Origin of the sequence: Rhodococcus sp. IEGM 27, assembly GCF_033142305.1 — a bacterium.
Lineage (GTDB): Bacteria > Actinomycetota > Actinomycetes > Mycobacteriales > Mycobacteriaceae > Rhodococcus_F > Rhodococcus_F oxybenzonivorans.
The window spans coordinates 1-57,003 of the sequence record NZ_JAWLSG010000018.1; the positions used below are offsets into that span (position 1 = coordinate 1).

At 65.6% G+C, this 57,003-nt stretch carries 57 protein-coding genes and 2 riboswitches (1 of these 59 only partly in view); of the genes, 39 read left to right on the forward strand and 18 right to left on the reverse strand.

Annotated elements, in window-relative coordinates; all coding sequences use genetic code 11:
- Nucleotides 1-316 precede the first annotated feature (316 nt).
- From ehuB to R4P95_RS31405, 7 genes are all read left to right on the forward strand, one after another.
- Nucleotides 317-1,162 carry an ectoine/hydroxyectoine ABC transporter substrate-binding protein EhuB gene (ehuB, locus tag R4P95_RS31375; RefSeq protein WP_213578366.1) on the forward strand — a complete coding sequence of 282 codons (846 nt, stop codon included), beginning with the start codon at nt 317-319 and terminating at the stop codon, nt 1,160-1,162.
- A gap of 18 nt (nt 1,163-1,180) precedes the next feature.
- The gene (gene ehuC, locus R4P95_RS31380; protein WP_109326398.1) at nt 1,181-1,912 is read left to right on the forward strand and encodes an ectoine/hydroxyectoine ABC transporter permease subunit EhuC; all 732 of its coding nucleotides are present in this window, start codon (nt 1,181-1,183) and stop codon (nt 1,910-1,912) included.
- Nucleotides 1,909-2,553, forward strand: a complete 645-nt coding sequence (gene ehuD, locus R4P95_RS31385; RefSeq protein ID WP_317747714.1) for an ectoine/hydroxyectoine ABC transporter permease subunit EhuD — start codon at nt 1,909-1,911, stop codon at nt 2,551-2,553. The genes ehuC and ehuD overlap by 4 nt, the downstream gene beginning before the upstream one ends.
- Before the next feature lie 19 nt (nt 2,554-2,572).
- A complete protein-coding gene (gene ehuA, locus R4P95_RS31390) occupies nt 2,573-3,334 on the forward strand; it encodes an ectoine/hydroxyectoine ABC transporter ATP-binding protein EhuA (RefSeq protein ID WP_213574379.1) in 762 nt (253 codons plus the stop codon).
- Nucleotides 3,335-3,390: 56 nt separating this feature from the next.
- The gene (locus R4P95_RS31395; protein ID WP_213574377.1) at nt 3,391-4,038 is read left to right on the forward strand and encodes a GntR family transcriptional regulator; all 648 of its coding nucleotides are present in this window, start codon (nt 3,391-3,393) and stop codon (nt 4,036-4,038) included.
- Nucleotides 4,035-5,300: an MFS transporter gene (locus tag R4P95_RS31400; RefSeq protein ID WP_213574375.1), complete on the forward strand. Its 1,266-nt coding sequence runs from the start codon at nt 4,035-4,037 to the stop codon at nt 5,298-5,300. Before R4P95_RS31395 ends, R4P95_RS31400 begins: the two co-directional genes overlap by 4 nt.
- A gap of 201 nt (nt 5,301-5,501) precedes the next feature.
- Nucleotides 5,502-6,905: a family 43 glycosylhydrolase gene (locus R4P95_RS31405; protein WP_213578364.1), complete on the forward strand. Its 1,404-nt coding sequence runs from the start codon at nt 5,502-5,504 to the stop codon at nt 6,903-6,905.
- A 13-nt stretch (nt 6,906-6,918) separates the two neighbouring features.
- Here R4P95_RS31405 and R4P95_RS31410 read toward each other — a convergent pair whose 3' ends face one another.
- Complete coding sequence (locus tag R4P95_RS31410) at nt 6,919-8,235, reverse strand: M1 family metallopeptidase (RefSeq protein WP_213574373.1); 1,317 nt, start codon at nt 8,233-8,235, stop codon at nt 6,919-6,921.
- Nucleotides 8,232-12,122, reverse strand: coding sequence for a Pls/PosA family non-ribosomal peptide synthetase (locus R4P95_RS31415; RefSeq protein ID WP_317747715.1), 3,891 nt, complete (start codon nt 12,120-12,122; stop codon nt 8,232-8,234). The genes R4P95_RS31410 and R4P95_RS31415 overlap by 4 nt, the downstream gene beginning before the upstream one ends.
- A 516-nt stretch (nt 12,123-12,638) precedes the next feature.
- Here R4P95_RS31415 and R4P95_RS31420 point away from each other — a divergent pair.
- The 3 genes from R4P95_RS31420 (at nt 12,639) to R4P95_RS31430 (ending at nt 16,160) form a co-directional block, all read left to right on the forward strand.
- Entirely contained in the window at nt 12,639-13,886 is a 1,248-nt protein-coding gene (locus tag R4P95_RS31420; RefSeq protein ID WP_317747716.1) for an MCE family protein, read from the forward strand.
- Between the two features lie 41 nt (nt 13,887-13,927).
- Nucleotides 13,928-14,042, forward strand: a riboswitch (SAM riboswitch).
- A gap of 47 nt (nt 14,043-14,089) precedes the next feature.
- Nucleotides 14,090-15,385: an aminotransferase class V-fold PLP-dependent enzyme gene (locus tag R4P95_RS31425; protein ID WP_317747717.1), complete on the forward strand. Its 1,296-nt coding sequence runs from the start codon at nt 14,090-14,092 to the stop codon at nt 15,383-15,385.
- A gap of 148 nt (nt 15,386-15,533) precedes the next feature.
- Nucleotides 15,534-16,160, forward strand: a complete 627-nt coding sequence (locus R4P95_RS31430; RefSeq protein ID WP_213574366.1) for a hypothetical protein — start codon at nt 15,534-15,536, stop codon at nt 16,158-16,160.
- A gap of 75 nt (nt 16,161-16,235) precedes the next feature.
- Here the strand turns inward: R4P95_RS31430 and R4P95_RS31435 are convergent, their stop codons facing one another.
- From R4P95_RS31435 to R4P95_RS31445, 3 genes are all read right to left on the reverse strand, one after another.
- Entirely contained in the window at nt 16,236-16,796 is a 561-nt protein-coding gene (locus R4P95_RS31435) for a flavin reductase family protein (RefSeq protein WP_109326417.1), read from the reverse strand.
- 38 nt (nt 16,797-16,834) lie between these two features.
- Complete coding sequence (locus R4P95_RS31440; RefSeq protein ID WP_159919008.1) at nt 16,835-17,308, reverse strand: YbaK/EbsC family protein; 474 nt, start codon at nt 17,306-17,308, stop codon at nt 16,835-16,837.
- A gap of 76 nt (nt 17,309-17,384) precedes the next feature.
- Nucleotides 17,385-18,434: a hypothetical protein gene (locus tag R4P95_RS31445; protein WP_213574364.1), complete on the reverse strand. Its 1,050-nt coding sequence runs from the start codon at nt 18,432-18,434 to the stop codon at nt 17,385-17,387.
- 123 nt (nt 18,435-18,557) lie between these two features.
- Here R4P95_RS31445 and R4P95_RS31450 point away from each other — a divergent pair, with 123 nt between their 5' ends.
- Nucleotides 18,558-19,136, forward strand: a complete 579-nt coding sequence (locus R4P95_RS31450; RefSeq protein WP_213578363.1) for a TetR/AcrR family transcriptional regulator — start codon at nt 18,558-18,560, stop codon at nt 19,134-19,136.
- 4 nt (nt 19,137-19,140) lie between these two features.
- On the opposite strand, the gene R4P95_RS31455 is transcribed toward R4P95_RS31450, so the two are convergent.
- Complete coding sequence (locus tag R4P95_RS31455; protein ID WP_213574362.1) at nt 19,141-20,208, reverse strand: alpha/beta fold hydrolase; 1,068 nt, start codon at nt 20,206-20,208, stop codon at nt 19,141-19,143.
- A gap of 120 nt (nt 20,209-20,328) precedes the next feature.
- On the opposite strand from R4P95_RS31455, the gene R4P95_RS31460 reads away from it, so the two are divergent.
- Together R4P95_RS31460 and R4P95_RS31465 are read left to right on the forward strand one after the other, a co-directional pair.
- The gene (locus tag R4P95_RS31460) at nt 20,329-21,159 is read left to right on the forward strand and encodes a crotonase/enoyl-CoA hydratase family protein (protein ID WP_213574360.1); all 831 of its coding nucleotides are present in this window, start codon (nt 20,329-20,331) and stop codon (nt 21,157-21,159) included.
- Between the two features lie 115 nt (nt 21,160-21,274).
- Nucleotides 21,275-22,972 (forward strand): MDR family MFS transporter, encoded by a 1,698-nt coding sequence (locus R4P95_RS31465; protein WP_317747718.1) that lies wholly within the window; start codon nt 21,275-21,277, stop codon nt 22,970-22,972.
- Between the two features lie 55 nt (nt 22,973-23,027).
- Here the strand turns inward: R4P95_RS31465 and R4P95_RS31470 are convergent, their stop codons facing one another.
- On the reverse strand, nt 23,028-23,519 hold the full coding sequence (locus R4P95_RS31470; RefSeq protein ID WP_159919013.1) for an inorganic diphosphatase: 492 nt from the start codon (nt 23,517-23,519) through the stop codon (nt 23,028-23,030).
- Nucleotides 23,520-23,654: 135 nt separating this feature from the next.
- Between R4P95_RS31470 and dacB the strand changes: the two genes are divergently transcribed.
- The 4 genes from dacB to hpt are packed head-to-tail and all read left to right on the forward strand — an operon-like array spanning nt 23,655 to nt 27,631.
- Entirely contained in the window at nt 23,655-25,040 is a 1,386-nt protein-coding gene (gene dacB, locus R4P95_RS31475) for a D-alanyl-D-alanine carboxypeptidase/D-alanyl-D-alanine-endopeptidase (RefSeq protein ID WP_317747719.1), read from the forward strand.
- Nucleotides 25,040-26,086 (forward strand): zinc-dependent metalloprotease, encoded by a 1,047-nt coding sequence (locus R4P95_RS31480; protein WP_213574354.1) that lies wholly within the window; start codon nt 25,040-25,042, stop codon nt 26,084-26,086. Before dacB ends, R4P95_RS31480 begins: the two co-directional genes overlap by 1 nt.
- A gap of 8 nt (nt 26,087-26,094) precedes the next feature.
- On the forward strand, nt 26,095-27,072 hold the full coding sequence (gene tilS / locus R4P95_RS31485; protein WP_213574352.1) for a tRNA lysidine(34) synthetase TilS: 978 nt from the start codon (nt 26,095-26,097) through the stop codon (nt 27,070-27,072).
- A 4-nt stretch (nt 27,073-27,076) separates the two neighbouring features.
- Entirely contained in the window at nt 27,077-27,631 is a 555-nt protein-coding gene (gene hpt / locus R4P95_RS31490) for a hypoxanthine phosphoribosyltransferase (RefSeq protein WP_109326452.1), read from the forward strand.
- 7 nt (nt 27,632-27,638) lie between these two features.
- On the opposite strand, the gene R4P95_RS31495 is transcribed toward hpt, so the two are convergent.
- Entirely contained in the window at nt 27,639-29,780 is a 2,142-nt protein-coding gene (locus R4P95_RS31495) for a serine/threonine-protein kinase (protein ID WP_213574350.1), read from the reverse strand.
- 131 nt (nt 29,781-29,911) lie between these two features.
- Between R4P95_RS31495 and R4P95_RS31500 the strand changes: the two genes are divergently transcribed.
- The 17 genes from R4P95_RS31500 (at nt 29,912) to R4P95_RS31580 (ending at nt 47,637) form a co-directional block, all read left to right on the forward strand.
- Complete coding sequence (locus tag R4P95_RS31500; RefSeq protein ID WP_213578362.1) at nt 29,912-31,255, forward strand: amidase; 1,344 nt, start codon at nt 29,912-29,914, stop codon at nt 31,253-31,255.
- Nucleotides 31,256-31,466: 211 nt separating this feature from the next.
- Nucleotides 31,467-33,746, forward strand: a complete 2,280-nt coding sequence (ftsH, locus tag R4P95_RS31505) for an ATP-dependent zinc metalloprotease FtsH (protein WP_213574348.1) — start codon at nt 31,467-31,469, stop codon at nt 33,744-33,746.
- Nucleotides 33,747-33,835: 89 nt separating this feature from the next.
- Nucleotides 33,836-34,423, forward strand: coding sequence for a GTP cyclohydrolase I FolE (folE, locus tag R4P95_RS31510; RefSeq protein ID WP_397505109.1), 588 nt, complete (start codon nt 33,836-33,838; stop codon nt 34,421-34,423).
- Nucleotides 34,420-35,274, forward strand: coding sequence for a dihydropteroate synthase (gene folP / locus R4P95_RS31515; protein ID WP_213574346.1), 855 nt, complete (start codon nt 34,420-34,422; stop codon nt 35,272-35,274). The genes folE and folP overlap by 4 nt, the downstream gene beginning before the upstream one ends.
- Nucleotides 35,267-35,629, forward strand: a complete 363-nt coding sequence (gene folB, locus R4P95_RS31520; protein WP_213574344.1) for a dihydroneopterin aldolase — start codon at nt 35,267-35,269, stop codon at nt 35,627-35,629. The genes folP and folB overlap by 8 nt, the downstream gene beginning before the upstream one ends.
- The gene (gene folK, locus R4P95_RS31525) at nt 35,626-36,138 is read left to right on the forward strand and encodes a 2-amino-4-hydroxy-6-hydroxymethyldihydropteridine diphosphokinase (RefSeq protein WP_213574342.1); all 513 of its coding nucleotides are present in this window, start codon (nt 35,626-35,628) and stop codon (nt 36,136-36,138) included. Before folB ends, folK begins: the two co-directional genes overlap by 4 nt.
- A gap of 20 nt (nt 36,139-36,158) precedes the next feature.
- Nucleotides 36,159-36,626, forward strand: coding sequence for a DUF3180 domain-containing protein (locus R4P95_RS31530; protein ID WP_201453587.1), 468 nt, complete (start codon nt 36,159-36,161; stop codon nt 36,624-36,626).
- Nucleotides 36,627-36,697: 71 nt separating this feature from the next.
- The gene (locus R4P95_RS31535; protein ID WP_213574341.1) at nt 36,698-37,687 is read left to right on the forward strand and encodes a DUF6779 domain-containing protein; all 990 of its coding nucleotides are present in this window, start codon (nt 36,698-36,700) and stop codon (nt 37,685-37,687) included.
- A gap of 113 nt (nt 37,688-37,800) precedes the next feature.
- Nucleotides 37,801-38,727 carry a Rossmann-like and DUF2520 domain-containing protein gene (locus tag R4P95_RS31540; protein ID WP_317747720.1) on the forward strand — a complete coding sequence of 309 codons (927 nt, stop codon included), beginning with the start codon at nt 37,801-37,803 and terminating at the stop codon, nt 38,725-38,727.
- Nucleotides 38,728-38,732: 5 nt separating this feature from the next.
- On the forward strand, nt 38,733-39,671 hold the full coding sequence (panC, locus tag R4P95_RS31545; RefSeq protein ID WP_109334834.1) for a pantoate--beta-alanine ligase: 939 nt from the start codon (nt 38,733-38,735) through the stop codon (nt 39,669-39,671).
- Nucleotides 39,672-39,715: 44 nt separating this feature from the next.
- On the forward strand, nt 39,716-40,162 hold the full coding sequence (panD, locus tag R4P95_RS31550) for an aspartate 1-decarboxylase (RefSeq protein ID WP_159919024.1): 447 nt from the start codon (nt 39,716-39,718) through the stop codon (nt 40,160-40,162).
- A 3-nt stretch (nt 40,163-40,165) separates the two neighbouring features.
- Complete coding sequence (locus R4P95_RS31555; RefSeq protein ID WP_159919025.1) at nt 40,166-40,984, forward strand: type III pantothenate kinase; 819 nt, start codon at nt 40,166-40,168, stop codon at nt 40,982-40,984.
- Between the two features lie 121 nt (nt 40,985-41,105).
- The gene (locus R4P95_RS31560; protein ID WP_213574338.1) at nt 41,106-41,639 is read left to right on the forward strand and encodes a cysteine dioxygenase; all 534 of its coding nucleotides are present in this window, start codon (nt 41,106-41,108) and stop codon (nt 41,637-41,639) included.
- On the forward strand, nt 41,636-42,058 hold the full coding sequence (locus R4P95_RS31565; protein WP_317747721.1) for a rhodanese-like domain-containing protein: 423 nt from the start codon (nt 41,636-41,638) through the stop codon (nt 42,056-42,058). The genes R4P95_RS31560 and R4P95_RS31565 overlap by 4 nt, the downstream gene beginning before the upstream one ends.
- 70 nt (nt 42,059-42,128) lie before the next feature.
- Nucleotides 42,129-43,640, forward strand: coding sequence for a lysine--tRNA ligase (gene lysS, locus R4P95_RS31570; RefSeq protein ID WP_317747722.1), 1,512 nt, complete (start codon nt 42,129-42,131; stop codon nt 43,638-43,640).
- 139 nt (nt 43,641-43,779) lie between these two features.
- Nucleotides 43,780-44,133 carry a histone-like nucleoid-structuring protein Lsr2 gene (locus tag R4P95_RS31575; RefSeq protein ID WP_109326469.1) on the forward strand — a complete coding sequence of 118 codons (354 nt, stop codon included), beginning with the start codon at nt 43,780-43,782 and terminating at the stop codon, nt 44,131-44,133.
- 966 nt (nt 44,134-45,099) lie between these two features.
- Complete coding sequence (locus R4P95_RS31580) at nt 45,100-47,637, forward strand: ATP-dependent Clp protease ATP-binding subunit (RefSeq protein WP_109326470.1); 2,538 nt, start codon at nt 45,100-45,102, stop codon at nt 47,635-47,637.
- 61 nt (nt 47,638-47,698) lie between these two features.
- Here the strand turns inward: R4P95_RS31580 and R4P95_RS31585 are convergent, their stop codons facing one another.
- Entirely contained in the window at nt 47,699-48,304 is a 606-nt protein-coding gene (locus R4P95_RS31585) for a TIGR03086 family metal-binding protein (RefSeq protein WP_213574335.1), read from the reverse strand.
- A 37-nt stretch (nt 48,305-48,341) separates the two neighbouring features.
- On the opposite strand from R4P95_RS31585, the gene R4P95_RS31590 reads away from it, so the two are divergent.
- Together R4P95_RS31590 and R4P95_RS31595 are read left to right on the forward strand one after the other, a co-directional pair.
- On the forward strand, nt 48,342-49,292 hold the full coding sequence (locus R4P95_RS31590; RefSeq protein ID WP_317747723.1) for a YafY family protein: 951 nt from the start codon (nt 48,342-48,344) through the stop codon (nt 49,290-49,292).
- Nucleotides 49,293-49,328: 36 nt separating this feature from the next.
- Entirely contained in the window at nt 49,329-49,766 is a 438-nt protein-coding gene (locus R4P95_RS31595) for an OsmC family protein (protein WP_109326478.1), read from the forward strand.
- A gap of 6 nt (nt 49,767-49,772) precedes the next feature.
- Here the strand turns inward: R4P95_RS31595 and R4P95_RS31600 are convergent, their stop codons facing one another.
- The 5 genes from R4P95_RS31600 to R4P95_RS31620 are packed head-to-tail and all read right to left on the reverse strand — an operon-like array spanning nt 49,773 to nt 51,743.
- Nucleotides 49,773-50,108, reverse strand: coding sequence for an SH3-like domain-containing protein (locus tag R4P95_RS31600; protein WP_213574331.1), 336 nt, complete (start codon nt 50,106-50,108; stop codon nt 49,773-49,775).
- Nucleotides 50,105-50,788, reverse strand: a complete 684-nt coding sequence (gene scnC / locus R4P95_RS31605) for a thiocyanate hydrolase subunit gamma (protein ID WP_109326480.1) — start codon at nt 50,786-50,788, stop codon at nt 50,105-50,107. Before scnC ends, R4P95_RS31600 begins: the two co-directional genes overlap by 4 nt.
- Complete coding sequence (locus R4P95_RS31610; protein ID WP_109326481.1) at nt 50,785-51,084, reverse strand: SH3-like domain-containing protein; 300 nt, start codon at nt 51,082-51,084, stop codon at nt 50,785-50,787. The genes scnC and R4P95_RS31610 overlap by 4 nt, the downstream gene beginning before the upstream one ends.
- Nucleotides 51,081-51,524, reverse strand: coding sequence for an SH3-like domain-containing protein (locus tag R4P95_RS31615; RefSeq protein ID WP_213574329.1), 444 nt, complete (start codon nt 51,522-51,524; stop codon nt 51,081-51,083). The genes R4P95_RS31610 and R4P95_RS31615 overlap by 4 nt, the downstream gene beginning before the upstream one ends.
- 24 nt (nt 51,525-51,548) lie before the next feature.
- Entirely contained in the window at nt 51,549-51,743 is a 195-nt protein-coding gene (locus R4P95_RS31620) for a CbtB domain-containing protein (protein ID WP_159919034.1), read from the reverse strand.
- A 243-nt stretch (nt 51,744-51,986) separates the two neighbouring features.
- Here R4P95_RS31620 and R4P95_RS31625 point away from each other — a divergent pair, with 243 nt between their 5' ends.
- Nucleotides 51,987-52,655, forward strand: coding sequence for a DsbA family oxidoreductase (locus tag R4P95_RS31625; RefSeq protein WP_317747724.1), 669 nt, complete (start codon nt 51,987-51,989; stop codon nt 52,653-52,655).
- A gap of 116 nt (nt 52,656-52,771) precedes the next feature.
- Nucleotides 52,772-53,713, forward strand: a complete 942-nt coding sequence (locus tag R4P95_RS31630; RefSeq protein WP_317747725.1) for a DUF5996 family protein — start codon at nt 52,772-52,774, stop codon at nt 53,711-53,713.
- Between the two features lie 16 nt (nt 53,714-53,729).
- Here the strand turns inward: R4P95_RS31630 and R4P95_RS31635 are convergent, their stop codons facing one another.
- The 3 genes from R4P95_RS31635 to mhuD all read right to left on the reverse strand — a co-directional run bounded on the left by R4P95_RS31635 (nt 53,730) and on the right by mhuD (nt 55,275).
- Nucleotides 53,730-54,512, reverse strand: coding sequence for a CbtA family protein (locus R4P95_RS31635; RefSeq protein ID WP_317747726.1), 783 nt, complete (start codon nt 54,510-54,512; stop codon nt 53,730-53,732).
- A gap of 17 nt (nt 54,513-54,529) precedes the next feature.
- Nucleotides 54,530-54,724 carry a CbtB domain-containing protein gene (locus R4P95_RS31640; protein ID WP_109326489.1) on the reverse strand — a complete coding sequence of 65 codons (195 nt, stop codon included), beginning with the start codon at nt 54,722-54,724 and terminating at the stop codon, nt 54,530-54,532.
- Nucleotides 54,725-54,746: 22 nt separating this feature from the next.
- A riboswitch (cobalamin riboswitch) is annotated at nt 54,747-54,899 on the reverse strand.
- Nucleotides 54,900-54,960: 61 nt separating this feature from the next.
- Nucleotides 54,961-55,275: a mycobilin-forming heme oxygenase MhuD gene (gene mhuD, locus R4P95_RS31645; RefSeq protein WP_109326490.1), complete on the reverse strand. Its 315-nt coding sequence runs from the start codon at nt 55,273-55,275 to the stop codon at nt 54,961-54,963.
- 33 nt (nt 55,276-55,308) lie between these two features.
- Between mhuD and R4P95_RS31650 the strand changes: the two genes are divergently transcribed.
- On the forward strand, nt 55,309-56,064 hold the full coding sequence (locus R4P95_RS31650) for an alpha/beta hydrolase (RefSeq protein WP_317747727.1): 756 nt from the start codon (nt 55,309-55,311) through the stop codon (nt 56,062-56,064).
- Nucleotides 56,065-56,156: 92 nt separating this feature from the next.
- Here R4P95_RS31650 and R4P95_RS31655 read toward each other — a convergent pair whose 3' ends face one another.
- Nucleotides 56,157-57,003 carry the 3' portion of an A/G-specific adenine glycosylase gene (locus R4P95_RS31655; RefSeq protein ID WP_317747728.1) on the reverse strand. Its footprint extends 32 nt past the window's final position, so the window shows 847 of its 879 coding nt (coding positions 33-879); its start codon lies off the right edge, out of view; the stop codon is at nt 56,157-56,159.

Here is a 57,003-nt window from a genome sequence, read left to right on the forward strand (position 1 = left end):
CGCCGATGGTACTGCACTCGACAGGGTGTGGGAGAGTAGGACACCGCCGAACATCCGTTACCGGAAGCCCCCCAACACCTGTTGGGGGGCTTCCGGCATTCCACAACAAAATCCTTTCGCCGACGTTCATCGCGCCGCGGCCAATTCCGTCGTTTAGCGCGCGGTGACTCGTTCGCCTGCGTAACGTGACCCGGGCAGATCCGGGTCGGATCGTGCCACGTGGTGCGCCCGGCCGGATCACCTCAGGCAACGAAGGGAATCCGTGGTGAGCAGCACCAACTCGAAACGACGTCCTACGGTCCGAGCCGCTGTTGCAATGGCGGGACTCGTCGTAGCAGCGGGCTCGGTCGCAGGGTGCACGAAGACCGACTCGAGCAGCGGCGATTCACTGCTGGAGCAGCTCCGTTCCGAGGGAACGGTAACCGTGGGATTCGCCGGCGAGGCCCCGTACAGCTTCGAGCAGGACGGGAAGCTGACAGGCGCCACCGTGGCCCTGCACCGGGAGATTTTCAAGAACCTCGGAATAGACAATGTCGAAGGCGTCAGCACGGACTTCGGAGCCCTCATTCCAGGACTGCAGGCGCGCCGATTCGACGTTGTCAGTGCCGGAATGTCCATCCTTCCGCAGCGCTGCGAACAAGCAGCGTTCAGCGAGCCCGAATTCAACTACACGACAGCGCTGATGGTGCCCAAGGGCAATCCGGCGAAGCTCACCGACATGCAGTCGGTCAAAGACAGCGGCGTCCGCATGGCCGCCATGACCGGCGCAATCGAGTCCGACTACGCACAGGACCTCGGCATCGAGGCCACACAGGTGGCGTCGCCGCAGGATGGCATGGATGCCATTGCGAACGGCCGCGCCGACGTCTTCGCACTGACGGGAATCTCGCTGAACTGGCTGGCGCAGAACAACCCGCAAGTGCCTGTGGAGGTGACTGATTCCTTCGTCGCAGAAATCAACGGGGTCCCCCAGGTAGGCGCCGGCGGCACCGTCTTCCGTAAGGAAGACACCGAGCTGAGGGACGCCTACAACGCCGAACTGGCAAAGATCACGGCGGACAAGGACAAGTACCTCTCGATCGTCGGTTCCTTCGGATTCACCGAGGCAGAGCTTCCCGATCCGCAACTGACCACGGCGAAGCTGTGCGAAGGGCAGGGCTGAGTCGGACGGGACTCTGTTGTGAAGGAGGATTTCGATGCCCTCTTCGATGCCTGGCCGGGCATCCAGGAGGGAATCATCATCACCCTCGAACTCACTGCGGGCGGTGCTCTCCTTGCTTTCGTGCTTGCAGTGGTGCTCGGGTTGGCGGCTCGTTCACACCAGGTAATCGTCAGAGGTTCGGCGCGCGTTTTCATCGAATTCTTCCGCGGCACGTCACTGCTAGTGCAGTTGTTCTGGCTTTTCTACGTGGTCCCGCTGTTCGGATATCTCATCGACCCCGTACTGTGCGGGATACTCGCCCTGGGCCTCAACTATGGCGCCTACGGAGCGGAAGTCGTGCGGGGAGCGATCAATTCGGTACCGCAGTCGCAATGGGAAGCTGCCACGGCGTTGGATTTCACGCACTGGCAGAGGCTTCGTCGGGTGGTGTTTCCACAGGCCTGGGCCGAGATGATCCCTCCCCTGACGAATCTTCTGATCCAACTGCTCAAGGGCACTGCCTTGGCCAGTTACATCCTGCTGCAGGACCTGACATTCGAGATAGATCAACTTCGGCGTACGACGGGCAACACGCTCTTTGCGTTCGGGGTCGGGCTCGTCATCTACTTCGTCATCGGCTACGTGCTGACGCTGTTGATGAATGCGCTCGAGGTTCGGGCGAAGAACAGACTGGGTACCGGTCCCTCCTTGCGGGAGATCTTCTCGCTGGCGCCCTCGGACCCGCGCGGACTGGAGGCTGCTGAAAAATGAGCGTCCAGTGGAGTTGGGATCGCGCGTTCGAGGCGCTACCCGTGTTGCTCGACGGATTCAAGATCACCCTCGTCGCAACCGTATTGGGCTTCCTCATATCCGTGGCGCTCGGCCTGGTCATCGCGCTGATCCGGCAGGCCGCTCCGCGCTGGATCGCAATGCCGGTGCGGGCGGTGAGCGAATTCATCCGTCTCACACCCCTCGTCGTGCAGCTGCTGTTCGTCTTTTACACGTTTACGACTCTGTCACCCTTGCAGATCGGGGTAGTGGTCCTCGGCATCCACTACTCGACCTACATGGCGGAGGTGTATCGGGCAGGGATCGAGGCGGTACCCGTCGGCCAGTGGGAGGCAGCGAGAGCGCTGTCCATCGCACCGGCCCGTACGTGGCGGGCGATCATCCTGCCGCAGGCAATCCGCCGGGTAGTTCCGGCTCTCGGGAACTATGCCGTGTCGATGTTCAAGGACACCCCGTTGCTGTTCGCGATCACGGTGATCGAAATGGTGACGGCGGCCCAGCAATTCGGGGCCCGGCATTTTCAGTACCTCGAGCCGTTGACCCTCGCCGGTGTGATCTTCCTGATCGCCAGTTACCCGACCTCCCTGCTCATACGGCGATTGGAGAAGCGTCTTGCCGCATAAAGCGAACTCAGGCACCCCGATGATCAGGTTCGACGACGTCGTGAAGCGGTTCGGCGACCACGTCGTGCTCGATCACCTCGACTTCCAGGTGGAGCGTGGCGACCGGGTCACGTTGATCGGCCCGAGTGGTTCGGGTAAGACGACGATTCTGCGATTGCTCATGACCCTCGAAAAGGTGAATGACGGGATCATCTGGGTCGACGGAGAGCGCCTCACCCACGAGGAGCGGGGAGGCAAACTCGTCCCGGCGTCGGAGAAGTACGTTCGTCGCATACGGCGTCGAATCGGAATGGTTTTTCAGCAATTCAACCTGTTCCCCAACATGAACGTGATCGAGAACATTACCGAGGCACCCATCCACGTCCTCGGGCTCGACAAGTCGGCGGCAGTGAAGCGCGCCCGTGAACTGCTCGACACAGTAGGGCTGTCGGACAAGGAGACAGCGCATCCGACGCAGCTGTCCGGTGGCCAACAGCAGCGGGTTGCGATCGCCCGAGCGCTGGCGATGGATCCCGACATCCTGCTGCTCGACGAGGTGACGTCGGCCCTTGATCCGGAGTTGGTGGCGGACGTGCTGGACGTATTGAGGAACGTGGCCCTCACCACGGACATCACGATGCTCATCGTCACACATGAGATGCAATTCGCACGCGACGTATCGAACAGGGTGATGATGTTCGACGCCGGCCGCATCGTGGAAGAGGGGGATCCGGTAACCATGTTCTCCGCACCGAAACACGACCGAACCAAGACGTTCCTCAAGGCTGTGTTGGCCGACTGAGCCGGGGTCCGATGCCTCGCTCTGGCAGCGAGAGCGTATAAATACATCTTGTGTCTATGTTGTATTCGGCAGCGGAGCAGGTTTACCGCGAGGTGAAGGAGCTCATCCTGTCGGGTGGGTTGCCCGGTGGTGAGTTGATCAGCGAAGGCGAGATCGCGGAGCGCGTGGGTCTCAGTCGCACACCCGTCCGCGAGGCCTTTCTTCGTCTCGAGGCCGAGGGATGGATGCGGTTGTATCCGAAGCGGGGCGCTCTCGTCGTCGCGGTGGCAGAGGGGGAAGCCGAGCACATCGTCGACGCGCGACAGCTCGTCGAGACACACGCCGTTCGGATCCTGGCGGAGCGGCCGCACGCACGTGAGGTGCTCGTCGCCCGGCTGCGCGCCAATCTCGAGGAACAGCGGCAGATCGCCGCAAGAGGCGATGTGGCTGCCTTCAGTGCGTCGGATGCCGACTTTCATCGCCTGATCGTCGATGCCGCGGAGAATCCACTGCTCGCGACGTTCTATTCGAGCCTTCGGGAGAGGCAGCGCCGGATGACCGCCCACTCGATCACCCGCGACCCAGGGCAACTGCCGAGGATTCTCGCGGAGCACGAGCAGCTGACCGACCTGGTGAACGACGGTGACGCGGACGGGTTCGAGGCAGCGGTGCTCGACCACATGCGCCGAGTTCACGCTCTGAATCCGAGGGGAGTGGCTCGATGACCTCCGTGCGCGAGTCGCAAGCCGCACTGCCCGACACCGTGGTGTCCACGCGGGCGTGGTTGCAGGTCGCCGCGACGATGTTCGCGGTCGCGTGGGGAGGCAACGAATTCACGCCGCTCCTGGGCATGTACCGCGCCGACCACGGTTTCTCGCCGGTGACCGTCGACCTCTTCTTGTTCGCCTACGTTCTCGGGATCGTTCCCGCCCTCCTCCTGGGCGGACCCCTGTCCGACCGGCTCGGCAGGCGTCCGATTCTGCTGCCCGCCCCGGTGCTGACGGTGGCAGGTTCGGTACTGCTCGCACTCGGCGCGGACTCCGCGGCCATGCTCATCGCAGGCCGAATCCTGTGCGGCGTCGCGCTCGGGCTCGGAATGGCAGTGGGGGGAAGCTGGGTGAAGGAGCTGTCGACCGCGCCGTGGGATCCCACCGCGACGGAAGGAGCCGGTGCCAGACGGGCCGCGATGAGCCTCACCGGTGGGTTCGGTCTGGGCGCCGGGGTCGCCGGCGTCCTTGCGCAATGGGCTCCACTGCCCAGTGTCCTGTCGTACCTCGTCCACAGCGGAATTGCGATCACCGCGGCCATCGCATTGTTGCGTGCGCCGGAAACCCGTGCAGCTCAACCGCTCTCCGACCGGGTGTCGCTCGCTCGGGATCTGGCGATTCCCTCGGCGGCACACCGGCGTTTCCTTCTCGTCATCGCACCCCTCGCGCCCTGGGTATTCGGGACTGCGGCCGCCGCGTATGCGGTACTTCCGGCGCTCATGTCCCAGCACGGCGGTGGGGTGCCCCTCGCGTTCTCGGCACTGATGTGCATGGTGGGCTTAGGATCCGGCTTCGCGATCCAGGCGCTGGGCCGCAAGATCGATACGCCTCGCAATACGCGAGCAGTCGTCGTTGCCCTCGTCTTCGTCATGGCTGGGATGGGGATGGCAGCGGCCGCGTCTTCCGCGTTGACCGTTCCGCTCGCACTCGTCGCTGCGGTGGTGCTGGGTTGCGGATACGGCATGGCCTTGGTGTCCGGGCTGCAGGAAATTCAGCGCATTGCCGGACCGGACGATCTGGCCGGCCTGACCGCGGTGTTCTACTCGCTCACCTATCTGGGCTTCGCGATGCCTGCGGCAATGGCATTTTTCTCCGAGAACTTCGCCGCGGTGACCTACCCGCGAATGTTTGCTTTCGGCGCCATCGCGGCCGCGGGATGTCTCCTCCTCGCCGTCGTCCACTGGCGCTCGCATCTGCCCTCTGCCCGCGAAAGCTCGTAACAGCGTGCGCCACCGAATCGGTCGGTCGGGCGCACGCGGAAGGGCACAGTTTGGTTTCGGTTCGACGCATCGGAGAACTCAACTCTTAACCTGAGCCTCAGCCGTATACATTTGCCACATTCCGCTCGGCTGGGGTCCACGGTAGGGAGCAACGTGCAGAAATCTGATGGCGTCGAGGCGGAGTCATGCGTGCGGCCCCCCATGGGACGGCGAAGACTGCCGCGACGGGGATGGATCGTGACGACTCTGTCTCTGCTCGCTTTGATGGTGCCCGCGTCCCCGGTGGCGGCGAACCCCGTCGTGGAGCCCGTTGCTGCAGACCCCAGCGTGGTCCGTGCGGCCGACGGTATGTACTACATGTACACCACCGCGGACGACTGGGGCGACGGCCAGGGCATGCACAACATGTCGATGTTCAAGTCCTTCGATCTCATGGACTGGATGTATGTGGGCGACGTGTTCCCGAACCTGCCCGAGTGGCATCCGGAGGGAAAACTTGCCTGGGCCCCGCACGTCCTGGAATCGGGCGGCGGGTATAGCCTCTACTACTCGCTCTACGACGAGTCGAATCCGTGTATCGGACTCGCGACGGCTCCGGGTCCGACCGGGCCGTGGACCGATCTTGGTCGCCCGGTGTTCTGTGCGCAGGACGTGGGCATCGAGGGCACGATCGACCCGTTCGTGTGGGACGACGGAACGTCGAAGACGATGGTCGTCGGCAACTTCCGCGGCATCTACGCAATCCCGCTGGACGGGGACGGTGCGGCGCCGGTGGGCGAGCCGGTGCAGATCGCGGACGACCGGTTCGAAGGCCCCTTCATCACTTTCCGCAACGGCTACTACCACCTGTTTCTGTCCGCCGGGAACTGCTGCAACGGCGGGGACACCGCGTACCGCGTGGTGGTCGGCAGGTCCAGATCGCTGACCGGGCCCTACCTCGACCGCAAGGGGCAGGACCTCAACGAGGGGGGCGGCGCGCTCATCCTCGCGGGCAGCGACCCGTGGGCCGGACCTGGACACAACACCGTGGTGACGGACGACGCCGGGAACGATTGGATCGTCTACCACGCCATTCCGCGCGACGACGTCACACTGCCCAGCGGAGCTCAGCGCCGCGAAGGAATGATCGACCGGATCGTCTGGGCAGACGACTGGCCCGACGTCGGCGACGGCTCGCCTTCCTCGACACGACCCCAGCTACCCGACACCGACCTTCCGGTGCGGGTGTCGCTGACCGCGGACGACTCGACGACCCTGCCCGAGAACGGGGGAACCATCGCGGCGACGATGGTGGTGGCGGCACCCGAGGATCAGCCCTATGCGGGGCAGGTATGGGCAAGCGTGACGTCGCCGGACGGCGGGATCAGTGATCCGATCTTCGGGCCGATCGACGTCGACCTGGCTCCCGGGGAGGTATACGAAGAGCCGATCAGTTACGCCGTGTCGGCAGACGCCCCGAACGGGACCTACGACGTCTACGCCTTTGCCGGCATCTTCGACACCGAAACGGTCGAATTCGGGGCGCTCAACGGGGTGAAGTCCGGCCCGCAGATGACGGACGTCGCCAAGCGCGTCTCCGCCGTCGTGTGGCGAGACGGTGCATGAGCGTCGGCGTCTCTCAGAGAGGAGGCAGCGCCTTTTCGCCCAGCCAGGTGTCCCAGAGGGTTCGTAGCGACTCATCGGTGTACCGCGCGGCGAGATCGGTGAACTGTTCCGCGCTGACGCTGGAGTGGCTGTGCGACCGGGTCCACTGCTGCAGCAATGCGAAGAACCGTTCGTCACCCAGCCGAAGTCGCAGTGCGTGGAGAGTGACTGCGCCGCGCTTGTAGATGCGGTCGTCGAACATCAACTGCGGCCCAGGATCCGCGACCACCAGATCCTGCGGTTTCCGGGACAGACCCTGATGGGCCTGTAACGCGAGTTGATGCGCTGCGGGTCCGCCGGAATTCTCCGACCAGAGCCATTCGGCGTAACAGGCGAATCCTTCGTGCAGCCAGATGTCCCGCCATTGACGCAACGTGAGGCTGTTACCGAACCACTGGTGGGCGAGCTCGTGGGCCACCAATCGTTCGAAGGCGCGGCTGCCCGTGCAGTGGTTGGCGCCGAAAATCGACAGTCCCTGCGCCTCGACCGGAATCTCCAGGTCGTCGTCGGTGACGACGACCGTGTAATCGGCAAACGGGTACGGGCCGAACAGTCTGCCGAAGACATCCATCATTTCGGGTTGGCGTCCGAAATCGACATCGAACGACGAGCGAAGTCGCGGCGGGTGCACGGCGAAGATCTTGACGCCCCCCGAATTCACTCGTCGTCGCTCGTACGGGCCGATCTGAACCGTGGCCAGATAGCTCGACATCGGCTCGGCCTGCTCGTACACCCACGTGGTCTGGCTGGCCCGGGTCTGCTTGCTCACCAACGCACCGTTGGCCACCGTGTAGTACGGCGAATCGGTGGTGATGGACATGCGGTAGCTGGCCTTCGAGCTCGGGTGATCGTCACACGGAAACCAGGATGCAGCGCCATTCGGCTGACTGGCGACGAGACTGCCCTCGGTCAGTTCCTCCCAGCCGACCTCGCCCCACATGCTGCGGATCGGCTTCGGGGAACCGCCGTATTGCACCGTGAACACCAGTGCACCGCCCGCCGGGATCTTCTGCGCGGGGGTGACGACGAGCTTGCCGTTCCGATGAACCCATTTGGTGTTCCGTGCGCCGTTGGCAGCGACCTTGGTGACATGGAGGTCGGACGCCAGGTCGAGCGCGAACCGGGACCGCGCCTCGGTGGTGACAGCGGTGATCGTGGCCTTCCCGGTAAGCCGGTTGCTGTGGACCTTGTAGGTGAGGTCGAGTTCGTACCGTGACACCCGATAGCCTCGGTTGCCATTCTGAGGGAGATACGGGTCGAGGGGTTCGTCGAGCCCTTTACCGGGCTTCACGTCGCCGCCCACGGTGCGATGGGGTTGCCCTGCCACCTGGTGGAGGGCGGTACGGTGTCGCCGCGCATGACCAGTGACGCAGGTCCGACCGTGGCGCCTGCACCGATTCCGGCGGCGGGCAGCGCGACACAGTGCGGGCCGAGGGTGGCGCCGGCTCCCAACGTGACGGTGTCCATGGACATGATCCGATCATGGAACAGGTGAGTCTGCACGACGCACCCCCGTTCCACGGTGGCGCCGTCGCCGAGGGTCACCAGATCGGCTTCCGGGAGCCAATAGGTTTCACACCACACCCCCTTGCCGATGGTCGCGCCGAGGCCGCGCAGCCACACGTTGAGTACGGCGGTGCCCGTGGCGGCGCGCGCGAACCACGGTGCGGCGACGGTCTCGACGAACGCGTCCGACACCTCGTTACGCCAGACGAATGAACTCCACAGGGGATGCTCGACCTTTCCGATGCGCCCCACCACCAGCCACTTGGCCGCTACGGATATCGATCCGGCCACGGCGCCGGCGCCGAGGAGGACCACGCCGCTGGCCAGGGCGGCCAGCGAGAAGCCGATCAGGTCGGCCATCACCTCGAGTGTGAACAGCACCCCGAGCCCAATTCCGAACGTCACCATCACCGGGATCAAACGGCACGTCTCCACGATCGCCCGGGCGACCTTCAGCCGGAACGGCGGATGGAAAGTGCGTGCGGCGTCGGTGTCACCCGGGGCCCTGCGCAGGCGGACGGGTGGGCTCCCCAGCCAAGAAGAACCGGACTTGGCCTTGGAGGGCGCCGCCGACAGCACCGCGACGAGCCCGTTCTTCGGCACCCGTCGTCCCGGGCCGGTCATTCCGGAGTTGCCGAGGAACGCCCGCTTGCCGATTTTTGCGTCCTCGATGTGCATCCAACCGCCGCCGAGCTCGTAACTCGCGACCATCGTGTCGTCGGCCAGGAACGCGCCGTCCGCGACCGTCGTGAACTTCGGCAGCAGCAGCACTGTCGAGGCTTCGACGTTCTTGCCGATCCGGGCGCCCAGCAATCGCAGCCAGCCGGGTGTCAACAGGCTCGCGTACAAGGGAAACAGGAACGTCCGGGCTGAGTCCATGAGCCGCTCGGTGGCCCACACCTGCCATCCGGTGCGACTGCGGACCGGGTGGTACCCCTCTCGCAACCGGATCGACAACAGCCGAACGGCGATCACGGTGAGAACGGCGAACACCGCAAGGCTGAGAACAGTGGCGATCGGGAGAACGATCAGCGACTGCAGTACGGCGGATCCGATCGTCCCGGCATCGCGGATCCGCCAGCCGATCAGGGCGATGCCGGACAGGAGGGCAAAGATCGGGAGGCCGGCGATCAGCATCGACGTGACCCCGAACACGGGCACCCAGTACGACGCGCGTCGCGGGGTTTCTTCGGGCCACGGGTGGGCGGCCTTGCCGACCTTGACGGCGGGTGAACCCGCCCAGTGCTGACCCGCCTTGACCCGTCCGAACACCGCCGAACCGGCCTCGACCTCCGCGCCTCGTCCGATGCGGGCGCCGGGCAGCAACGTGGACCGGGCACCGACGGTGGCCCCGGGACCGATCTTGATCTCGCCGATGTGCACGAGGTCACCGTCCACCCAGTGACCGGACAGATCCACTTCCGGCTCGACCGAACAGCCGTCACCGAGTTCGAGCATGCCGGTGACGGGCGGAAGTGTGTGCAGGTCGACGCCCTTCCCGACGGTGGCGCCCAAGGCCCGGGCGTAATAGAGCATCCACGGTGCGCCCGACAGGTTGGCCGCGCCGCTGGCCTCGGTGAGTCTCAGCGCCACCCACAGCCGGAGGTGTTCACTGCCCCCGCGGGGATAAGTCCCTGGCTCGAGCGTCCGGAGAAGGATCCGCGAGCCGATCACCGAGATCGCCATCCGGCCCACCGGGCTGATGAACACGACGAATGCGGCCAGGACCCACCACCACGACACGGTGGGTGCCCACGACGCGTCCGCGACGTACGCGAAGACGTTGTTGGCGATGGCAAGCCAGGTGACCCACTGCAGACCGGTGAGGGTAGTGAGCGGAACGGTGGCCGCGATCTGCAGCAGTTGGCTGCGACGCGGAGTGGGGGTGACGAGACGGGGTTCTGCGGCATCGATGGGTGCGAGTTCGTCGAGATACTCCGCCAGCGAGCCGAGCCGCGGATGGTCGTAGAGTTGCGCCACGGTGACCTCGGGGAACCGCTCGCGTAGCGCAGTGACCAGCTGGGCGGCCGCGAGGGAACCGCCGCCCAGCTCGAAGAAGTCGTCGGCAGGGCCGGTAATCTGCGCGCCGAGAATCGACGTCCACAGCTCCGCGACCCACGCCGATGTGCCGTCGAGTCCCAGGTCCTCCGCCACGTCGTCGATCCCGGGCGGCGGCCAGGGCAGTGCATTTCGGTCTACTTTGCCGGACGTGCGAGTGGGAAGCTCGCCGACCAGAACCAGCCGGGGCACCAGCGCGGCCGGTAACTGCTCCGAGAGCGTCGCGTGGGCTGCTTTCAGATCGAAGTCGGGATCCGTGCTGGCGAGATAGCCGACGAGAATCTGGTGACCGGCGCCGGTCCTGCGTACGGCCGCGGCCGCACCGCCGACTCCCGGCAGATTCTGCAGGGCATTGTCGACCTCGCCCAGTTCGATACGCCGGCCACCGAGTTTCACCTGATCGTCGGCGCGTCCCTGGAACAGCAGTCCGCGCCGATCCAGACGGACGAGATCACCGCTGCGATAGGCGCGATCCCATCCGAGGGTCGGCATGGGCGCGTACTTCTCCGCATCCTTCGCAGGGTCGAGATAGCGGGCCAGACCGACACCACCGATCACAAGTTCGCCCACCTCGCCCTCGGACACCGGCTCCCCGGAGCCGTCGACTACCGCGAGATCCCATCCGTCCAAGGGAAGGCCGATGCTGACAGGGCTCCGTCCGTCCATCAGCGCACCGCACGCGACGACCGTGGCCTCGGTGGGCCCGTATGTGTTCCAGACTTCTCGTCCGTCGACGGCCAGGCGCTCCGCAAGTTCGGGTGGGCATGCCTCGCCTCCGAAGATGAGGAGACGGACGGCCTCGAGCGCCTCCGCCGGCCACAGCGATGCAAGCGTCGGCACCGTCGACACGATGCTGACGTCTCGGGCAACCAGCCAAGGACCGAGGTCCATACCGCTGCGCACGAGCGATCGCGGTGCGGGAACCAGGCAGGCTCCGTGTCGCCACGCCAGCCACATCTCCTCACAGGACGCGTCGAAAGCCACCGACAGTCCGGCGAGTACTCGGTCGCCGGGCCCGATGGGATCGTCCTGCAGGAACATTCGTGCCTCGGCATCCACGAATGCCGCGGCATTCCGATGGCTGACCGCGACGCCCTTCGGTGTGCCGGTGGATCCGGAGGTGAAGATGATCCACGCGTCGTCGTCGACCGTCGGTGGGCGGGTGGCCGGAAGCTCCGACCGCTCGGAGGCGGTTCCGGGCGTGATGCCGGAGCCCGTCACCACACAGCGCACCCGAGCCTCGCCGAACACGAGGGCGGCGCGTTCCTCGGGATCGTCCGCGTCGACGGGAACGTACGCGGCGCCTATCGCCAGCGTCGACAAAATGGTGACATACAGAGCGCACGACCCCGAAGGCATGCGGATGCCGACCCGGTCGCCTGCCCCGACTCCGGACTCGGCCAATTGCTCCGCGCCGCGGCCGATTTCCTCGAGCAGTTCCCGGTAGGTCAACGACGTCGTGCCGTCGTCGATCGCCGCGGCGTCGGGATACTCGTCTGCGGTGGCGTACAGAACGTCGATGAGGGTGCGCGGCGCCGGTGCGAACTCGCGGCGAAGAAATTCCTGGGGTATGCGGAGCGAACGATCCGAATCCGTCGGTGACTGGAGAGACAATCCAGGATTCCTTCTCTGAGCGGGCGGTTGATGCGTACTGCTCGTTATCTCACGATCAAGTAGCCAGTTGGTGAACAGTGGGTGCTCGCTGTCGGGCGCCCGTGGTCATTCTTCACCCCGGCGATTTCCGGCGAATGTCGGGCGGGCGGCGAATGAAGCAGTTCCTCGATTCCCTTCGTAGGAGATGAGGTGAGCCGCGTGCCGTGAGGAACCCTGTCAGGCCGGAAGCAGTGGACATCACTATTCCGCCAGGTAGTGATTGCAGTCACTGTGCGCAGCAGAATATGCGCGCTGACCTGTGGGTTTCGCCACCGGTCGGCCATGCAGCGACGCGCGCTGCTCGCTCTGGCCGCCCAGGGCCCGACGCGGGGTTTGCACAGCCGAAGCCTTCCGGCTAGGTATATATGTGACTTCTCGTCCCAGATAAAAATACCTCCCGGAGTGCCCTGTGACTGCCATTATCGAGACAGCCCGTGCCGAGCATGTGCAGCACAAGAGCGCGAGCGTCGCCAAGCGATGACCTCAGCACTCGTCAAATGGCAGCTGGCCGGGCTGATTCTCATCGCTATGGCCGGTCTGGTTTACGTCGGCGCCCAGTATGTGCGTCTCGACAATCTACTCGGGTTCGGCGAATACACCGTCAGCGTCGAGCTCGCGAATTCCGGGGGGATTTTCAGCAATGCCGAAGTCACGTACCGGGGAGTTCCCGTCGGCCGCGTGGGTGAGATGTCGCTGACCTCGGACGGTGTCGATGTCGAGTTGAAGATCGACAAGAGCGCGCCTGCCATCCCTGCGTCCGCGAAGGCCGTGGTGGCCAACAGGTCGGCGATCGGCGAGCAATACGTCGACCTCCAGCCCGACACCGATCGTGGGCCGTTTCTCGAAGATGGATCCGTGATCACAGTGGGCAGCACGGCAACTCCCGTCCCGGTCGAGGAATTGCTCGCCGGAACAAAAGAATTGGCCGACTCGGTCCCGGTCGATGCGCTGCGTACGGTCGTGACCGAACTAGGGGTGGCGTTCAACGGTAAAGGCGAGGACATTCAAGTCCTCGCGGATGCGCTGGCGGGACTGTCGCAGTCGGGCTCCGAGTCGCTCGACGAGACACTGGCGCTGCTGCGCGACGGCCGGACTGTGCTGGCGACGCAGTCCGAACAGTCCTCGGCCATCGAGCAATTCAGCACCGACCTCGACGCTCTCGCAGCACAGCTGCGCGCATCCGACCCCGACGTGCGGGCCCTGATCGAGAACGGAACGGCGGCCAGTGATGAAGTGGGCGCGCTCGTCAGCGAATCCGGAGGGGCGGTGACCAGGAACCTCACCAACCTCGGCATGACCGTCGAGACGCTCTCGGTTCAGGCGGACGCCCTTCGCACCCTGTTCGTATACTTGCCGGGAATTGCCGCCGCCTCCTCCACCATCGCCCCCGGAGACGGCACCGTGCACCTGGGATTGGTCGGCGAGGTGAACAACCCGCCTCCGTGCACGGTCGGTTACGAGGGCACGCAGGCGATACTCGAGGAAATGAAGCGCCGGAATCCCGACTTCGACGACACCCAGCAGGACTTTCCTCAGAACACGGCGGCGAACTGCGAAACGCCGCAGGGGAGCGTGACCGGCGTGCGAAGCGCCAACCGGATCGTCCTCGGTGATCCCGCAACGGTCCAGCCGTGGGATTCCAAGCCGAAGAAGGACCCGAATCGATTGAACCTCAACCCGATTGCGACTCAGCTCGCACCACTTCTGGGGGTGAGCCCGAGGTAGTGGGTTGACAACTTCGCGTCGATCCTGCAATCTTCGAATCAGGTCACGAGTACCAGCGTCAAGCCCCGGCTAGCTGGTCGGCAACCCTCCACCGCGGTGGGGTGCTCCGGGTGACGACCAGGCTGAGGTTCATACCGGACCCGGCAAGCGCGGACTCCGAGGGCTATCCCTGTGACGAGTCCCTGAGTACGAGGGATGTCGTGATGACTGCTGTATTGACCGCTGATGTGTGCGTAGCCCCCCTTGCCCCGGTTTCGGGCTCCGACCTGCGGGTTCCGCTGGTGCAGGGAGGTGACTGCACCTACGTCAACTTCGACTACGCGGCAAGCGCGCCCGCACTGGCGCAGGTGACTGATCGAATCAGTGCATTGCTGCCGACGTACTCGAGCGTGCACCGCGGGGCCGGGTACGCATCCCGGGTGTCGACCGCCTGCTACGAGAAGGCGCGCGCCTCGGTTGCACAGTTCGTGGGAGCTTGCGACGACCAGGCGGTGGTATTCACCCGGAACACCACCGATTCCCTCAACCTGCTGGCGGGGTGCGTTCCTGGCAGCACGGTGGTGCTCGACATCGAGCACCACGCTAATCTGTTGTCCTGGAAGAACTCCCGTGTCGTCCGGGCAGCTGACACCCTCGCCGAAACCGTTCGGTTGCTCGTGGCGGAATTGTGCTCGAAGCCCACTGCCCTTCTCGCTGTCACCGGGGCGTCCAATGTCACCGGTGAGGTGCTGCCCATCGCGGTTCTGGCGGATGTCGCGCACCGTTGCGGTGCAAGGATTCTCGTCGATGGGGCGCAACTCGCGCCGCACAGGCGGATCGATCTGGAGGCATGGGGCGTCGACTACCTGGCGTTCTCCGGGCACAAGTTGTACGCACCCTTCGGGTCGGGCGTGCTGGTAGGAAAACGTGACTGGCTCGATGCGGCGGAACCGTACCTCGCCGGCGGTGGGGCGGTGCGCAACGTGACCGTCGAATCCACCGAGTGGGCACCGGCTCCGGCCCGGCACGAGGCCGGCACTCCCAACGTCCTCGGCGCCGCAGCCCTCGCTGCGGCATGCGACGCGCTGGCCGAGTTGGACTTCGGCCGAGTAGCCGAGCACGAAGCGGCGTTGACGTCCCGACTTCTATCCGGACTCGCGGACGTGGACGGTGTGGAATTTCTGCGGCTGTGGTCGGACGCGCCGGACACCGTGGGAATCGTGACGTTCACGATCGACGGGTACGAGCCCGGGGAGATCGCCGCCTACCTGTCTGCCGAGCATGGAATCGGAGTGCGTGACGGGAGGTTCTGCGCGCATCCGCTGCTGACGCGACTCGGTCGGCCGGACGGAGCAGTTCGTGTCAGCCTCGGTCTCGGCAGTTCCTCCGCCGATGTGGATCGGCTGGTGGACGCGGTCGCCGCATTGGTGGCCGGTCGTCGCAGCTGGGGCTATGCCAAGACCGACGGTCAGTGGAATCCGGTGCCGGAGACCCGTTTTTCGCACGACGCGCTACTATGAGCGCATGGCATCGCAGGCTGGGAGCGCAATGATTGCTCACTGGTGCCGTCGGCACGTCGATCTGTGCCGAACCGCCTCGGGTATGTGTTCGAGCTGACCGTTCTTTTCGGCTCCTGACATCGGCACACATTCTCCGAGGAAACCCCACATGTCTTCAGGCAACGTTTTGTCTTCCCGTACCCTCCGCGTCGCCGTCGAGCTGACCGCATCGGGTCACCATCCGGCAGCGATCGGGGCCGCAGGCACGCGGCCCATCAGCGGTGCGGACTACTGGGTGGAGCTCACCGCCGATTCGGCGGACCCGCTCGACCTGACCTCCTTCCCGCCCGATGTGGTCCGGATCCGCGCCACCGATCTGCGGGGAGCTCAGCAGGAGCGCTCCCGGGTGCGCGCCGAAACTCTCGCCGCGGGGCGCGATCCCGACAGCGTCACAGTGTTGGTCGATCTCGAGGTGCTCATCGCCGCGGAAGCTCGCACCGCGCGCAAGGAGCTGGCACTCCTCGACAGCGCACTGGACAGCCCACGAACCCCCGAGTCGCTGCAGTACGTCGGGACTCCGGTGGGACTCGCCGGGCTGATCGCCGACATCCAGGCTGCCGGGGTGGCCGACGGTGTGACCCTGCTTCCGCTGACTCTGCCCAGGGTGCTCGAGCAGCTGGTCGACGGCACATTGCCGTGGTTGGAGCAGCGCGGGCTCGTCACGTCCGCGGAAGCTGTCGACGAGGCCTTGCGGCGTTTCGACCTTCCGCGCCGACAGCGTGAACTCGCTTCCTGAGGTTTCGACGCGCAGTCGCATACGACGCCGTGGGCCGGGAATCTCAGGATTCCGGGCCCACGGCGTCGTGCGATGTCAGTTGTCGAGCGGGGTCGGCCGGTAGTACCGCCCCTCGTGATACAGAAGGGGTGCGGCGGCGGACTCGTCGTCGTCCTCCGCGTGAACCCGCGTGACCAGCCCGATGACCAGCGTGTGATCACCGACCGGAATCAACTGGTCCACGGTGACCCGGAGCCAGCTCGGGGTCCCGTGCAGCACCGGCTCACCGGTGTCGAGCCGAGCCCAGAGCGACCGGTCCGCGAATCGTTGGTCGGCGCTGCGTGCGAATCGCTGCGCCAGATGCTGCTGATGTTCGCCGAGCAGGTGGATCACCAGGGAATCGGCGGAATGCAGCGCGCCGATGCTGGATGAGGAATGCGCGATGTTGAACGACACCAACGGAGGATTCAGGGAGACGGACGCAAAGGACGTGGCCGTGAACCCCACCGGCCCGGCCTCGGAATCGAGCGTCACGATGGTGACTCCCGCCGGATGACGCCGCAGCGCAGCGCGGTAGTCCTCGGCGCTGATCCCGGTAGCAAGTTCGGCCTCGGCCTCGCCGCCCGCGGCGCGGACGGAATCGGTGTTCTTCGCCATGATGGCGTCAACTATAGGCGGGTGGCCGATCGTGGGAATCAGTCGACGTCGATGGCGAGGCCCGCGGTGATGCGCACCAGCTCGGAGAAGGACGTGCGGAACACGGTGTCGGGGTGTCCGGCGGCGGCCCACAACTCCGAATGCTTGGCCAGTGCGTTGTCCACGTAGGTCGGCAGGTTCGTGGGGTGCCCGAGAGGGGCGATGCCGCCGATCGGCTGTCCGGTGGCGATCCGCACCATCTCGAGCGGTGCCCGCGTCAGGTTTCCCTGCAGTCGTTTGCCGGTGTTCGCGAGGTCGACCTCGTGTGCCCCCGACACCAGGAGGAGGATCGGGTCGTCGTCCAGAAGGAACACCAACGACTTGGTGATCGCCCCGATGTCCACACCCAAAGCCTTCGCTGCCTCGTCGGCGGTGTGAATGGATTCCGGCTGGGTGACGATGACCCCGTGGTGTCCTCGCGCGATCAGAGTTTCGGCGACATGCGCGGCGTGGGGGTGCAGGGGCGTCGGCATGAACCAAGAGTAGGGCCATAACTCCGGAACGACACGTGGACGCGTCGTCCGAGACGACATCGACACGGGGCGTGGTCTATTCCGGCCTGGAAACCCGGCGGGCGGTGAAGCCGAAGAGCAACGCAAGTCCGAGCAGGGCGTAGAGCGCCAGTGTCAGCGCAGGCGCCCCCGCACCCACATCGTCGAAGTAAACGATGCTGCGGACACCCTCCGTCCCCGCACCCGGGGTGATCCACCGCCCGATTGCCGCATAGAAGGTGGGGATGACGTTGGAACCGAACGCACCGCCCGCACTCGGGTTGCCGAGGATCACGAAGACGGCGATGGCGAGCGGCACGGCAAGGACTCCGATCGCCGCCCGCAGTCCCAACGTGAACACGGCTGTCCCGAAGACGACCCCGGTACCGAGGAGCCAGAGGGGAAACCAGTGCCCGGCGAAGGTGCCCAGCACGTGCGTGGTGATCAGTGCACCCAGAGCGCCGGAAATCACGGCGTATCCGAAGAGAACGCCGACGTGTGTCGCCGCCTGCCGCAGCGACGTAGGTGCTCCGATGAACAGCCCGATCGCTGCCGCAAGGAGATAGCCGCCGACCACCCAGCCGACCGACAGATAGAAGCCGGACAGTCCGCGATTGTCGTGGACACCCACCGGGATCTCGTCACGAACCGCGAACTGCCGTCCCTGCGCGTTGTCGACCTGTGTGAACACCGACTCGAGGGCGGAGGAGATAGAACTTCCACCGGCGCTCGCCGTGATCAGCGTGTCCGCACCGACTGGTTCGATCACGTAGGCGCCCTGAATCTCGCGGGCATGCAGGAGCCGCCGCGCCTGCGCCGTGTCGGACACGATGCGCGCGTCGAGCGGGCGTCCGTCGATCCCATTGAGCCGGTCGGCGACCTGCTGGTCGACTCCGGGCGGCAGTCCCGGGGCGGCCACGACCGCAATCTCGATACCGCGGGGAGTGGGCTGATGGAATGCGGCCACATAGCTGAGGATGAAACCGAGCTGCAGTACGAGAACACCGAGGACGAGTGCCACCATGACCTTCGGTGTGCCGTACCGGGACGCGGGGCCGTCCGGGTGTTGTGGCGAGAAAGGGGCGTGTTCGGTCTCGGTCGTGGTCATCAGTAATCCTCGTCCTTGTCGATACCTCGGGTATTCAATACCGTAGGTATCGTGCCCGAACATGGTCAACACGACAGTCGTCACACCGAATGGACGCCGGCGACGCGTCCCGGCCGTGATGTAGTGCGGCAACGACTGCTCGACGCGGCGGCGGACGAGTTCGCGGAACGAGGCTTCAACGCCGCGCGTCTCACCGAGGTTGCGCGGCGCGCGGGATTTACCAAGGGTGCCGTGTACTCGAACTTCGAGTCGAAACAGGACCTGTTCGCCGAACTCTTCGCCCAGCGTTCACTCGAACTCGCCGGCCGCGTCCTCGCCGAAATAGCGGGTCTGAATCCGTCGGCCGCAGTCGGGAAAGGCGGCGAGGCGATCGCTTCGTGGATGATGCGCGAGCCGGGGTGGTCGCTGCTGGTGCTCGAGTTCGGCGTACTCGCTGCCCGGGACCCACAGATCGCGCAGGCCTACCTTCGCGAACGACGACACCTACGGTCGCGGCTCGTCGAGCTGATCGGTGACCGTGCCCGCGAATGGGGAGTCGAAGACACCCTCGACGTGCGAACCACGGCCATTTCTCTGATGGCACTCATCTCGGGCCTGGTGCTCGAGCACTCGGTCGATCCCGAAGAGGTGGATCAGACGACGATGGGAGCGGCCGTCACAGCGCTGTTCGCTGGTGCTGTCGCAGGTGCCGGCCGGGCCTGACCCGTTATGCGATGCGGGCAACGGCGTCGTCGAGGAACGCGTCGATGTGCGCCCAGGTGGTCGTGCGTGCAGTCGGTCCGGCCACCAGGCCCAGGTGGCTGCCGGGAGCCGACTCGTACCGCGCCGACGGCGATCCCGTCAGCACGTCGGTAGCGGCCCGCACCGAGGCGACGGGGGCGATGACGTCCTCGGTGCCGCCGATCGCGAGCACGGGAACGCTGATGTCCGCCAGTGACACCGGCCCGTTCCGCGTCTCGAACTTCCCTGCGACGAGGGCGTTCCCGAGGATCAACTGCGTGCAGACCTGCTGGAAGAATCGTGCGGGGTAACCCGGCATATCTGCCATGAACCGGTCGATGGACTCCATGCGGGCGAGGGTCTCCGTGTCGTGCAGATTGCGCGCGATGAACCATGGCTTGGTGAGTTCCCGCTGCAGTGCGGTGAATCGATAACTCGCCTGGACGAGTGGCGCCGGAAGGCCGCCCATCATCCCGGTCACGGCGGTGAGCGGCCGGTCTCCGGTGAAACGGCCCACGGTCCGCAACGGCGCGATCATCGAGACGGCGCGGTAGTCGATCGGTGTTCCGATCGCGGTGACCGAACCGATGGGAAGGTCGCCGCGGCCAGCGGCTGTCAACAACGACAGGGTTCCGCCGAGGCTCCATCCGATCAGGTCGACGGGAGCTTCGTCGTGGAAATGGGACACCTGCGCGAGCGCGGTCGGGATGATGTCTTCGATCCAGTCCTCGAACCCGAGGCCGCGGTCGGCGTAGCCCATCGACCCGTAGTCCAGGAGGTACGTCGCCTTGCCGGAGTCGACGAGGTGCGCGGCCAGGCTCTGTCCCGGCCGGAGGTCGAAGCACTGCGCGGGTGCGGCCAACGGGGGGACGAGAAGCACCGGGCGGTCGTCGCTGATCGAGTTGCCGTCGAACCGGTAGAGGTCTCGATGGGGACCTTCCGAGATCAAGGTCGAGGGTGTGCGCTCCACCGGCGCGATACCACCACCGAAGGACAGTCGCCACGCGTTGCGGGTGAGCGTGTCGAGGGTGGGGGTCCAGGCGATGTCGAGCACGGGGGTCCTCTCGTGGTGATGCCGATCCGAGATCAGATAACTGTGACGACAACATACAGTTAGTTCGACTTCTCGCGGACACCGACCGTCGCGCCTCGGAGCGATGGTTACTCTTGAGTAATGACCGAATCGAAGACCTGGAATGCGTTCACCGTCGAGCGCAAGGACCGCGTCGCGCGGGTAACACTGATCGGACCCGGGAAGGGCAACGCGATGGGTCCCGATTTCTGGAGTGAACTCCCCGAAATCTTCGGTGAGCTTGACGTCGACCCGGAGGTGCGCGCCGTCGTCATCGCCGGTTCGGGCAATCACTTCTCCTTCGGCCTCGACCTACCGGCCATGAGCGGGAGCTTCGGAGCCGTCCTGGCGGACAAAGCCCAAGCCGGCCCGCGGACGGCCTTCCACGACATGATCAAGCGGATGCAGTCGGGCATCAACGCGGTGGCCGACTGCCGCAAGCCGGTTATCGCTGCAGTTCACGGCTGGTGCATCGGCGGCGGCGTCGATCTGATCTCGGCGGCCGACATCCGCTACGCCAGCGCCGACGCACGGTTCAGCATCCGCGAAGTGAAGGTCGCGATCGTCGCAGACATGGGTAGCTTCGCAAGGCTCCCCGCGATCATCGGCGACGGACACTTGCGCGAACTCGCACTCACCGGCAAGGACATCGATTCGGCGCGCGCCGAGAAGATCGGATTGATCAACGACGTGTACGAGGACGCTGACGCCGTGCTGGCGGCGGCGCACGCCACCGCCGCCGAAATCGCGGCGAACCCACCACTGGTGGTACACGGGATCAAGGACGTTCTCGACCACTCCCGCACGGCCGCGGTGAACGACAGCCTGCGTTACGTCGCCGCCTGGAACGCAGCCTTCCTCCCATCGCAGGACCTGACCGAGGCAATCACCGCCGTCTTCGAGAAGCGGGAGCCCGAATTCAGGGGCGAATAGCCCGTTCGCTGACACAGCCGCACCCTCCGGGGGTGCGGCTGTTGCGTTCACAGACACTTATCCGCAGGTAAAGCCCAGTTCATCAGTTGCCCGGAACCTCGCCGCGCTCGCATACTTGCGGACTACAAGTAAACGACAGCGCAGCGAGGAATCAGTGTCGAATTCGGTCGAAACGCCGGTGGCCTACACCCACCGGCAGATCTTGGCTGTACTCAGTGGGTTGATGCTCGGCATGTTCCTCGCCGCGCTCGACCAGACGATCGTGGCGACTGCGATCCGGACCATCGCCGACGACCTCGACGGGTATTCACTGCAGGCGTGGGCAACCACCGCGTACCTCGTCACCGCAACCCTGGCGACGCCGCTCTACGGCAAACTGTCCGACATCTACGGCCGCAAGCCGTTCTTCATGTTCGCGATCACGGTGTTCGTGATCGGCTCGGTCCTGTGCACATTCTCGACGTCGATGTACATGCTCGCCGCCTTCCGCGCGGTCCAGGGACTCGGCGCCGGCGGCCTGTTCTCGTTGGCGCTCACCATCATCGGCGACATCGTCTCCCCGCGTGAACGGGCCAAGTACCAGGGCTACTTCCTGGCCGTGTTCGGCACGTCCAGCGTCCTCGGACCGGTCCTCGGCGGGGTGTTCGCCGGTCAGGACGAGCTCCTCGGAATCGACGGTTGGCGTTGGGTTTTCCTCGTCAACGTGCCGGTGGGACTCGTCGCGCTCACCGTCGTCTCCCGGGTGCTGCACCTGCCGCGGCGACCGAGCGGAAGCCGGCGGATCGACTGGTGGGGTGCGATCGCTCTCGCGGTGGGTGTCGTGCCGTTGCTCGTGGTCGCCGAACAGGGGCGCAGTTGGGGATGGGACAGCTCGAAGTCGTTGGCGTGCTATGTCATCGGCGTCCTCGGCGTGCTGGCCTTCGTGCTCGTGGAGCTGGCGATGAAGGACGACGCACTTATCCCGATGCGCTTCTTCCGCAACAGCACGTTCGCGCTCGGCGTCGTGATCAGTTTAGTCGTGGGCGCCGTCATGTTCGGGGGCATCACCCTCCTACCTCAGTATCTGCAGGTGGTGAAAGGCTCGAGCCCCACCCTGGCCGGGTTCCAGATCCTGCCGATGGTCCTCGGACTCATGGCCGGATCGGTGGTCAGCGGTCAATTGATTTCGCGGACCGGCCGGTACCGGTACTTCCCGATTCTGGGTACCGCCCTGATCGTGGTCGGCGCGTTCCTACTGCACACGCTGGCCGCCGACACCCCGATGCCCGTGGTGATGGTGTTCATGCTGATTCTCGGACTCGGTCTCGGAAACCTGATGCAGCCGCTCACCCTCGCCATTCAGAACGCGCTGCCCCCACAGGACATGGGGGTGTCGACCGGAGCGGCCACGTTCTTCCGGCAGATCGGCGGCACCGCCGGCGTCGCGATCTTCCTGTCGATCCTCTTCTCCCGCCTCACCCCGGCCATCGGCGAGCGAGTGACCGCCGCAGCCGGCACACCCGACTTCCGTCGAGCCGTCGCGGCGGCCGCGCAGAGCAACGACCCTGCCGAGGCCGCCATGGGCCAGGGAATGCTCAGCCCCGACCACGCCGGCGTGAGCGGCGTCCTCACGGACAGTTCGGTGATCGGAAAACTCGACGACGTGCTGGCCCTGCCCTTCCGGGAGGGATTCGCCGACGCCATCGGATCCGTCTTCCTCAGCGTGTCGATGCTCGCCGTCGTCGCCTTCGTCCTCACCGTCCTGTGGAAGGAAGTACCGCTCCGCAGCGAGTCCGGACTTCAGGCAGCGGCGCGGGGAGAAGCGGAGGTGTGAGACGACAACGGCGCCCACCCCGCGGGGGATGGGCGCCGTGCGTTGGCCGGATCGGTCAGTGCCCGCCGTTGTCCTTCAGACGCTTGAACGACGCCTCGACCTCGGCCTTGGCCTCGGACAGCCCCACCCAGTCGGCGGCCTCGACGTGCTTGCCGGGCTCGAGGTCCTTGTAGTGGACGAAGAAGTGCTTGATGGCGTCCAGTTCGAACTGGGGAACGTCGCCGATGTCCTGAATGTGATCCCAGCGCGGGTCACCCGCGGGCACACACAGCACCTTGTCGTCGCCGCCGGCCTCGTCGACCATCTTGAACATGCCGACCGGACGCGCCTCGACGATCACGCCGGGGAACACCGACTCCGGAAGCAGCACAAGCGCGTCCAGCGGGTCGCCGTCCTCGCCGAGCGTGTTCTCGATGAAGCCGTAATCGGCCGGGTAGCCGAATGCCGTGTAGAGGTAACGGTCCAGCTTTACGCGACCGGTCTCGTGGTCGACCTCGTACTTGTTTCGCTGACCCTTGGGGATCTCGATGGTGACGTCGAACTCCACGCCGATTCCTCGCTGTCGTGTCGGTGATGATTCCGGGGAAGGATATCGGGTCGAGGATAAGGTTGGTGTGCTGACCACCCACGAGATGCAAGTGAAGAACACGGAGGCGCGTTGCCGGGCCAGGGAAAGAAGAAGATGGGCTCGTTAGCGGGACGTCACCGTCGGAACATGCGGATACTCCTCGCAGCGGTAGTCGTGGCAGTGCTCGCCGTGGCCGCCGTCCTCGTGATCGCCGTCAGCACGCAAGGCGCCTCGGCGAGCCGTGGTGAGCTGACGATCGCGCCGGTCCCTGCGCCGATCACCGCCGCGCCGCAGGTCAGGCCCGTTCCGGACGACGCGCCGTTGCCGACGCCGCAGGGAATCGCCGCGGCAGTCGGCCCGGCGTCCGCCGATCCGGCGCTCGGAAAGTTCAGCGGCACGGTGGCCGATGCCGTCACCGGTCAGGTGTTGTGGAGCGTCGCCCCGCAGACGCCGATGACGCCCGCCTCCACCACCAAGGTGCTCACGGCGGCGGCGGCGCTGCTGTCGTTGCCGTCCGATCACCGGGTGACCACCAAAGTTGTTCAGGGCGCGAAGCCCGGAGAAATCGTGCTCGTCGCAGGGGGTGACCCCACGATCACCGCGAAACCGGTGGGCGAGAACGGCTACTACCCCGGCGCGGCGCATCTATCCCAGTTGGTGGATCAGATCCGGGCGGCGGGCGTCGCCGCCACCGACATCGTGGTCGACACCGGCATCTATACGGGCGGGACCATGGCGCAGGGTTGGTTCCCGGCTGATGTCGGCGCCGGCTTCATCACTCCCACCGAACCGATCATGATCGACGGCGGGCGGGCAGATCCTCTGGTGGACGAGTCGCCGCGAACCACCACGCCGGCGCTGGACGCCGGGCGAGTACTGGCAAGCGCGCTCGGGGTGAGCCCGTCCGCGGTCACGACCGGTGTCGCGGCACCGGGTGCGGCCACCATCGCTTCCGTGGACTCTGCGCCGCTCCGTGACCGGTTGCGGCAAATGATGGAACACTCGGACAATGTGCTTGCCGAAGCGATCGGGCGGGAGGTTGCCATGAATGCCGGCGCAGACGCTTCGTTCACGGGAGCCGTCGCCACGATCGGCCAGAAGCTCTTCGAGGCCGGGTTCGACATGTCGGGCCTCACTCTGCACGACGCCAGCGGGTTATCCGTCGACAACCGCATCGCACCCCAACTGCTCGACCAGGTTCTGACCGCCGCCGCGGGAGACGGCACGCCCGCACTGCGGCCCATGCTCGACTACTTGCCCGTGGCCGGAGCGACGGGAAGTCTCTCGGACCGCTACGCGTCGGGCAACCGCACCGGTGCCGGGTGGGTGCGCGCGAAAACCGGCACGCTGTCCACGGCGAGCGCACTCGCCGGGTACGTCGTGGACCAGAACGGCCGGGTGCTGACCTTCGCGCTCATGTCCAACGACCGGCCCCCGGAGGTCAGTCGTCCCGCTCTCGACGCACTGGCGGCCGCTCTCCGCACCTGCGGGTGCCAGTGATGGCCACTGACAAGAATGCGTTCAGTGGAGTCGTCGACTGGAAACTCGCTGCCCGGACGGGTGTGAAGCTGGCGCGGAGCGGTCCGGCCACCTCGCGGTACACGGCCGAGACCGTGGTCGCGGAGTTGGCCGACGCGTCCATGCGCGCGGAACTGCCGGTTCGGGAAGTGACCGGGCTGGCCGACGGACTGCCCGTACCGACGGCCCAGATCCTCGACCGGGCGGGGTGGATCCATGCCGCCGCCCACTCGATGTCGCAGCTCACCGGCGGCGACTCCGCACCCGGACTCCTCCTGGGAAAGCCGGCGGGTATCCAGGCCGGTGCCATGCTCGCCTACCTGTCCTCGGCGATCCTCGGCCAGTACGACCCATTCACCGGGGACAACGGAACCCTTCTGCTGGTGGCACCGAACGTGGTGACCGTCGAGCGGGCACTGCGCGTGAACCCGAGCGACTTCCGGTTGTGGGTGTGCTTGCACGAGGTGACCCATCGGGTCCAGTTCTCGTCCTCGCCCTGGCTGACGCAGTACATGCAGGATGCGGTCGACACGCTCGGAACCTCCGACGACGAGTCGGTGGCCGATGTCGTCGGACGGCTGTCGGCCGCGGTGCGTGACCGCGGGCGCCCGGACCCGGATGCGTCCGGCGCCCCCGGTGGAATCGTCGGACTACTGCGCGCCACCCAGGCCGAACCGCAACGCGAGGCCCTCGACCGTCTTCTGGTTCTCGGCACCCTCCTCGAGGGTCACGCCGATCACGTGATGGACGCGGTCGGGCCGGCCGTGGTCCCGTCGGTGACCACGATCCGCGCTGCCTTCGACAACCGGCGTCGCCGCAAGAGCAACCCGGTGCAACGACTGATCCGGGCGCTGCTCGGGATGGACGCCAAGATGGCGCAATACGTCCGGGGCAAGGCGTTCGTCGACGCCGTCGTCGGCGAAGTCGGCATGGGCCGATTCAACGTGATCTGGACCGGCCCCGACACCCTGCCCCGGCTGGCCGAGATCGATCGCCCGGCCGACTGGGTGTCGCGGGTGCTGGGCTGAGACTCGCAGTGCTGCTTCCCGAGGAGCCGGCGATTCTGGAGGTGCGCCACGCGGTGCGACGCTGGCTCGCGCAACACAGTCCAGGCGGTGTGGTCGCGGTGGCGCTGTCCGGTGGTGCCGACTCATTGGCGCTGACGGCCGCAGCTGCGGCGGAAGCGCGCACGGTCCGCGCCCTCGTGGTCGATCACCGGCTGCAGACCGGTTCCGCCGACGTGGCACAGGAAGCAGCCGCCCGCGCCCGCGCACTCGGGTGTGTGTCCGCCGAGGTGCTGGCCGTCGACGTGACGGGTTCCGGCGGACTCGAGGCGGCCGCCCGGGACGCCCGCTACCGTGCTCTCGACTCGGCCCGTCGGAGCGATCCGGTGTTGCTCGGCCACACCCTGGACGATCAGGCCGAGACCGTGCTGCTGGGCCTGGCCAGGGGATCGGGCGGCAGATCCATCTGGGGAATGAGCGCCTACGACAGCCCGTGGGGACGCCCACTGCTCGGCGTCCGACGAGCCGTCACCCACCAGGCGTGCACCGAACTCGGACTCCTCCCGCACGAGGACCCGCACAACGCATCCCCGGACTTCACCAGGGTCCGGTTGCGCACGGAGGTACTGCCGCTGCTCGAGGACGTCCTCGGCGGCGGTGTCGCGGGCGCGCTCGCCCGCACCGGCGAGCAGTTGCGCGAAGAGGGCGCCGTCCTCGACTCGGTCGCGAACACGGTCGGTGCGCGTGCCGTGGTCGACGGAGAGCTCGACGTCGCAGTCCTGGCGGATGCCGCACCGCCGATACGCCGGCGAGTGTTGCGGACGTGGCTTCTTGCAGCGGGCGCGCGGGGGCTCGGCGACAAACAGTTACGGGCCGTCGACGACCTCGTCGTGCAGTGGCGTGGGCAGGGTCCGGTCGCAGTCGGCGGCGGGACACCGGACGCCAGGTTGGTGGTCTGCCGACGACGTGGCAGGCTGAACGTCGGATTGGACGACCGACGAAGGGTTTGACCGCGTGTACGAAGGCGACATCGCATCGGTACTGATCTCCGAAGACGAGATTCGTCGACGCACCGTCGAGCTGGCCGAGGAAATCGCGAAGCGATACCCGGAGGGAACCCCTGAAGGGGATCTACTTCTGGTCGGTGTCCTGAAGGGCGCCATCTTCTTCATGACCGACTTTGCGCGGGCTCTGCCCATCCCCACGCAGATGGAATTCATGGCCGTCAGCTCCTACGGATCGTCGACATCATCCTCGGGGGTCGTCCGCATCCTCAAGGATCTCGACAAGGACATCGCCGGTCGGCACGTGCTCATCGTCGAGGACATCATCGACTCCGGACTGACGCTGTCCTGGCTGATGCGTAACCTGTCGAGCCGCAATCCGGCATCGCTCGAGGTGGTCACGTTGCTCCGCAAGCCTGATGCCATCAAGGTCGACGTCAACGTCGCAAATGTCGGCTTCGACATCCCCAACGAGTTCGTGGTCGGATACGGACTCGATTACGCCGAGCGGTACCGCGACCTGCCTTATATCGGGACTCTCGAGCCTTCCGTCTACGGCGGTTGAGCACCCGCTAGCGCACGGACTCGTGGGACACGACGGGTTCGAGCGCCCGCAGGTCCTCCTCCAGTTGGCGGAACAGCCAGTAGACACCGACGAACGCGACGATCCCGCCGAGGCACAGAATGCGGACCGCGATGATCACCAGAGTGATCTCGTCGGGCGACAGGAAGGTCACGCCGGCCACACCGGCGAGCGGAACAGACGCGGCCACCGCGAGATACAGGGTGCTGCGCCGATCCAAGCCCCGAAGTTTCTGCGCATCGGCACTGCTGGCGATGTCCTGCGGTAGCAGGCTGGGATAGATGCAGCGCACCGCGAAGAAGGCGACGACGAAGAACGGGTACGCCACCGACACCGCGCCGCACACGATCAGTGACGCGATGAAGTGCACGTATGCGCCCGGCGGAACGCCCCCCGCCGCCAGCTGCAGCGAAATTGGATAGGCGACCCCGGCGACGAACCACAACCCGAACACGACCAACACGACGCGGTCGCCGAGCAGCAGGGTGTCGGTGCGCGCGCGGGTGAGAGTCTGCCGGTCGTACGTGCGCCCCTTGCGCAGTCCACGCGGCACCAGTAGCGGATGGCGGCACCAGTACAGCAGCAGGATCGCGCCCAGCGGAAACGCAATCGAGTTGATCACCAGCTGTATCTGCTCGAAGGATTGTTGCGCCTCCGGAGTGAGCGCACTGATGATCAGCATCTTGTTGTGGTGATAGTTGTAGATTCCGGCCAGCGCGTTCGGCGCCGCGATACCGACGACGAGGATCGGCAGGGCCCAGCGGCGCAACCGCATGCGCCAACTGTGTGGCGGCGGGTCGACGAGGTCGCGGGCACGCGGATTGAGGCAGAGGTCGAACTGCTTGGCCAGCTCCGCTCCGCTCGACCAGCGTCCTTCGGGCTTCGGCGACAGGCAGGTCAGCAACACGCGCCGCAACGATGCGGGGCAGTCGTAGGGCAGATGGTCGAGGAACTCGGGATCGATGGCGCGACTGCGGTGATCCAGCATCGCCTCGAGCCCGACCAGCGACTCACTCGACACGTCCTCGTCGGGGAAGGGGCGTCGCCCGCACATCAACTCCCACAGCATTACGCCCAGCGCGAAAATGTCGCTGCGGGTGTCCAGATCGGCCGCGGTGCCCGGCATGCCGCGATGACACGCTTCGAGCTGTTCGGGCGACATGTAGGCGAGGGAGCCACCGAAGTACGCCAGCGGTGACGCTCCCGAGACGGAGTCGCTGAAACTGATGTTGAAGTCGGCAAGCTTGGGCACACCCTCGGCGGTGAGCAGTATGTTGGCCGGTTTGATGTCGCGGTGCAGAACCCCGCGTTTGCCGGCGTAGTCGAGGGCGTCCGCCAGCCGCCTGCCAAGCCACGCGATCGTTTCCGGCCAGGTCAACGACGCTATCTCCGCCCGGACACTCGAATCGGTGGGCCGGATCTCACCCTTCTCCCGCATTTCCTCGTCCACGACCTCGAGCAGGAGGCTGCCGTTCCGCTCGCGTTCGGGTGTGACGCGGACGCGCCGCAGCACCCGCAGCAGCGTCCCACCCGGGAGGTACTGCATATAGAGCAGGCGGAGCTTGCGGTCCTCGAGTAGTCGCTGATCGAACACCCGCACGATGTAGTCGTGGTCGAGTTGCGCGAGAGTTTGCGGTTCGTTGCCGTGGTCGTGCGAGATCTTCACCGCAACGAGGCGTTGCATCGAACGCTGCCGGGCCAGAAACACCCGGCCGAACGCGCCGCTGCCCAAACCCATCAGCAGATCGAAGTCGTCGACCTGCTGGCCGACCTCGACATCGTCGAGGGTCTCACGGGTCGGCGGTCTGGTGATCAGGGTGTCCACGGGAACGGCGGTGACAGTGCGGCTACCCTCGCTCGGCCGCTCGGCGCCCAGTGTCGGAGCAGCAGCCGTTCGCTCACCGTCAATCGTCGGAGCAGCCGCCGTTCGCTCACCGCTCAGCTGTGCAGAAACGGTTCGCTCACCGCCGAGTTGTGCAGACATGGTTCGCTCACCGCTCACTGGCGACGGGCCGGCCGCGACCGTCGCTTCACTGCTCTCGTGGTCGGAGTTCTGGACTCCGACGGTCTCTTCGGCAGAGGTTGATTCAGCGGCTGATCGGTCTCTGCCCGACCCGTTTCCTCTGGTCATAGCGCTTCGAGGTTCTACTGGGCGGGTGTAGCGAGCCCCGTCCGGGGACAAGCGAATGGTAACCCCGCGGACCTACCGTATCCAGCGCGAATAGTCGAAATGATCGAGTCGCCGAAACCTATACTCGAATGATGGGCGATCACCCGCTCTCCTCGGCCATCGGCATCGCCGACCGTGTTCGCTCAGGCATGACGAGTCCGGTCGAGGCCGTGGAGTCGACCTTGGCCGTCATTGCGGAACGAGACCCGAAGATCCGCGCTTTCGTCAGCGTCCTCGCCGAGCGGGCCCGCGCCGACGCTCTCGCCCTCACACATCGTGCCGATCTGTCCTCGCTGCCGCTCGCGGGCGTGCCTGTCGCGATCAAGGACGACATTCCGGTCGCCGGCCAGCCGATGAGAGAAGGATCGCGCGCGACGAACGGCGAGCCGAAGGCCTCCGACCATTCCGTCGTGGCCAGGCTGCGGGCAGCGGGAGCCGTGGTCGTCGGGCTGACCGCCCTTCCCGAACTTGCCGTGTGGGGCACGACCGACGCTCCCGGCGTCATCACCCGCAATCCATGGAACCTCTCGCGCACGTGCGGTGGCTCGTCCGGGGGGTCGGCTGCGGCGGTCGCTGCGGGAATGGTCCCGATCGCCCACGGGACGGACGGTCTGGGTTCCATTCGCATCCCCGCCGCGAATTGCGGCGTCTTCGGTATCAAACCGGGTCGGGGGGTCGTGCCCTCGGAACTCGGTGCGACTTCCTGGTTCGGCATGGCGGAGAACGGCCCGCTGGCGACGACGGTGGCTGATGCCGCCTTGATGCTGTCCGTACTGGCGGATCGACCGGAACTAGCGCAACTCGCAGAGCCCGCACCCCTGCGGATCGCAGTGGCGCCCGGATCGCCGACTCATCTGTCCGTCGTGGATCCGCATTGGCGGGCGGCAACCGAGCGGGCCGGCACGGAACTGGCCGGCTCCGGCCATCGCGTGGAGTCGGCGAAGCTGCCGTACCCGGTGAACCTTCTCCCCGTCCTCGCCCGGTGGACCGCCGGAACGGCAGCCGACGCGGAGGAACTCGACTTCCGGCAACTGCAGCGCCGCACCCGGCGACACGTGGCCGTCGGCCGAGCGCTCCGACGAGTGGTCCGTTCGCAACAGGTGGTCCGGCTCGAGCAGACGATGTTCGCCTTCTTCGCCGACTACGACGTCGTGATCACGCCCACACTCGCCCAGCCACCGCTGGCCGCCGCGGCCTGGAGCGAGCGATCCTGGACGTCGAATATCGTCGCCAACGTCCGGTACGCCCCGTTCACGGCGCTCTGGAACCTCGTCGGGTGGCCGGCGGCAAGCGTCCCGGTGGGCACGCATCCGCAGTCGGGCACCCCGCTCGCGGTGCAGATCGCCGCGCCACCGGGAGGCGAGGCACGCATTCTGGCACTCGCCGCCCACATCGAACGTGTCGCAGCCTGGCCGAGAGTGGCGCCTGCGCGGTGAGCGACGGCAGTGGTTCGCGCGCCGACGGGGCCGAGGGAACCTGGGGGCGGTCGCATGCGTTGACGTAGAGATACCGTCCCCACGGGCGGTTGGCTGCTACCTGGAGTCGCCGGCGTGCCGTCGCGGTAACCTGGATTGTCCGGTTGGCAGCCGGAAGGCGCACTCGGTAGACCCGCACTCTCGAAAGGACCGGCCACTTCGGCCGACCTGTATGAACCGTAAGACAGTGTTTCGTAACCTGGCGATAGTTGCCGGCATCCTGCTGGTGATCTATGCCTTCAGCTACTTCGGCAACGACACGCGCGGATTCAAGGGTGTCGATACGTCCGTGGCCATCGCGCAACTCGACGCGAACAACGTCGAGAAGGCGCAGATCGACGACCGCGAGCAACAGCTACGCCTGTGGCTCAAGGACGGCAACGACGCCACCGGCGGTGAGACCGAGATCCTCGCGAAGTATCCCGAGGCGGCGTCCGAGCAGATCTTCACCGAGATCTCCGACAAGGGCCTGGCGAGCTACAACACCACGGTCACGCAGGAGAGCTGGCTCACGTCGATCCTGCTGTTCGTGCTGCCGATGGTGATTCTGCTGGGCATCTTCTTCTTCGTGATGAGCCGAATGCAGGGCGGCGGCCGCGGCGGTGTGATGGGCTTCGGCAAGTCGAAGGCCAAGCAGCTGAACAAAGACATGCCGAAGACGACTTTCGCCGACGTCGCGGGTGCCGACGAAGCGGTCGAAGAGCTGTACGAGATCAAGGACTTCCTGCAGAACCCGATGCGCTACCAGTCGCTGGGCGCGAAGATCCCGCGCGGTGTGCTGCTGTACGGGCCTCCCGGAACCGGTAAAACCCTCCTCGCCCGCGCGGTCGCAGGGGAGGCCGGTGTCCCGTTCTTCACGATCTCCGGCTCGGATTTCGTCGAGATGTTCGTCGGTGTCGGCGCCTCCCGTGTCCGCGACATGTTCGAGCAGGCGAAGCAGAACAGCCCGTGCATCATCTTCGTCGACGAGATCGACGCCGTGGGCAGGCAGCGCGGTGCGGGTCTGGGCGGCGGCCACGACGAGCGCGAGCAGACCCTTAACCAGTTGCTGGTGGAGATGGACGGGTTCGGCGATCGGACCGGCGTCATTCTCATCGCCGCCACCAACCGCCCCGACATCCTCGACCCCGCGCTGTTGCGTCCGGGACGTTTCGACCGGCAGATTCCGGTCGGTGCGCCCGACCTCGCAGGTCGCCGCGCGATTCTCAAGGTCCATTCCCAGGGCAAGCCGATCGATCAGCACGCCGACCTCGAAGGTCTGGCCAAGCGCACCGTCGGAATGTCGGGTGCCGACCTCGCCAATGTCATCAACGAGGCCGCGTTGCTCACCGCCCGCGAGAACGGGACGGTCATCACCGAGGCCGCTCTCGAGGAGTCGGTCGATCGCGTGGTCGGCGGTCCCCGCCGCAAGAGCCGCATCATCAGCGAGCACGAGAAGAAGATCACCGCGTACCACGAGGGTGGGCACACGCTGGCCGCGTGGGCAATGCCCGACATCGAACCCGTCTACAAGGTCACCATCCTCGCTCGCGGCCGCACCGGTGGTCACGCGATGACGGTTCCCGAGGACGACAAGGGCCTGATGACGCGGTCCGAGATGATTGCCCGACTCGTGATGGCGATGGGTGGCCGTGCCGCCGAGGAATTGGTCTTCCACGAGCCGACCACCGGCGCGTCTTCCGACATCGATATGGCGACGAAGATCGCTCGCTCGATGGTCACCGAGTATGGGATGAGCGCCAAGCTGGGTGCGGTCCGTTACGGGCAGGAGGGCGGCGACCCGTTCCTCGGCCGGTCGATGGGTCAGCAGTCCGACTATTCGCACGAGGTCGCGCGGGAGATCGACGAAGAGGTCCGAAACCTCATCGAGGCGGCGCACACCGAGGCGTGGGCCATTCTCAACGAGTACCGGGACGTCCTCGACATCCTGGCCACCGAGCTTCTCGAGCGTGAGACTCTCACCCGTAAGGACCTCGAGAAGATCTTCCACAGCGTGGAGAAGCGTCCGCGCATCACGGCATTCAACGACTTCGGCCACCGGACGCCCTCCGACAAGCCGCCCGTCAAGACCCCGAGGGAACTTGCGGTCGAGCGCGGCGAGCCGTTGCCCCAGCACCAGCCCGAGCCGGTGTTCGCTCATCAGCAGTCGTCGCAGCAGGCCCAGCCGCAGCAGCAGTACCCGCAGCCGGTGGCCCCGGCAAACGGCTACCCGCAGCCGGACCCCTCGCGACCGCAGGGCGGGATCGCACAGCCGCGACCGGACTACGGCGCACCCGCGGGCTGGTCGGCTCCGGGATGGCCGCCGCGTGATTCGGGTGGGCAGGGCCAGGAAGGCCGGTACTCCGGCACCCCGAACCCGGGCAACGAGTGGAACCCACCGCACGAGCAGCGTCCCAGCGGGGACGAGGATCCGCAGACGCGGCCCTGGCGAGGACCGGACGGATCGAACTGATCTGCCCGAACTAGGCTGATGTTTCGGGACACACGTTCCCGATAGTGGAGGAGTTTCGGTTGTCGGTAGATCATCTCGATAGTGAACCCGTGGCACTCGAAACGGGACGGGTGTTCGATCAGCCCCGGGCTGAAGCTGCTGTGCGCGAGCTGCTGATCGCGATCGGCGAAGATCCCGACCGGCCCGGTCTCATGGACACTCCTGCCCGGGTTGCCCGGTCGTATCGCGAGGTCTTCGCAGGCCTCTACACCGACCCCGACAGTGTCTTGAACACCACATTCGACGAGGGCCACCAGGAACTGGTGCTGGTGCGGGACATTCCGCTGTACTCGACGTGTGAGCATCATCTCGTCTCCTTCCACGGGGTCGCCCATGTCGGTTACATCCCCGGGACGACCGGCAAGGTGACGGGTCTGTCGAAACTGGCTCGCGTGGTCGACCTGTATGCCAAGCGTCCGCAGGTCCAGGAGCGCCTGACCAGTCAGATCGCCGATGCAGTGATGCGCAAGCTCGATCCGCGCGGAGCGATCGTCGTCATCGAGGCCGAGCATCTGTGTATGGCGATGCGGGGCATCCGCAAGCCGGGAGCCAGCACCACCACCTCGGCGGTGCGGGGACTTCTCCAGTCCAGCGCGGCCTCACGTTCCGAGGCTCTGGACCTTATTCTGCGCAAGTGACCGCAATCGAGCTGCCCTCGCCCGGCCGGACCGTGGTGATGGGTGTCCTCAACGTCACCACCGATTCGTTTTCGGACGGGGGCCGCTTTCTGGATCGAGACGCGGCCCTGGCTCGCGGACTGGAATTGAAGCGTCTCGGGGTGGACATCGTCGATGTGGGCGGTGAATCGACTCGTCCGGGGTCGGCGCGGGTCGATCCCGAGATAGAGGCGGGGCGGGTGGCTCCAGTCATCGCGGATCTGGTGGCCGAAGGCATCTGCGTCAGTGTCGACACCATGCGGGCCTCCGTCGCCGAAGCGGCAATCGAGGCGGGCGCCTCCATCGTCAACGACGTCGCCGGAGGGCGGGCTGACGCGAAGATGGCATCCGTTGTGGCAGACGCCGGTGTTCCGTGGATTCTGATGCACTGGCGATCGGCCGGTGACTACGTTCACCGAGGCAACGCGGACCATTACGAAGACGTGGTGCGTGAGGTTCGAGACGAACTGATGACGCAGGTGGACCTGGCGGTCGAAGCCGGTGTCTCGGCGAGTTCGCTGGTGCTGGACCCGGGACTCGGCTTCGCGAAGAATGCCGCCCACAATTGGGCGCTTCTCAAGGCATTGCCGGAGTTCACCGACCTGGGATTCCCCATCCTCATCGGTGCCTCGCGCAAGAGATTCCTGGGTTCGCTGCTGGCGGAACCCGACGGCACGACTCGGCCACCGGCGGGGCGCGAGGTCGCGACCGCCGTCGTCTCGGCACTCGCCGCCACGTACGGAGCGTGGGGTGTGCGTGTGCACGACGCGCAGGGTTCGCTCGACGCCATCGCGGTGGCCGAGGCGTGGGCGCGAGGTGGCGTCGGTGAGTGACCGAATCGAATTGCGCGGGTTGAAGGTTCGCGGTAATCACGGAGTCTTCGAGCACGAGAAGCGGGACGGCCAGGACTTCTACGTCGACATCACCGTGTGGATCGATCTCGCGCCGGCGGCAGCGTCGGACGCTCTGGAGGACACTCTGGACTACGGCGGACTGGCGGAGCGGGCCGCAGCGATCGTCGCCGGGCCGTCCCGGGACCTGATCGAGACCGTGGCCGCAGAGATCGCCGACGGAGTCATGACGGATCCTCGCGTGCAACGCACCGAGGTGGTGCTGCACAAGCCGTCCGCGCCGATTCCGCTGACCTTCTCGGACGTGGCGGTCGTTGCGCACAGGTCACGGCCATGAGCCGCGCCGTGCTGTCCATCGGATCGAACGTCGGCGACAGCGTCGCCCACCTGCAATCCGTTCTGGACGCGCTGGGAAGCAGTGTGGTGGCGGTCTCGCCGGTGTATTCGACCGCGCCGTGGGGCGGGGTCGAGCAGCAGGACTTTCTCAATGCGGTGCTGGTGGTAGATGATCCAGCCCTCGACGCCGCCGAATGGTTGCGACGGGGACAGCAGATCGAGGCGGCCGCGGACCGCGTGCGGACGCAGCGATGGGGCCCGCGGACGCTGGATGTCGACGTCATCGTGTGCGACGACGTCCGTAGCGACGATCCCCAGCTGACCCTGCCGCATCCGAGGGCGCACGAACGCGCCTTCGTCCTCATCCCGTGGCTCGACGCGGATCCCGACGCAGTCCTGCCCGTCGGAGGGGAGCCGCACCGGGTCGACGAACTGCTGGCGTCCCTGGACGACGGTGAACGCGAGGGTGTGCGTCGCACGGAGTTCGCCCTGAACCGGCGGTCGCGATGAAACCGGAACCGACCGGCACGATGAAGCCCACCCGGATCTGGGACCTGCTGTTCCTGGCGGCCCTGGCCGTGGCGGCCACCTGGATTCTGGTCCGGGTCTTCTACGGCTCCTTTCCGCCCATTCCCGTGTACGCGGGGGCGTCGTTGTATCCGGTGGCGGTGATCGAGGTGATTCTCGCGTTCATGGTCCGGTCCAGGGTCAGCAACCATCAGGTCGGTGACGGTCCGCGTCAGTTGCACCCGATCACCGCGGCCCGGGTTGCCGCCTTGGCCAAGGCCTCCGCGCTGGTCGGTGCCGCGACCGCGGGAGTGTGGGGCGGCTTCCTGCTCTACCTCCTCCCGCAGCGTTCGGTGTTGCGGGCCGCAGTGTCGGACACGCCGGGAGCCTGGGTCGGGTTGGTAGCCGCGCTTGCGCTCGTCGGCGCTGCCCTGTGGTTGGAGCACTGTTGCCGCACCCCGGACGACCCGTCCGACGAGCCGGCGCACTAGCACGTGGGGGATCGCCGGACGTGTCCTGCGAATGCGCAGTGCACCGCTGACGGCCAAGTACCCTGGCAAGCATGACGAATCCTGGTCGCCTCAAGTCTGCGCGCCGCAACCAGCGCAGCGCGAGCCAGATGATCGTTGCGGCGTTGCTCGCGCTGGCCGTGGTCGCGTCCCTTTTCCTGATCTTCAGTGAGAGCGTGCCACTGCTGAGAGTTGGCGTGGTGGTGGCACTCTGGGCGGCCACTCTCGGCGCTATCGCGATGACGAAGTATCGGCGCGAGTCCGCTCTCGACAAGGCGAAGGTCAACGATCTGCAAACCGTGTACGAGCTCCAGCTCGAACGGGAGATCTCCGCAAGGCGTGAATACGAGCTGACCGTCGAGAAGCGGGTACGCAGCGAGGTGCGCGCCGACGCCGAGGAACTTGCGGCTCTACGGGCCGAGCTGTCTTCGCTGCGGAAGAGCCTCGAAGCATTGTTCGACGGCGCCATGCCGACCGAAAGGATCGCGCTGCGTGCCGACTCGACGCGGGTTCAGGAACTCGCGGGCGGGTCGTACAGCAGCTACCAGCCGGCGGCGTCCGGGCTCTATATCCCCGGGGCGGGACACTCCGGTCACCAGGGGCAGCAGAGCGGCGGGCCGCAACACAACTTCGCGAATCCCGACGACGAGCCGGTCACCGCCGAGACCTCCATCGTCGCCCCCGATGACCGGGGCTACGCAGAGGCGGAAATCGAGGTCGAGCCGGAGCCCGAGGCCCAGCCCGAGTCGGAAGCCCAGCTGGAGCAAGAGCCGGAGGCGGAAGCCCAGCCGGAGGTAGAAGCGCAGCCGCAGACCGAACCCGAGAAAGAGCCGGAGGCGGCACCTCAACCAGAGGTAGGAGCTCAGGCGGAGGACGAGCCGGTGCCGGGGTCGCGGCGCGCTCGTCGACAGGCGTCCGAGGACGACGAACCTTCCGGCGCACACGCGAGTGGTTTGTCCGTGGCCGAGATCATGGCCAACATGCATGCGACGGCGGGCACGACGCAGGGCACCGGGCGTCGACGGCGCCGCGAAGCCGAGTGATGAGGCGCAGATCACTTCGCCGGCGCATGGCGGGGTGAACTGGAAGCGGGCTATTCTCACTCGAGAACGTCTGGTACCCGCCGAGCGGGACTGGAACGAACGAGAGGACGAAGGTGACCTCTTTCGGGATCACTAATGGCCCTGCGCCTGCGCGACTGTCGGTAGGAATCGTCTCCGCCGGCCGGGTCGGTACAGCTATCGGAGCGGCGCTCGAGCGGGCAGGTCACGTCGTCGTTGTCTGTTCGGCGGTCTCCGACGTGTCCCGTCATCGAGCGCGCACCCGTCTGCCCGACACGGAAATTCTCCCGGTTGCCGATGTCGCTGCCCGCTCCGAGCTGCTGATTCTGGCCGTTCCCGACGCGGAGCTCGCCTCGCTGGTGGCGGGGCTGGCCTCCACCGATGCGGTGCCGAATCGCACGATCGTCGCCCACACCTCGGGGGCCAACGGCATCGGCATCCTCGATCCTCTTGCCCGGCAGGGCGTGGTTCCTCTCGCGATTCATCCAGCTATGACTTTCACCGGTCACGACGAGGACACAGTGCGCCTCGCGTCGGCATGTTTCGGGATCACCGCGGCCGACGACATCGGTTATGCCATCGCGCAGTCGCTGGTGCTCGAGATCGGCGGCGAGCCGGTGCGAGTGCGCGAGGACATGCGCCCGCTCTACCACGCGGCTCTGGCGCACGGCAGTAATCACCTGGTCACGCTGGTCGTCGACGCCGTCGCCGCCTTGCGTGTCGCGCTCGAAGGGCAGGAGCTTTTGGGGCAGGAGCTGATCGGCAACGAGCCGAACGGCGTTGCGGAACGAGTTCTCCAACCCCTGCTGTCCGCTGCCCTCGACAACGCGCTCCGCCGCGGCCCGGCCGCCCTCACAGGGCCGGTGGCACGGGGCGACTCGGAAGCTGTGGCCACGCACCTGCGGGTGCTGGAAGAGGTCGATCCAAGGATCGCCGCGGGTTACCGGGCGTTGTCGCTTCGGTCGGCCCAGCGGGCAGGCGCTACATCTGAACTACTGGACATCCTGGAAGAGCGGAGGTGAGTTCCGTGAGCGAACTGCAAGGCGGATACAAGCGCGGGGAACTCACCGTGCACCACGACCCCAAGGTCCTGACCAGGGTCTCGAAGGCGCTTCGGGGCGTCGGCCGGCAGGTCGCACTGGTGCCGACAATGGGAGCCCTCCATGCCGGACACCTGGAGCTGGTGCGGCAGGCCAAGTTGACGGGCGCGGTGGTGATCGTGTCGATCTTCGTCAACCCGCTGCAGTTCGGCGCCGGGGAAGATCTCGATTCTTATCCGCGCACGCTCGATGCCGACCTCGAGTTGCTGCGGGAGGCCGGGGTCGAATTGGCTTTCGTGCCCACTGCGGCCGCGATGTACCCGGCCGGTCAGCGGACCATGATCCACCCGGGCCCGCTCGGTGCCGAACTCGAAGGAGCGGCCAGGCCGACGCATTTCGCGGGCATGCTGACCGTTGTGGCCAAGCTGCTCCAGATTGCCGCGCCGCATGTTGCGTACTTCGGTGAGAAGGACTACCAGCAGCTCACGCTGATCCGGCAGATGGTCACCGACCTCGACTTCGACGTCAGGATCCTGGGCGTGCCGACGGTCCGCGAGCACGACGGTTTGGCGTTGTCCTCACGTAACCGTTACCTCGACGAGGAACAGCGGGCTGCGGCGACAACGTTATCCGCGGCCCTCATCGCCGGCGCCCATGCCGCCGCCGGTGGAGCCGAAGCGATTGTCGCCACCGCCCGTGAGGTGCTGGCGTCGGCGCCGGAAGTAGATGTCGACTACCTCGAAGTGCGGGGCGTCGATCTCGGTCCCGCCCCCGAACGGGGGGACGGTCGCCTGCTCGTCGCAGCCCGGGTGGGGTCCACCCGGCTGATCGACAACGTCGGGGTCGCGGTCGGCACCGGTTTTCTCGAACGTGCAACGGAACCGCCGTCCGGCACGGCTGTCTCCGAAGAGCTCACCTCCCGATAGAAAAGCGTCGAATCTTCCGTCTGTGGAAGAGTAAGGACCAGAACATGTTTCGCACCATGATGAAGTCGAAGATCCACCGCGCCACCGTGACGCACGCCGATCTCCATTACGTCGGTTCGGTCACGGTGGACCAGGATCTGATGGACGCCGCCGACCTTCTCGAAGGGGAGCAGGTGTGCATCGTCGACATCGACAACGGTGCGCGGCTCGAGACCTACGTCATTGCCGGCGCACGCGGTAGTGGTGTGATCGGAATCAATGGCGCTGCAGCACATCTGGTCAAGCCTGGCGACCTCGTCATCCTCATTGCGTACGGAGTCATGAACGAGGAGGAGGTGCGGGACTACCAGCCGCATGTCGTCTTCGTCGATGCAGTCAACAAGCCCATCGAGCTCGGCACCGACCCGGCGCACGCACCGGAAGGCTCCGGCCTCATCACTCCCCGCATGCTCGGGTCGCTCGACGCCGAGCGTGAATCCAGCTTGGTGTAATCGGTGCTTCTCACCGTCGACGTCCGGAACACGAACATCGTTCTCGGGCTGTTCACCGGATCCGGCGAACACTCGAAGCTGGTGCAGGACTGGCGGATGCGTACAGACCAGCGGATGACGGCAGACGAGTTGGCGCTGATCTTCCGCGGACTGCTCGGCGTGCACGTCGACCAGATCACCGGTGTGGCCGCGTTGTCGACGGTCCCGTCCGTGTTGCGCGAGATTCGGGTGATGTTGACGCGGTACTGGGGTCACGTTCCGCACGTGCTGGTGGAACCGGGAGTCCGAACCGGTGTCCCGCTGCTGGTGGACAACCCGAAGGAAGTCGGCGCCGACCGGATAGTCAACAGTCTTGCGGCGCACCATCTGTACGGTGCGCCGTGCATCGTCGTCGATTTCGGCACGTCCACCTGTGTCGACGTCGTGTCGGGCAAGGGGGAGTTCCTCGGTGGGGCTATCGCCCCCGGGCTTGAAATTTCGTCGGACGCTCTGGCGTCGCAGTCGGCGGCGTTGCGCAAGGTGGAGCTGCTCCGCCCCCGCTCGGTGGTCGGCAAGAACACCGTCGAATGCATGCAGTCGGGCGCGGTGTTCGGTTTCGCGGGTCTCGTCGACGGTTTGGTACGTCGAGTCCGCAAGGAGCTGCCGGCCTTCGCAGGCTCCGATGTGGTGGTGATCGCGACCGGTGATCGCGCGCCGCTGATCATGCCCGAGACGGAGACCATCGACGAGCACGAACCGGACCTCACTCTCGAAGGCCTGCGTCTGGTGTACGAGCGGAATCAGGCCCGTCGTGGGACGTCCCGTCGAAGTCCGCTCGACTGACGGGTTCCGTCCGCCCGGAAGATGTGCCACAATGGTCGGCGTGAATCGCTGCACGAGTGCTCAGGAGTGTTGTCGAGGCTGAACGCTGCCTTGACCAATTCACACTTCTGGAGTCTCTCTCGTGCTCGCAACCTATTCTTCTGCAGCTGTACCCACCCGTCTTCGTCCGGCCGATCTGCTGCGCATCACCGATCAAGGTGCTGCCGAGGTCCTCGACGGCCGGCACGACAACCTCCTCCCACATCGATGGCCGACCGATGAACGCTGGTCCTCGCGGCTGTACAGCGACGACGACGTCGATGTCTGGTTGATCAGCTGGGTTCCGGATCGAAACACCGAATTGCACGACCACGCAGGCTCTTTCGGGGCGCTCACCGTTCTCAGTGGGGCTCTCTCCGAGTTCCGCTGGGCGGGTGACCGCCTGCGTCACCGGACGTTGGAAGCAGGCGATCAGGCTTCCTTCCCGCTCGGATGGGTTCACGACGTCGTGCGAGCCCAGGACGTGCCCGGAGCGAGTGTTCCGACGCCGACTCTCAGCGTGCACGCCTACTCGCCCCCGCTCACGGCCATGTCCTACTACGAGGTCACCGAGCACGGCACCCTGCGCCGCACCCGAAGTGAACTCACCGATCTCCCCGAGGGCGGTTCGAAATGACCATCGATCAGATGCTCGAAGAGGCTCGCACGCAGATCGACCGGATGTACGTGTTCGAGCTGCCCGAGGCGGTGGCGCGCGGTGCGATAGTCGTGGACATCCGACCGCAGGCGCAGCGGGTCGTCGAAGGCACACTGCCCGGCGCTCTGGCCATCGAACGGAACGTGCTCGAGTGGCGCCTCGACCCCACCAGCTCGGCGCACCTGGCATTGGCGGTCAACCACGATGTGGAGTGGATTATCGTCTGCTCGGAGGGCTACACGTCGAGTCTCGCTGCCGCGTCATTGCAACAACTGGGCCTGCACAAGGCGACCGACCTCGTCGGCGGGTACAAGGCGATCAAGGCGGCGGGACTTCTGGGAGCGCTCATCGGCTCGCAGCACTGCACGCGCGAGCTGGCCACCGTTTCGGCCCATTGACCGGAAGCCGGCCGACGCCCGAAGACTCCTGAATAGGGGCGCCGCGGGCGGTCGATTAGGCTGGTGACCCGTGAGTGAAGCAGCAGACCAGCCAGTCGACGACACCCCCGAGCAGCTCCGGATCCGTCAGGAGAAGCGTGCGCGGATCCTCGCGGAGGGGCGCGAGGCGTACCCGGTGTCGGTTGCGCGCACCCACACGCTGTCGGAGATCCGCGCGAAGTACCCGGAGCTGGCGCCCGACACCACGACAGGTGACGTGGTCGGTGTCGCGGGTCGTGTCATCTTCGTCCGCAACACGGGCAAGTTGTGCTTCGCGACGCTGCAGGAAGGCGACGGCACCCAGCTGCAGGCGATGATCAGTCTCGCCTCTGTCGGGGAGGAGGCGCTCGCTTCCTGGAAGGCCGATGTCGATCTCGGTGATTTCGTATTCGTCCACGGTGAGGTGATCAGCTCCCGTCGCGGCGAGCTGAGCGTGATGGCCGATTTGTGGCAGATCGCCGCGAAGTCACTTCGTCCCTTGCCGGTAGCGCACAAGGAGATGAGCGAGGAGTCGCGCGTCCGGCAGCGATACGCCGACCTGATCGTGCGAGCAGAGGCGCGCGAGAATGCGCGCAAGCGGGTGGCCGTAGTGCGAGAACTACGCAATGGCCTCGAGCGCCGCGGATTCCTCGAGGTCGAGACACCGATGTTGCAGACGCTCCACGGTGGCGCCGCGGCCCGGCCGTTCGTCACTCATTCCAATGCCCTCGACATCGACCTCTATCTGCGTATTGCGCCGGAACTGTTCCTGAAGAGGTGCGTCGTCGGCGGTATCGAGAAGGTTTTCGAAATCAATCGCAATTTCCGGAACGAAGGCGTCGATTCCACCCATTCGCCGGAATTCGCGATGCTCGAGACCTACGAGGCCTACGGCACATACGACGATTCCGCCGTCATGATCCGTGAACTGGTTCAGGAAGTCGCCGAGGCGGCTTTCGGATCGACCGTGGTGACACTTGCGGACGGCACCGAATACGACTTCGGTGGCGAATGGAAGACCCTCGAGATGTATCCGTCGCTGTCACAGGCGATCGGTGTCGAGGTCACCCCCGCGACCACTGTCGACGAATTGCTTGCGCTCGCTCAGAAGGTAGGCCTCGAGGTACCCAAGGACAAGGGGTATGGGCACGGAAAGCTTGTGGAAGAACTGTGGGAGCACCAGTGCGGCGACCAGCTGTACGAGCCCACGTTCGTTCGGAACTTCCCGGTCGAGACGTCTCCGCTCACACGGGACCACCGGACCGAACCGGGAATCACGGAGAAGTGGGACCTGTATGTGCGCGGCTTCGAGTTGGCCACCGGCTATTCGGAATTGGTCGATCCGGTGATTCAGCGTGAGCGTTTCGTCGATCAGGCCCGGCTGGCCTCGGCCGGTGACGACGAGGCGATGGTCCTCGACGAGGAATTCCTCGCGGCGATGGAGCAGGGAATGCCTCCGACTACCGGTACCGGAATGGGAATCGATCGACTGCTCATGGCATTGACGGGATTGGGAATCCGGGAAACAATCCTCTTTCCCATTGTGCGCCCCTCGTACCGCTGATTCACCTCGACGAAATCGTGCGAATAAGATAAGTCCATTCTCCGGATTCCAAGACTACGAATCAAGGGTATGGTTACCTCCGGGTAGTAGCTCGCGTTGACGATGACACGTTCGCTTCATTCGAGAGGAAATTCATCCCATGGCCAAGAAGGTTACCGTCACCCTGATCGACGACGTCGATCAAGAGGCATCTGCTGATGAGACCGTCGAGTTCGGACTCGACGGTGTCCAGTACGAGATCGACCTTTCCTCGGAGAATGCGGCTAAATTGCGCGAGCAGCTCGACGTGTGGGTTTCGCATGCCCGAAAGGTCAGTTCGCGCAAGCGTGGCAAGACCGTGGCGGCGGCCCCGGCCGCTACCAAGTCCCGCGTTTCCGTCGACCGGGAACAGAGCGCCGCGATCCGTGAATGGGCGCGTAAGAACAACAAAAAGGTTTCTGCACGCGGACGGATCTCTGCCGAAATTATCGACGCGTACAACAAAGCGAACTGAATGTCGGCTGGGAACAGAATTCGCTGAATCGCTCCCCGCGAGACTTCTCGGCTGTTACGGTCCACGACTGATCGGATAATCGGTTAATGCGGGACTGGCCACGCCTCGTTGCGTGCGGATTTCGGCAATTCTGTTCCTGGCGTTCGGGCTGTAGGCCGACAGGGGACCGGCCTCGGCGTAACAGCCCGTTCCGGAGCGGAATCATCCCTGTCCGGTGTGCTGCGCGAAGCGACAACACAGATGCTCTCGCCTACACCGACCTGAACCGTCGCGTGCTCGCCGACTTTCGGCCGTGTCTCGGACGCTACTTTCCGGCCCCATCGCCACCGCTGGTTTCCGGCGAGCTTGTGGCTGCGTCCTCGAGCGCCGACGTGTCTGCTGTGCCCGCAGTCGTGTCGGGGGACCGCGCCGGCAGGGAGTGGGTGGCGAACACACAGGTCATCGACATACCCTGTCGGGATAGGCCGGACTGGCGGGCTTTCTGTTCGTGCGGCAACGCTGCGACGGAAACGACTGCGCGCGGGTCGCGTACTTCGCCGGACTGTCGAAGCTTGGTAGCTGTCGTCGACCCATCCGGCCACGTCCTTGCGACGAACAACTGGACAGAAGTACCTGTTCGAGCCGAACCCCGGCGGCTAGAAACGGTGGCCTCAGCGGACTTGCGGTCCCTGTTCGCTCCCGGCGTACAGGGAAGCGAAACGAATGCCGGAGCTGGGGCGTTGAATACGATTAGCAGGCTCGCCCGCTCACCTAAAGGGGTGGAGGGGCAGCAGGTCGATCGGCAGCCAACTAGAGTATGAGATGGGGTCGTGGAACCTTCGTCGGTTCGAGGCTGAGGCGCCAGTTCAGGGCTGAGGCGTTCGAGCAGGCGGTGGCGATCTGCTTGTTGTGCCGGAGCGAAACGCGGCGAACAGGGACGAGACACCCGGTCTCGTGACTGCTCGTCGGAAAGTGTGAGGGAGAGCGATGTTCGAGAGGTTCACCGATCGCGCACGGCGCGTTGTCGTCCTGGCTCAAGAAGAAGCCAGGATGCTCAACCACAACTACATCGGTACGGAGCACATCCTGCTCGGCCTCATTCACGAGGGCGAAGGTGTCGCTGCCAAGTCGCTGGAGTCGTTGGGCATCTCCCTCGAAGGAGTGCGCAGCCAGGTCGAGGAGATCATCGGCCAGGGCCAGCAGGCCCCGTCCGGCCACATCCCCTTCACCCCGCGTGCCAAAAAGGTCCTGGAGCTCAGCCTGCGCGAGGCGCTGCAGCTCGGACACAACTACATCGGTACGGAGCACATCCTGCTCGGCCTCATCCGCGAGGGTGAAGGTGTCGCGGCGCAGGTGCTGGTCAAGCTCGGTGCCGATCTCAATCGCGTGCGCCAGCAGGTCATCCAGCTGCTGTCCGGTTACCAGGGCAAGGAGCCGGCCGAAGCGGGCGGCACTCGCGGCGAGGCGGGCACCCCGTCGACGTCGCTGGTGCTCGACCAGTTCGGTCGCAACCTCACCCAGGCAGCCCTCGAAGGCAAGCTCGACCCCGTCATCGGCCGCTCGAAGGAAATCGAGCGTGTCATGCAGGTGCTGTCGCGCCGTACCAAGAACAACCCCGTGCTGATCGGCGAGCCCGGTGTCGGTAAGACCGCCGTCGTGGAAGGTCTCGCCCAGGCCATCGTCAACGGCGAGGTCCCCGAGACGCTCAAGGACAAGCAGCTGTACACGCTCGACCTCGGGTCGCTCGTGGCCGGCAGCCGCTACCGCGGTGACTTCGAGGAACGCCTGAAGAAGGTCCTCAAGGAGATCAACACCCGCGGCGACATCATCCTGTTCATCGACGAGCTGCACACCCTCGTGGGTGCCGGCGCGGCCGAGGGCGCCATCGACGCGGCCTCGATCCTCAAGCCCAAGCTCGCTCGCGGTGAACTGCAGACCATCGGTGCCACCACCCTCGACGAGTACCGCAAGTACATCGAGAAGGACGCCGCACTCGAGCGCCGGTTCCAGCCAGTGCAGGTCGGTGAGCCGACGGTGGAACACACCATCGAGATCCTGAAGGGTCTTCGCGACCGCTACGAGGCGCATCACCGCGTGTCCATCACGGACGGTGCACTCGTTGCTGCCGCCACGCTGGCCGACCGCTACATCAACGACCGCTTCCTCCCCGACAAGGCGATCGACCTCATCGACGAGGCCGGAGCCCGGATGCGTATCCGCCGGATGACCGCACCGCCGGACCTGCGCGAATTCGACGACAAGATCGCCGATGCCCGCCGTGAGAAGGAATCTGCGATCGACGCGCAGGACTTCGAGAAGGCCGCGAACCTGCGGGACAAGGAGAAGACCCTCGTCGCGCAGCGTGCGGAGCGGGAGAAGCAGTGGCGTTCAGGGGACCTGGACGTCATCGCCGAGGTCGACGACGAGCAGATCGCCGAGGTTCTGGGCAACTGGACCGGCATCCCCGTGTTCAAGCTCACCGAGGAGGAGACCACGCGTCTGCTCCGCATGGAGGAGGAGCTGCACAAGCGGATTATCGGTCAGGAAGACGCGGTCAAGGCTGTCGCCAAGGCCATCCGTCGTACTCGTGCCGGCCTGAAGGATCCGAAGCGTCCGTCCGGTTCGTTCATCTTCGCCGGCCCGTCCGGTGTCGGTAAGACCGAGCTGGCCAAGTCTCTCGCCAACTTCCTGTTCGGCGAGGACGACGCTCTCATCCAGATCGACATGGGTGAGTTCCACGACCGCTTCACCGCGTCGCGGCTGTTCGGTGCCCCTCCCGGCTACGTCGGCTACGAAGAGGGCGGCCAGCTCACCGAGAAGGTGCGCCGCAAGCCGTTCAGCGTTGTGTTGTTCGACGAGATCGAGAAGGCACACCAGGAGATCTACAACACCCTCCTGCAGGTGCTCGAAGACGGCCGTCTCACCGACGGCCAGGGCCGGACCGTGGACTTCAAGAACACGGTGCTCATCTTCACCTCGAACCTCGGAACCTCGGACATCTCCAAGGCTGTGGGCCTCGGATTCACGTCGGGCAAGGGCGACGAGTCGAACTACGAGCGGATGAAGCTCAAGGTCAACGACGAGCTCAAGAAGCACTTCCGGCCCGAGTTCCTCAACCGCATCGACGACATCGTCGTCTTCCACCAGCTCACCACCGAGCAGATCGTCAAGATGGTGGACCTGATGGTGGCACGCGTCGAGGTGGCGCTGAAGAACAAGGATATGACCATGGCGGTCACCGACAAGGCCAAGTCGCTTCTGGCCAAGCGTGGCTTCGATCCGGTCCTGGGTGCACGGCCGCTGCGCCGCACCATCCAGCGCGAGATCGAGGACCAGCTGTCGGAGAAGATCCTCTTCGGCGAGGTCGGCCCCGGTCAGATCGTGTACGTCGACGTCGAGAACTGGGACGGCGAGGGTGCGGGCGAGGACGCGAAGTTCACGTTCCGCGGCGAGACCAAGCCGGTCACGGTGCCCGATGAGGTTCCGATCGACCTGGCCAAGTCGGGCGCGTCCGACTCGGAGTAAGCAACTAGACGAACGGGCCGCCGGTGGATTTCCACCGGCGGCCCGTTCGTCGTATGCGGGGTCAGACGCTCTTGCGTCCGGACCAGTTGGCCAGGCGCTCGGTCGGGCCCGCGGCAGGCTGGGGATCGACCACTTCGGCGAATGGAACATGTCCACCGCGGACTTCGGCCGGAATCGCCTGTCGGGCGACGGCGAGCGCGGCTTCGGCGAGCGCGGGCCGAGCTTCGGAGTGCTGACCGGTGGCGACAGCGATGTCCCAGCCGTGCACCAGTGTCTCGTTGATGTATCCCCACACGGCCGCACGGCCGGGCACCGTCCCCCACGGCGCTCGAACGTCGGCGTCCAACCGGTCGTCGCTCCAGGCCGGCCACATCCGTTCGATCGCGGACCGATAGGCGGCTGCGTAGTCACCGTCGGAGAAGTCGGTGACGACGAGGGGGATCGTGCTCGGATCCCCGCCTTCGCCGATGACCCGGGCGCGTTCCACGGTGGCCACCAGATGGCCGAGAAGGGTGCGGACGTCGAAGTCGGCGCACGGGGTGGACGCCGCCAGCTGGTCTTCGCGGACCGCGTCGATGAGGCCGGTAGTCCAGGCGAGTGCCTCGCGGTAGAGGGGACGGGGATCGGTGGTCTGTGTCGTCATGCGGCAACTATCGCCGCGAAACATGACATCTCCTGTCATGTATTTCTGCGAGACTTTTCCCATGCGTGCCGACCGTCTGCTGTCGCTGGTGCTGCTGCTCCGAAACCGTGGTCGGATGTCGGCGTCGGCGCTCGCCCGCGAGCTCGAGGTATCACCGCGTACCGTGCTGCGTGACATCGAGGCTCTGTCGACGGCGGGGATACCGGTGTATGCCGAGCGTGGCCGGGACGGCGGCTTCGAACTGCTCCCCGGATTCACGACGGACCTCACCGGGCTGACCGTCGACGAGGCGAAAGCTCTGCTGGCGGCCGGTTCCGCCGCCACCTCACAGTCACTGGGCATGGCTCCGGCCTTTGCGTCGGCGATGCGCAAGGTGGTGGCGGCGATGCCCGACGCACACCGCGCAGCGGCCACCAAGGTCGCCGAACGGATTTTCGTCACTCAGGGAACCTGGCTGTCGGACCCGGACCAAGCCGAGGAACATCTCGGCCTGATCCAGCAGGCTGTGTTCGTCGGACGTCGCCTGAGCATTCTGTACGCGTCGAGGGGCGCGGCGGCGGTCCGGCGAATTGTCGACCCGCTGGGACTCATTTATGCGTCCGGACGGTGGTACCTCGTCGCCATGGATGCCGGCAGGGAGAGGATGTACCGACTCGAGCGCATCGAGGAGGCAGTCGAACTCGAGGAACCTGCGCACCGGCCGACCGACATCGACCTCGCCGCCATCTGGCAGCGTCGCCGCGCAGCGTTCCGGGCGAGAACGGAACCGGTTGTCGCGGACGTACTCGTGCGGGTTGCCCGTCGGGACGATCTCGTGGAACGGGTGTTCGGTGTGCGCTCCCAGTCCGTGTTCGACCGTAGTCGGGTTCGCCTCGAGGTGGTGTTCGGCGACCGCGCCCATGCGCACGGTGTGCTCTGGGCGATGGGCGACGATGTCGAGGTCCTGGAACCTCCGGATCTGCGGACAGAACTGCGGTCCAGAGCGATGCGCATGCTCGCACGGTACGAGTAGGTTCGAGGAGAACTGATGTCACACGAGAGGATCGGCATGCCGACACGTACCGCACGCACCGCCTGGAACGGAACGCTCGAACAGGGAGGGGGGCAAGTCGAACTCACCAGCTCGGGAGTTGCCACGTTCGACGTGTCGTTCCCCAAGCGAGCGGCCGACAACGCGGACGGAACCACCAGCCCCGAAGAGTTGATCGCCGCAGCTCACTCGTCCTGCTTCGCGATGCAGTTGTCCGCGCTGATCGCGGAGGCAGGCGGAACTCCGCAGAGTCTCGAGGTGAAAGCCGATGTGTCCCTGGGACCGGACACTCCGGGTTTCAAGCTGACCGGCATCCTTCTCACCGTCCGAGGTGAAGTGGAGGGCCTGGACGCCGACGGGTTCGCCAAAGCCGCACAGGCGGCCAAGGAGTCGTGTCCTGTCAGCAAGGCGTTGACCGGTGTCGAGATCACGCTCGACGCGGCCCTCGAGTCCTGAGCCGCGTCACTGCCGGTTGAATCGGGCGCGGATCTCTTCCATCTTGGCCTGTAGCTCCTCTTGACTGATCACGCCCCTGTCCATCAGCGCATGGGCAGTCGCGATGACGGAGCGGCTGCGGACCGGGAAGTCGCGGTAGACGGTCTCGCCCAGCTCGTCCTCGGTGTGGCGCCTCTCGAGATTGTCGAAGGCGCCACGCCAGGAGAGGCATTCAGCCGTGGCCTGCATTCTCGATTCCCAGGGGTCGGGTTTACGGTCGAGGTCGGGAAGCGTGGCATCGTCGCGGGTCGTGGAGGGTGTCAACGTGTTCAGGAGGACCTCGTAACCCTTGTCGGTCATCACTGTGGGCCTCCGACGGAGGGTGGCGTGGTCGCCGTCCAGTCCACCTGGGGTACTGCCACACCGATCATGGTGTCGCGGGTAACGATCGATGCGAGTTGCTCTTCACTCCAATCCTCGGTTCCGGACGGCCGCATCGGCATCACCATGAACCGGGATTTCTGATTCGAGTCGTGGACGCGCACTTCCACATCGGGCGGAAAGTGCAAGCCGAACTCTGCTATGACTTCCCGGGGCCAGCGGACCATCCGGCGCCGGTAGTTGGGCGTGCGGTACCAATCGGGTGACATCCCCAGAACGGGTCGCGGGTAGCAGGAACACAGCGTGCAGACGATGACGTTGTGCACCTTCGGCGTGTTTTCCAGCACGTAGAAGTAGGTGTAGTCGCTCGGTGTCCCGGACCCCGTGGGATCGCGCCAGTCGATTCCGACTTCCTTGCACGTCTCGGTTCCGTCGGCCAACAGCCGCTTCTTGAATTCGGGGTCGACCCATGCTTTGGCGACGAGCTTGGACCCTCCGGAGGGCCCGACGGATTCGGCCCACTCCGAGAATCTGCGATGGTCCTCGTGGGAGAACAGGCCGTGCTCGATGGACAGTTCGCGGATCGCCGTTTCGAGGATCTCGAATTCGCTGATCTCCTCCGACGCTTGGATCGGGGTGTGGTCGTCGTGCGAATGCGTCATGTCTCAGCCTCCCCTGCAAGCTCGAGCCAGCGCTCGGAGCATTCGGTTTCCAAAGTGTCGACGTCGAAGCCGGTGTAGCGAGGCCACAGGTCGGTCTGCTTGAACCGCACTACGTAGAAGGGTTCCGTTCGTCCGTCGTCCACCCTTCCCCACGCCTCGTCTTCGGGTATCACCCATTCCGGGCGATATTCGACGATCACGCCGGTGTGCCCGCGGATGAACGCTTGAGTTCTGGTGTGGAACATCGACGTCGCGTCCCGGACGGTGACCCGATCGCCGATCCGGAACTTACTCATGACGGACTCCCACCTGCTCGTTGGTCACTCGACCGCCGGCGCACCTCGTCGATCTTCGCGGAAAGTTCGTCAGGGGTGATGAGGCCTTTGTTGATCAGTGTCTTGGCCGCCACCGTGATCCACCGGGCGTAGTACGGCAGACCGAAATAGAGCGTTGCACCCAGGTCGTTCTCGGCACGACGGCGCTCTTCCGAATTCCACACACCCCGCCATCCGAGGCATTCACAAGTGACGTAGGTGCGCATCTCCCAATCTTCTTCCACCTTCTCCTCGTACGGAACGGGAAGAGCGGGCTGGCCGCCGACATCGTGTAGGACATGCCGCAACGCGTCGAAAGCAGCGTTGGAAAGGTAATAGGGCGAATCCATTTCGGCGTGGTGGACTGGGGTGAATTCGGCGACGCGATCGGCCTGTGCTTCGAATTCCGCTCTAGGGTTCATCTCCGGCTCCGGTCCTGGATGGAACTAGTGGCAGGGAAGTCCCAGTAGGTGGCGTCCGTCGTGCATCAGTTCGTGCAGGTACATGCCACTTCGAGAGATCACGCCCTGGTCGAACCCGACCAGGTAGAGCATGAGGAGGGAAAGAAGGACGACGCCGACGGTTATCGACACGACTCCGAGAGTTTCGACAGTCCTGCCCGGCGAAGCGACGTACACCATGATTTCCCCTGAATGAGTGCGGGTTCGAGAACTACGTCCACTGCCGATCATCCGGGCATTGCGGCGAGCGCCCCTCGATCAGCGGCACGACCGTTTCGACGTTACTCCCGGTACCGAAGACCGACTACTGTCCCGGCGGGCCGAATCCCGGGTGCGCAAATGCGGCGCGGCGGACCAAGACAAACCCAACTTCTGCGGTCGACGTCACGGAACAGAAAGCGGCTTCGAACTGTTCCCTGAACTGTGACGACACAACTCGGCGACTCCGCTCGTACCATCGAGATCGAAATCTGGTCGGACGTGGCGTGCCCGTGGTGTTACATCGGCAGGCACCGCTTCCTCGATGCACTCTCGGACTTCGAGGGGCGTGAGCGAGTGCGGGTGGCGTGGAGGGCGTATCAACTGTCGCCGGAAACACCGGCAGGGGAGCGTCGCAGCGAGCTCGACGCCCTCGTGCAGAGCAAAGGTCTGCCCGCAGAACAGGTGCGTCAGATGTTCGAACACGTGTCGCGTACTGCCGCAGAGGAAGGGCTCAGGCTCGACTTCGACACCGTGATCGCCGCCAACACGTTCGACGCGCACCGTCTGATTCACCTCGCGGGCGACTCTCGCGACGCGGTGGTGGAGGCGCTGTTCCGCGCGCACTTCAGTGAGGGCGCGGTGATCGACGATCGGGCCGTTCTGGTCGACATTGCATCGAGTACCGGTCTCGACCCTGATGTCGTGCGGAAGCAGCTGGACTCCGACGTCGGCGCGGATGCCGTACGCGCTGACCTCGACACTGCACGACAGTTGCAGGTATCGGCGGTGCCGTTCTTCGTGGCAGACCGCCGAATCGCGGTGTCGGGTGCTCAACCGAAGGACGTGTTCCTTCAGCTGCTGACACAGGCGAGCACAGCGCCGGTGGACTGACGACGCCGGTGTCCGCGCCAGTGGACTCCACCCCTACCCGGGCGTCGGTGCGACGCGCTTGCCATCGCCTTGGCCGAAGAGCACATTGAAATGCACGTCATCGGTAGGGAGGCACTGTGCGCGAGCAGACACGATCCAGAGACACATGGCCTGCGTTGAAAGTGGACGACTGGACCTCGACACGGGACACCCTGCACATGTGGACGCAGATAGTCGGGAAGATCCGCTTGGCCCACGCACCGCTGATCAACCACTGGTGGCAGGTTCCGCTGTACGTGAGCCCCCGCGGTCTCACGACGTCGACAGTCCCGTACGGCACCGAATGTTTCGATATCGAATTCGACTTCGCCGACCATCGACTGGTGATCCGCACGAGCACGGGCGGCAGCGGGACGGTTGCCCTCGAACCGAAGTCGGTGGCCGATTTCTACACAGAGACGATGGACACGCTGGACGAACTGGGTGTGGCGACCACCATTCGGGCCCGGCCCAACGAGGTGAACCCAGCCGTTCCGTTCGCGGAGGACACCCAGCACTGCTCGTACGACGGTGAGTCGGTGTACCGGTTCTGGCGGCAGCTCGTGCAGGCGGACCGGGTGTTGCACGAGTTCCGTTCGCATTTCATCGGGAAGGTCAGTCCCGTGCACTTTTTTTGGGGTGCGCTCGATCTTGCCTGTACCCGGTTCTCCGGGAAAACCGCGCCGACTCACCCTGGGGGAGCGCCGAACTGCGGAGACTGGGTGATGGTCGAGGGCTACTCGCACGAGCTGAGCAGCTGCGGTTTCTGGCCCGGTGGTGGCGCCGAAGGCGCATTCTATGCGTACGCCTACCCTGAGCCGGATGGCTTCGCCGACTACCCGGTCGGGCCCGACGGAGCCATCTACAGCGGAGAATTCCGGCAGTTCTTGCTGCCGTATGAGGCCGTCCGAACTGCAGACGATCCGGATCTGGCACTGCTGACGTTCCTGCACAGCACGTACGACGCGGCTGCCGAACTGGGTGGCTGGGACCGGGCCGCCCTGGAGGCGGACCCGGCCCGGTGGGACAAATTCCGTTGACGCCTTGGAAGGCGCGTCAGCCGGCGTTCGCCGACGCGGGCGCCTGCGCTCGGCTGGCACGCTCGGTGAGGAACGCGAACACGAGACCGAGAGCGAGCCACAGGGTTGCCTGGGTGGCGAGGGAAGCGAGGCGGAAATCCCACAACAGGCCGGCAGGGAAGTCGTCGCCCACCTCGTCGACGGTAGGCAGAGTCAAATATCCGACCGTGACGACGACCAGGAAAGCGGCCACCGGGGCCGCGATGCGCGTCGACAGGAATTCCTGAGCAGCTACCGCTTTCGCGGCGAATACCGAGGCGACCACGGCGAGCAGACCCAGCACCACCACGGCGAGCCACAGCCAGGTGCGACTGGTGATCGTCTCGGGATCGCCGACGGCCGGCGGATTGGCCGGGTACTTGAAGAACGGAACGGCTTCGATCGCCAGCCACCCGAGTGACGCGAGCACTATACCGAGCACCGGACCCGAAAGCGTGGTCACCCTGCGCGCGTAGTGCGCGACGACGGCAAATATCGCCCCGAGCGCCAGTCCGGCGAGTGACGTCGCGAGGAACAGACCGAACCGCTGTCCGTTGCGACTGACCAGGGCTTCTTCCTCGTCGTGCGAATGGCCTGCCGGTGCAGTCGATTCCGCCCCGCCGTGCGAGTGGTCGGCGCTACCCGCTTCCTCGATCGCGATGGCGGCGTCGATGTGCGATTCGCCGAGGACGGATGCCACGCCGCCGGCGAGGATTCCGGCAATCAAGCCTGCAAGCAGACCGCGAATCAGTAATTTCCCGAAGGACTCGCTCGGTGTCATGTTCGCGGATGACTCGCTCAGTGGCACGGAAGGCCCAGCAGGTGGCGCCCGTCATGCATCAGTTCGTGCATGTACATGCCGCTGCGCGAAATCGCGCCCTGGTCGAATCCCACGAGGTAGAGAGCAAGCATCGCGAAAAGGACGATCGCGAACGAGATGACGGCGAGCCGGGTCGAATCGACCGATGCGCCGGGTGCGTAGACGAGTGCCATGGTTCCTCCTGGGATGTCGCGTCCCCTAGGTTCATGCGATGGCCGCAGTATCTGGCTGTCGAGGTGGTTCCCGCATCTTGCCGTGGCCTAGCTGAGGGACTACTCCGATTTACAGTGGCGCGACCGCTCCGGTTTTGCACCGGATTCCTGCCGAACCATCGCTTTGTCTTGCGAACTTTCGCACCCGGCGGGCCGCCGTGTCAATGTTCGCCTCGAGGTTTGTGTCGAGCAGGTCCTCAGCGGTCGGCCGCTGCCGAGACGTCGAGAACCACCTCGAACTCGAGCAGAGACGCGCCGGACGCCACCGGCTTCTGCCGCTCACCAGCGTGCGCTTCCCGTGCAGGGCCGTCGCGCCACGCCTCGAACGCCTCTTCGCTCTCCCACTGGGTGACGACGAAGTAGCGGTTCTCGCCCTTGACCGGGCGCAGAAGCTGGAACCCGAGAAAGCCTGGGGAATTCTCGACGGCATGCGCGCGTCCTGCGAAGCGCTTCTCCAGTTCGGGGCCCGCACCCTCGGGAACTTCGATTGCATTGATCTTCACCACTGCCATGCTTCGGGAGGGTACTCCGCTAGCGTCGCAGGCGTGGTGGGTGAGAGTGCGTTGCACGACGAGGGCGGCACCGGACGACCGATTCTGCTGCTGCACGGGTTGATGGGCAGTGCGCGGACGTGGCGCAGGCACGTTCCGTGGCTGCGCGAACACGGCCACGTCTACACGTTCGACGCTGCAGGCCACGGCCGCCCCGCCCCGCCCGTGCTGTCGACGGAAGCATTCGTCGAAGACCTGGCGGCGGCATTGAGTCCGGTCGCCGAGCCGCTGGTCGTCATCGGGCATTCGATGGGCGCCTTGCACGCGTGGTGCCTGGCCGCCGAGTTCCCGGAGAAGGTCGCCGCTCTCGTTCTGGAAGACATGGCGCCTGATTTTCGTGGCCGTACCGCCGACGACTGGGCGGCGATGATCTCGAACTGGCCGCAACCGTTCGAGACGCGAGAGGCGCTCGTCGAGTTCTTCGGACCTGTCGCGGGTCAGTACTTCCTCGACTCGTTCGAGCAGCGTGCCGACGGCTGGTACCTGCACGGTGAGGTCGAGACGTTTCGCGACATCTCCGCCGAGTGGGGCGACCGGCACTTCTGGGCTCAGTGGGCCTCGATCACGGTGCCGGCGCTGCTGATCGAGGGCGAGTACACCATCACCCCCGAGGGTCAGATGCGGACGATGGCGGAGCGGCATCCCCGCGCCGAATATGTCCGCATCGAGCAGGCCGGGCACCTCGTCCACGATGATCAGCCCGAGCAGTACCGGAAAGTGGTCGAGGAATTCCTGCACGGACTGACCTGAGCGCACGGTTGCGCAGTGGTTTGTCAGCTGCGGACGCAATTGTGGCGGTTTCCAGCAGTTTTCTCAGCGCTCTGCCCGATCGTGAGGGGCTTCTAGCTTCCCTCACCCGCGAGGGCGAAGAGGCCGTCGTCGGTCTGCTCCACCAGTCCGTCGAGCAGCAACGAGTGCAGAGCACGATCGCGCTGACCTGGGTCGTCGAGCCATACCTGGTCGAGGCGGACCCGCTCGACCGGACGCGAACTGTCGCGCAACACCGCCATGAGCTTGCCTCGAACCTGACGGTCCGTGCCTGCAAACTTCTGCACCTTCCTGCGTTCGCCGGTGTGCGCTGGACGCCCGGCGACCATCCAGGCGCAACTCGGCAGCGGACACCGCGAGCATTCGGGGGAGCGTGCGGTGCAGATCGTCGCACCGAGTTCCATGAGTGCCGCCGAGAACGTGGCGGCGCGGGCGCGGGTACGGGGCAGCAGCGCGGACACGTCCGCCAGGTCGCGCACCGTCGACGGGTTGCCGGGCTCCGCGTTTCCGTGCACGGCGCGTGCCACCACCCGTCGAACATTGGTGTCGACGACGGGGACACGCTGCCCGTAGGCGAAGCACGCCACCGCCCGAGCGGTGTACGCGCCGATCCCGGGAAGCCCGAGGAGCGTGTCGACGTCGCTCGGGACCACGTCACCGTGCTGGGTGGCCAGCACTTCGGAACACTGGTGCAGTCGCAGCGCTCGCCGCGGATAACCGAGCTTTCCCCACGCGCGCAGGACGTCGGCCTGGCTCGACGCGGCCATCCGGGACGGGACGGGCCAGCGCTGCACCCATTGCTCCCAGATGGGAGCAACGCGGACGACGGGTGTCTGCTGCAGCATGATCTCGCTCATCAGAATGTGCCAGGCGGTCACACCCTCGCGACGCCACGGCAGATCCCTGGCCTCGACGTCGTAC

Coding starts and splice junctions, on each gene's coding strand:
- ehuB (WP_213578366.1), top strand. CDS start 317: ATGGCGGGACTCGTCGTAGCAGCGGGCTCGGTCGCAGGGTGCACGAAG.
- ehuD (WP_317747714.1), top strand. CDS start 1,909: ATGAGCGTCCAGTGGAGTTGGGATCGCGCGTTCGAGGCGCTACCCGTG.
- ehuA (WP_213574379.1), top strand. CDS start 2,573: ATGATCAGGTTCGACGACGTCGTGAAGCGGTTCGGCGACCACGTCGTG.
- R4P95_RS31395 (WP_213574377.1), top strand. CDS start 3,391: ATGTTGTATTCGGCAGCGGAGCAGGTTTACCGCGAGGTGAAGGAGCTC.
- R4P95_RS31400 (WP_213574375.1), top strand. CDS start 4,035: ATGACCTCCGTGCGCGAGTCGCAAGCCGCACTGCCCGACACCGTGGTG.
- R4P95_RS31405 (WP_213578364.1), top strand. CDS start 5,502: ATGGGACGGCGAAGACTGCCGCGACGGGGATGGATCGTGACGACTCTG.
- R4P95_RS31420 (WP_317747716.1), top strand. CDS start 12,639: ATGACCTCAGCACTCGTCAAATGGCAGCTGGCCGGGCTGATTCTCATC.
- R4P95_RS31425 (WP_317747717.1), top strand. CDS start 14,090: ATGACTGCTGTATTGACCGCTGATGTGTGCGTAGCCCCCCTTGCCCCG.
- R4P95_RS31430 (WP_213574366.1), top strand. CDS start 15,534: ATGTCTTCAGGCAACGTTTTGTCTTCCCGTACCCTCCGCGTCGCCGTC.
- R4P95_RS31435 (WP_109326417.1), bottom strand. CDS start 16,796: ATGGCGAAGAACACCGATTCCGTCCGCGCCGCGGGCGGCGAGGCCGAG.
- R4P95_RS31440 (WP_159919008.1), bottom strand. CDS start 17,308: ATGCCGACGCCCCTGCACCCCCACGCCGCGCATGTCGCCGAAACTCTG.
- R4P95_RS31445 (WP_213574364.1), bottom strand. CDS start 18,434: ATGACCACGACCGAGACCGAACACGCCCCTTTCTCGCCACAACACCCG.
- R4P95_RS31460 (WP_213574360.1), top strand. CDS start 20,329: ATGACCGAATCGAAGACCTGGAATGCGTTCACCGTCGAGCGCAAGGAC.
- dacB (WP_317747719.1), top strand. CDS start 23,655: ATGGGCTCGTTAGCGGGACGTCACCGTCGGAACATGCGGATACTCCTC.
- R4P95_RS31480 (WP_213574354.1), top strand. CDS start 25,040: ATGGCCACTGACAAGAATGCGTTCAGTGGAGTCGTCGACTGGAAACTC.
- R4P95_RS31495 (WP_213574350.1), bottom strand. CDS start 29,780: ATGACCAGAGGAAACGGGTCGGGCAGAGACCGATCAGCCGCTGAATCA.
- R4P95_RS31500 (WP_213578362.1), top strand. CDS start 29,912: ATGGGCGATCACCCGCTCTCCTCGGCCATCGGCATCGCCGACCGTGTT.
- ftsH (WP_213574348.1), top strand. CDS start 31,467: ATGAACCGTAAGACAGTGTTTCGTAACCTGGCGATAGTTGCCGGCATC.
- folK (WP_213574342.1), top strand. CDS start 35,626: ATGAGCCGCGCCGTGCTGTCCATCGGATCGAACGTCGGCGACAGCGTC.
- R4P95_RS31530 (WP_201453587.1), top strand. CDS start 36,159: ATGAAGCCCACCCGGATCTGGGACCTGCTGTTCCTGGCGGCCCTGGCC.
- R4P95_RS31535 (WP_213574341.1), top strand. CDS start 36,698: ATGACGAATCCTGGTCGCCTCAAGTCTGCGCGCCGCAACCAGCGCAGC.
- panD (WP_159919024.1), top strand. CDS start 39,716: ATGTTTCGCACCATGATGAAGTCGAAGATCCACCGCGCCACCGTGACG.
- R4P95_RS31565 (WP_317747721.1), top strand. CDS start 41,636: ATGACCATCGATCAGATGCTCGAAGAGGCTCGCACGCAGATCGACCGG.
- R4P95_RS31575 (WP_109326469.1), top strand. CDS start 43,780: ATGGCCAAGAAGGTTACCGTCACCCTGATCGACGACGTCGATCAAGAG.
- R4P95_RS31580 (WP_109326470.1), top strand. CDS start 45,100: ATGTTCGAGAGGTTCACCGATCGCGCACGGCGCGTTGTCGTCCTGGCT.
- R4P95_RS31585 (WP_213574335.1), bottom strand. CDS start 48,304: ATGTTTCGCGGCGATAGTTGCCGCATGACGACACAGACCACCGATCCC.
- R4P95_RS31590 (WP_317747723.1), top strand. CDS start 48,342: ATGCGTGCCGACCGTCTGCTGTCGCTGGTGCTGCTGCTCCGAAACCGT.
- R4P95_RS31595 (WP_109326478.1), top strand. CDS start 49,329: ATGCCGACACGTACCGCACGCACCGCCTGGAACGGAACGCTCGAACAG.
- scnC (WP_109326480.1), bottom strand. CDS start 50,788: ATGACGCATTCGCACGACGACCACACCCCGATCCAAGCGTCGGAGGAG.
- R4P95_RS31610 (WP_109326481.1), bottom strand. CDS start 51,084: ATGAGTAAGTTCCGGATCGGCGATCGGGTCACCGTCCGGGACGCGACG.
- R4P95_RS31615 (WP_213574329.1), bottom strand. CDS start 51,524: ATGAACCCTAGAGCGGAATTCGAAGCACAGGCCGATCGCGTCGCCGAA.
- R4P95_RS31620 (WP_159919034.1), bottom strand. CDS start 51,743: ATGGTGTACGTCGCTTCGCCGGGCAGGACTGTCGAAACTCTCGGAGTC.
- R4P95_RS31635 (WP_317747726.1), bottom strand. CDS start 54,512: ATGACACCGAGCGAGTCCTTCGGGAAATTACTGATTCGCGGTCTGCTT.
- R4P95_RS31640 (WP_109326489.1), bottom strand. CDS start 54,724: ATGGCACTCGTCTACGCACCCGGCGCATCGGTCGATTCGACCCGGCTC.
- mhuD (WP_109326490.1), bottom strand. CDS start 55,275: ATGGCAGTGGTGAAGATCAATGCAATCGAAGTTCCCGAGGGTGCGGGC.